Raw genomic sequence first — 56,703 nt, 5'->3', positions numbered from 1 at the left:
CCAACCTGAGCGCGTCGAGCGTGTCTCAGCAGCTAGCGGTCCTCGAGGCCGAGACGCGCACGCAACTGCTGGAGCGCACCGGCCGCCGAGTCCGGCTGACCCCGGCCGGGCGCATGCTGGCGCGCCGCGCGCGAGCGATCCTCGACCACATGGACACCGTCGAGGCCGAGTTGCGCGGTCTCGGCGAAGGGCCCGCGGGGCACGTCCGCCTCGGCGCCTTCCAGAGCGCGATCCACACCATCGCCGTCCCCGCGGTGAACCGGCTGGCCCGTTCGCATCCGCGTCTCCAGATCGAACTGCTCGAACTCGAACCGCATGTGAGCATGCCCGCGCTCCGGGTCGGCGACGCCGACGTCATCATCACGACCACGGATTTCGTCGAGCAGCCGCTGGGGCCCGACATCGACTTGGTGCCGCTCGCGACCGACCCGATCGTGCTGGTCGTCCCGCCCGGTCATCCGGCCGCGGGCCGGGGTCCCGCCGACCTCTCCGCCTACGCGAGCGAGCCCTGGGCGTTCGACATCCCCCAGTCGTACATGGCGAACCTCGCCACCCGGCTCTGCCGCGAAGCCGGTTTCGAGCCGCGCGTGATCGCCCGGTTCAGCAACTACATGATGACCTTGCAGCACGTCGAGGCCGGGCTTTCGATCGCGCTCCTGCCCGGCCTCGCCGTCGACAAGCGGTACCGCGTCGCCACCCGCGAGCTCGCGACGCCGGTCGACCGCTCCATCACCGCGGCGATCAGGCGTGGGTCCGCGCCTCGCGCCGCGGTCGACCTGGTTCTCGAGGCGATCCGGAGTCATCCGGAACTGCCGCTGTGAACCCGTGCCGTCGCGCCACCAGCACCACGGCCAGCGTCGGCACGAGCAGCACGAGGACACTCCAGGGGAACGACTCGGCACCGAAGCCGTCGAGGAGGAGGCCGCCGGCGATCCCGCCGGCCGCCATCGCCGCGTTCCACAGGGTGACCAGCATGGCCTGCGCGATATCCGCCGCGCCGCCCTGGTCGCCCGCCCGCGCGGCGGCGGTCTGCAGCAGCGTCGGCACGCCGCCCCAGCCGAGCCCCCACAGGGTCACCGCGACGTAGACCAGTGCCGGATTCTCGCCCAGCAGAGCCAAAATCGTCGCCCCGAGCGCCACGAGAAGGGTGCCCGCGACGGTCAACGCCCGCAGCCGCCGGTCGATGTGGACGCCGACGAGCCAGATGCTGACCATCGACGCCAGGCCGAACACCAGCAGGATCGCATCGACCGAGCCGCCCATCGACACGTGGTCGAGGAAGGTCGCGATGTAGGTGTAGAGGATGTTGTGCGCCAGCACGAAAGTCAGCGTCACGAAGAGCACCGCGGCGACGCCGGGAACGGCGAGCGTCTTGCGCACCGGGAGCCTGCCGGCCTTGTCCTGCCCGGGGAAATCGGGGACGCCCACCGCGATCCAGCCCAGCAGGCCGAGCGCGAGCACCGACATGAGCGAGAACGTCATCTGCCAGCCGAAGACGCCGCCCAGGAATGTGCCGACGGGGATGCCGAGCGAGAGCGCGAGCGGGATACCGGCCATCACGACGGCGATCGCCTTGCCCTGCACCGGCTCCGGCGCCAGCCGCCGGGCGTAACCGGCCAGCAGCGCCCACACCAGGCCCGCCGCGATGCCGGCGACGAACCGCGCGCCGAGGGTCAGCGGATAATTCGTGGACAGCGCCGTGACCGTGTTCGCGACGGCGAAACCAGCCACTCCGGTCAGGAGCAAGCGTTTGCGGCGCCAGCCGGCGGTCGCGGCGGAGAGAGGGATCGCGGTCAGCGCGGTGCCGATCGCGTACACCGTCACGAGTTGTCCGGTCGCCGCTTCTCCGACGCCGAGCCCGGCGCTCATCGCGGGCAGCACGCCCGCGGGCAGTGCCTCGGTCAGGACGGTGACGAACGCCGCCGTGGTCAGCGCGAGCAGCGCGCCGAGCGGGAGTTTCGAAGTCATGGTCCGTATGCTCGAACCATCACATAGATGTGAAGGTCAAGTCGGCCGGGGTGAGGTGGCGCACATGCGGATCGGGGAGCTGGCGGAGCGGACGGGGACGTCGCGCCGTCTGCTGCGGTACTACGAGGAGCAGGGTCTCATCGTCTCGGAGCGGCTGGCCAACGGCTACCGTGATTACGCCGAGCCCTCGGTCGACCGGGTCATCCAGGTGCGCGGCCTGCTCGACGCCGGGTTGCCGACCAGGATCATCAAGCAGATCCTGCCGTGCCTGGACAAACCCCGGCAGATCTACTTCCCGGACGCTACCCCGGAGATGCTCGAAACCCTGGAGGCCGAACGCGACCGGATGACCCGGCGGGCCGAATGCCTGCTCCGCAACCGGGACGCCATCACCGAGTACCTCGACGCCGTCCGCGCCCGCCGGTGAGCTGAGGGGAGCTTTCCCCTCGTCTGACGCGGGTAAAGCGCCCTTCGCCGCGTCTCATGTGGGGAAAGTCCCCTTCAGCCCCCATCGGTCTTGACAGGGTGAGAAAGCGCTTTCAGGATGTGGCTAGGAAAGCGCTTTCAAAGGAGAACGGATGACCACGCGGAAACTCGGCGTCGTGATGAACGGCGTCACCGGGCGGATGGGCTATCGGCAGCACCTGGTGCGCTCGGTCCTGGCGATCAGGGAGGCCGGCGGGGTCGAGCTGGCCGACGGTTCGCGGGTGCAGCTGGAGCCGGTCCTGGTGGGGCGCAACGCGGACAAGCTCGAAGAGATCGCCACCCGGCACGGGCTGACCCGCTGGACCACCGATCTCGACGCCGCCCTCGGCGACGACGATCTCCCGCTGTACTTCGACGCGCAGCTGACCGCGGTCCGCGAGAAGTCGATCGTCCGCGCCATCGACGCGGGCAAGCACATCTACACCGAGAAGCCGGTGGCCGAGTCGGTCGAAGGCGCGCTCGCGCTGGCGCGGCACGCCGAGGCGGCCGGGGTCAAGAACGGCGTCGTCCACGACAAGCTGTACCTGCCCGGCCTGCTCAAGCTGAAGCGCCTGATCGACAGCGGCTTCTTCGGCCAGATCCTGTCGGTGCGCGGCGAGTTCGGTTACTGGGTCTTCGAGGGCGACTGGCAGTCCGCGCAGCGTCCCAGCTGGAACTACCGCGCCGAAGACGGCGGCGGCATCGTCGTCGACATGTTCTGCCACTGGAACTACGTGCTGGAGAACCTCTTCGGCGCCGTCAACGCCGTGACCGCGAAGGCCGTCACCCACATCCCGGAGCGGGTCGACGAGAAGGGCGACCGGTACGCGGCCACGGCCGACGACTCCGCGTACGCGATCTTCGAGCTCGAAGGCGGCGTCATCGCCCAGCTCAACTCGTCCTGGTGCGTGCGGGTCCACCGCGACGAACTGGTCGAGTTCCAGGTCGACGGCACCAAGGGCAGCGCGGTCGCCGGTCTGCACAAATGCGTCATCCAGCCGAGGGAGGCCACGCCGAAGCCGGTGTGGAACCCGGACCTCGCGGAGACGCGGTCCTACCGGTCGCAGTGGCAGGAGGTGCCGGACAACGAGGACTTCGGGAACGGTTTCCGCGCACAGTGGGAGCAGTTCATCCGCCACGTCGTCGAGGACGCCGCGCACCCCTACGACTTCATGGCCGGGGTGCGCGGCATCAGGCTCGCGGAAGCCGGCCTGGAGTCCTCGCGCGAGGGCCGCCGGATCTCGCTGGGCTAACGGCCGAAAACCGCGCTCGGATCCTCGGCGATCAGCACCGAGATCTCCCGGATCTTGCGGTTCGTGTGCTGCGACGCCTCGGTGAGCCAGCGGAAGGCTTCCTCGGCGTTCAGTTCCAGACGTGCCATCACGATTCCCTTCGCGGTGGCGATGGCGTCCCTGGTCTCCAACGCGGCGACCAGGGTCTCCGCCTGTCGTTCGGCGGCGGCCCAGCGGGACGCGGTCAGGATGATCGCCGAGATCGCCGAGGTGAACATCGCGACCAGGGCCGCCTCCACCGGGTCGAAGGCGTTCTCCTGGAAGCTCCAGACGTTGAGCGCGCCGGCCAGCGGTTCGGTTTCGCGCCGCCGGAAATGGGACTCGTCCGGGACGAACAACGGGCAGGCCAGCGCGGTCCGCACGCCGAGCAGATCGGCGGTGGCGGCGAAGTCCGGCCAGCGGGCGGCCGCGTCGGCGTCCAGCAGGGTCCGGACGATCGTCCCGCTCTCGGCGGCCTTCAGGCAGGGCCCCTCGTCGGCGCTGTACTGCGCTTTGTCCAAGGGAAGCAAGGACTCGTCGGTGGCGGCGACGGTGCTCGGTTCGTGGTCGGAGTACAGCGTCACCGTGGCCGCGTCCGCGCCCGGCAGCAGGCCGACCACCTTCTTCGCCACCCGTTCCAGCAACTCGTCGCGGGGCTCGTCGAGCCGCATCGACTCCGTGAGCTCCCGCAACGCCGAAGCGGTGTCGCGAAACTGATCCATCGTGGCCCTTTCCCTCGGACGGCGGATTTCGCCGACCATCAAGAACGTACTCGTTCCGGCTGGCCGGGTATTGGCCGATTCGGGCTAACCCCGGGCCGGTGGCCCGCCGGTTCGGTGGCCATCAGGCCTTCGCCGTGCGTGAGCCCGGGCAGTTGCCGCTCGAACCGGGCGACCTCGCCCAGCGGGAGCACGCCCGTCAGCTCGGCCCGGTCGCCGCGCACCACCGAGCCGGTGACGATCCCGCCGCCTTCGACCAGCCGGGAAAGCGTCGCGGGCACCGAGCCGGCCGGCAGTTCCACCTCGACCCGGCTGACCGGTTCGAGTACCTCGGTCCCCGCCTCGCGCAACGCTTCCGCCAGCACGAACGGGGTGACCTTGCGGAAATCGCCCGCCGCGCTGACCGGGCTGAAGTAACCGGTATGGGTGACGGTCACCACGCAGTCGATCACCTCCCGGCCCGACGGGCCCCGCCGCAGTGTCGCGTCGACGGTCTCCTCGATGGCCTTGTGGAAGGCGAGCGGGAGGGACCCGAGTTCGACGTCGAGGCCGAAGGTCAGGCCGGATCCGGGGTCGCCGGGGCCGACCCGCAGCCCGAGCGTCGCGAAGTACGGATTCCGCTTCTCGGTGATGAGCCACACCGAGTGCCCCGTGCCGGTCGGCCGTTCGACGAGGACCGGCCGGGTGAGGCTGAAGCCGACGTCGAGGCCGTACTGCGTGGCGAGCGTCTCCGCGATGATCTCCTTCTGCACTTCGCCGTAGAGCCGCACGGAGATCCGGCGGGTCTCGTCGTCCTGCCGGACGGTGATCAGCGGATCCTGTTCCGCCAGTTCCTGCAGGGCGGTGAACACCGGCGCCGTCTCGGCGGGGGCGGCCGGGATGACCTCGGTTTCCAAGGCGGGCGGCGGAAACTGCGTGGACACACGGTCGTCCTCGGGGACACCGAGGAAGTCGCCGATCCGGATCTCCTTGAGCCCGGTGATCTTGGCGATCTGGCCGGCCCGCGCACGGGCCTCGACGGTCTCGTCGCCGAGTTCGAAGACGCGTACCGCGCTCACCTTCGCCTCCGCCTCGACCGTCCCGCCCGGACGATGGAACCGGACGTGGTCCCGCGCGCCGAGCTCGCCGGAGAACACGCGGACATAGGCGATCTTCTCGTGCCCGCGGCCGCGTTCGATCTTGAACACCGCGGCGCGCAGCCGGTCATCGGGCACGGGTTTCCCCGCATCCGCAAGGTATTCGCGGATGCCCGACGTCAGCTCGGCGATCCCTTCGCCGCTGCGCGCGGAGCCGGCGAAGACCGGCGAGACGTCGCCGAGCCGGGTCTGGCGGGCGACCTCGGCCCGGTAGTCCTCGGCCGTCACACGGTCTTCGAGATACGCGGCGAGGAAGGCGTCGCTGTGCTCGGCCAGTTGCTCGGCCAGACCGGGCGACGGTGCGACCGGGCGCGGCCGGACCTTCGCGGCCGCCGTGCCGAGACCGTCGACCTCCGACATCGGCACGCAGGCGACGCCGAGGCGTTCGGCGAGGTCGGCCAGGAGGCCGTCGTGGCGGGCGCCCGCGCGGTCGATCTTGTTGACGAAGATCAGCACGGGGATCCGCAGCCGCTTGAGCGCTCGCATGAGCACCCGGGTCTGCGCCTGCACGCCCTCGACGGCGGACACGACGAGGACGACGCCGTCGAGCACCCGCAGCGCGCGTTCGACCTCGGCGATGAAGTCCGGGTGGCCGGGGGTGTCGATCAGGTTGACGCGCAGGCCGCCGACGCGGAAGGCCACGACGGCCGAGCGGATGGTGATACCGCGACGGCGTTCCAGGTCCATCGTGTCGGTGCGGGTGTCCCCGGCGTCGACGCGGCCGAGGGTGCCGATGGCGCCGGTGTGGTGGAGCAGGCGCTCCGTCAGGCTCGTCTTACCGGCGTCGACATGGGCGAGGATTCCGAGGTTCAGGTACTCCATGGATGAACGGCTCCAGGGCTGTCGAAAGGTCCATACGGCAGGGGGACTCGACAGCTCGGCGCACGCCGTTCTCCTTCTTTCCGGGAAAGCACCTGGTCGGGCCGGACGTTAGCAGCGTGTTTCCGGCCGGTCACGCGATTTAGGCCGGGCCGTTGACTTGCGGCGGCCCATGAGCTGTAATTCTCGAACAATTCAGCGCAAGAACATGACAAGAGTCAGGAAGATTCCGCTCAGTCCCCTCCCGGAACAGAGGAATGTCATGAGAACGAGGCGCCTTCTGACGTACGCCGCCCTGTCCCTTCTTCTGGCCCCACCCGCGGTCGCCGCGGCCGATCCCCCAACGGGCTTGGCGCCCCCTGCCGCAGCCGCCGAAGCGGCCGACGCGACGTACACCGCCAGCAGTCAGCTGCCCGGGTACGCCGTTTCGAACGTCGGCGACGGGAACCAGGCCACCTACTGGGAAAGCACGAACAACCAGTTCCCGCAATGGATCCAGGCCGACCTCGGCGCGGCAACGAACATCGCCCGGCTCGTGCTCAAACTGCCCTCCGGCTGGGAAGCCCGCACCCAGACGTTCGCGGTGCAGGGCAGCGGGAACGGTGCGAGCTTCAGTGATCTCGTCCCGTCGGCCGTCCACCGGTTCGACCCGGCGACGGGCAACACCGTCACCCTCGACGTCACCGGGAACACCCGGTTCGTGCGGCTGAACATCTCCGCCAACACCGGCTGGCCCGCGGCCCAGCTCTCGGAGTTCGAGGTGCACGGTCCGGCGGGCGGGGACACGCAACCGCCGTCCGCGCCGGGGAACCTCGCCTACACCGAGCCGTCGAGCGGCAAGATCCGGCTCACGTGGTCGGCCTCGACCGACAACACCGGCGTCACGGGGTACGACGTGTACGCCAACGGGCAGCTTCGCGGGAGCGTCGCCGGTGACGTCCTGACCTACACCGACGACCAGCCGGAAAGCGCGACCGTCGCGTACTCCGTGCGGGCACGCGACGCGGCGGGCAACCGGTCGCCGAGCAGCGGAACGGTGACCAGGACGGGGACACGCGCCGGGACGAATCTCGCGCTGGGCAAGCCGATCACGGCGTCTTCGGTGCAGCACTCCTACGTCGCGGCCAACGCCAACGACGACTCCACGGCCACCTATTGGGAGGGCGCGGCGTACCCGAACCTGCTGACCGTGGCGCTCGGATCCAACGCCGACCTCGACCGCGTCGTGGTCAAGCTCAACCCCGATCCCGTCTGGGCCCAGCGGACGCAGACGATCGCGGTCGAAGGGCGTGACCAGGGCGCGGCCGAATTCACCACGCTGGTGCCCGCGCAGACGTACACCTTCACCCCGTCGAGCGGCAACATCGTGACGATCCCGGTCGGTGGCCGCGCCGCCGACATCCGGCTGCGGATCACCGCCAACTCCGGTGCCCCGGGCGGGCAGGCCGCGGAATTCCAGGTCTTCGGCGTCCCCGCCCCGAATCCCGACCTCACGGTCTCGGGTGTTTCGTGGTCGCCGGAGAACCCGGTGGAGACCGACGCGATCACGGTGTCGGCGACCGTCCGCAACGCCGGGACCGCGGCGTCGGGCGCGACGAACGTGAACCTCTACCTTGGCACCGCGAAGGTCGGCACGGCGCCGGTCGGCGCACTCGCCGCGGGAGCGTCGGCGACGGTCTCGGCGGATATCGGCACCCGGGAAGCGGGCAGTCACCAGATCACCGCGAAGGTCGACGAGGCCAACGCCGTCGTCGAGCAGGACGAGGGCAACAACTCCTACACCGGTGCGACGGCGCTCGTCGTCAGCCCGGTCCAGAGCTCCGACCTCGTCGCGGCCACCGCCTGGTCGCCGAACAACCCGACGCCGGGCGGCACCGTGACCTTCTCCGCCACGGTCCGCAACCAGGGCACGGTCGCTTCGGCCGGTGGGGCCCACGGCGTGACGGTGACGATCACCGACCAGAACGGCGCCGTCGTCAAGACGCTCAGCGGCTCGTACTCCGGCGCGATCGCCGCCGGGGCCACCGCGCCGCCGGTGAACGTCGGCACCTGGACCGCCGGGAACGGCCGGTACACGGTCAAGACCGTCGTCGCCAACGACGCCAACGAGTTGCCCGCCAAACAGGGCAACAACACGAGCACGCAAGCGTTGTTCGTCGGCCGAGGCGCGAACATGCCCTACGACATGTACGAGGCCGAAGACGGCGTGGTCGCGGGCGGCGCGTCCGTGATCGGCCCGAACCGGAAGATCGGCGACCTCGCGGGCGAGGCGTCGGGCCGCAAGGCCGTGACGCTGAACTCGACCGGCGCCTCGGTCGAATTCACCACCCGCGCGGCCACGAACACCCTGGTGACCCGGTTCTCGATGCCGGACGCCGCGGGTGGCGGCGGGCAGAACTCGACGCTGAACGTCTACGTCGACGGCACTTTCCTGAAGGCCATCGACCTGACTTCGCGCCACGCGTGGCTTTACGGCCCCGAAGCCTCTCCGCAGAACTCTCCCGGAGCCGGGCCCGCTCGCCATATCTACGACGAGGCCAGCATGCTGCTCGGCACGACAGTGCCCGCCGGGCACAAGATCAAGCTGCAGAAGGACGCCGGCAACGGCTTGAACTACGCGATCGATTTCGTGAACTTCGAGCTGGCGACGGCGGCCGCGAACCCCGACCCGGCGCGCTACGCCGTCCCGGCCGGGTTCACCCAGCAGGATGTGCAGGCCGCGCTGGACAAGGTCCGCCAGGATCCGAACCTCACCGGCGTCTTCCTGCCGCCGGGGCAGTATCCGATGACGAACAAGGTCACCGTGTACGGCAAACCGATCACGGTGCTCGGCGCCGGGCCGTGGTTCACGAGGTTCACCGCGCCCGCCGGGCAGGAGAACACCGACATCGGGTTCGACGCGCAGGCGAGCGCGAGCGGTTCGACGTTCGGCGGGTTCGCCGTGTTCGGGAACTACACGTCCCGGATCGACGGCCCCGGCAAGGTCTTCAACTTCACGAACGTCACGAACATGACGATCGACGACATCTGGGTGGAGCACCAGATGTGCCTGCTGTGGGCGACCAATGTGGACAACACGACGGTGAAGAACTCGCGGATCCGCGACATGTTCGCCGACGGGCTCAACTTCACCAACGGCAGCACGGGAAACCGGGTCACCAACAACGAGGCCCGCTCGACCGGTGACGACAGTTTCGCGCTGTTCGCCGCCACGGACCTCAACGCGGGTAACCAATACGACAACGTGTTCGAGAACCTGACCGTGCTGCTTCCCTGGCGCGCGGCGGGGCTGGCGGTGTACGGCGGGTACAGCAACACCTTCCGGAACCTCTACATCGCGGACACGCTGACGTACTCGGGGATCACGATCAGTTCGCTCGACTTCGGCTATCCGTTCCTCGGATTCGGTCCGCAGCCGACGACCGTCCAGAATGTCTCACTGGTCCGCACCGGTGGTCATTTCTGGGGGCAGCAGACGTTCCCCGCGATCTGGATGTTCTCCGCCTCCAAGGAGTTCCGGGGTATCCGGGTGTCCGATGTGGACATCCAGAGCCCGACGTACAGCGGCATCATGTTCCAGACCAAGTACACCGGAACCCGTCCGGAGAACCCGGTCGAGGACACGGTGCTGACGAACGTGTCGATCACCGGCGCGCACCGCAGCGGTGACGAGTTCGACGCGAAGTCGGGGATCGGGATCTGGGTCAACGAGCTGCCGGAACCGGGCCAGGGCCCGGCCGTCGGCTCGGCGACGTTCACCGGGCTCACCCTGAGCGACAACGCCGAAGACATCCGGAACAAGACGAGCACGTTCACCATCAACCGCAACTGAGTGCCCCCCTCGTGAGTGGCAAGGACGGTTAGAACCGTCCTTGCCACTCACGAGGCCCAGGGCGTTGCCGAAGCGCGGAATCCGTGCTTCACTCCTTGCCATGCCGTACCGACGGACCCCGAAGACGCAGGCCAGACTGGACTCGCAGCGAGGCGAGATCCTGGCCGCGGCCATCGCGCTGCTGGCCGAGACCGGCTACGCGGGCTGCTCCATGGCCGCGGTCGCCACGCGGGCGGGCGTGGGCACCGGCAGCGTGTACCGGCAGTTCCCGTCCAAGGCCGACCTCGTCGTCGAGGTCTTCCGCGAGGTGGTCTCGCGGGAGGTCGACGCCGTCGAAGCCGCCGCTTCCCACGGAGACGTCCGCGAGCGCGTCGTCGCCGTGATCGAGACCTTCGCCGGGCGGGCGTTGAAGGCGCCGAGGCTGGCGTACGCGTTGCTGGCCGAGCCGGTCGACGCCGTGGTCGAGGCCGAGCGGCTGGTCTTCCGCCGTGCGTTCCGCGAGGTCATCGCCAGGAACATCGCCGACGGCGTGAAGCGGGGGCTGCTGCCTCCGCAGGACGCGGAAGCGACCGCAGCGGCACTGGTCGGCGCGGGCGCGGAAATGCTGGTCGGCCCCCTGGCCGGGGACGGCGGCCCGGACACGATCCCGCACCTGGTCACGTTCACCCTTCGCGCGCTGGGAGGTTCCGATGGCGTTTGAGACGCTCAGGTACCGCGTCCAAGACCGGAAGGCCTACCTGACCCTCAACCGCCCCGAGCGGCTCAACGCGATCAACGAAGTCATGCCCGGCGAGATCCGGCGGGCCGTGGAGCTGGCGAACGAGGACGACGCGGTCCGGGTGATCGTGGTGCGCGGCGAAGGACGGTCGTTCTGCGCCGGATACGACCTCAAACAGTTCGCCGAGGGAGATACCGAAGGCCGCTGGAACCAGGGCCCGGTCTGGGATCCGATCAAGGACTACCGGGGGATGAAGCGCAACACCGACGACTTCTTCAGCCTGTGGCGGTCGCTGAAACCCACCATCTGCCAGGTGCAAGGGCACGCGATCGCCGGCGGCAGCGACATCGCCCTGTCGTGCGACGTGCTGATCATGGCGACCGACGCGCGCCTCGGCTATCCGCCCGCCCGGGTCTGGGGCTGCCCGACCACCGCGATGTGGGTCTACCGCGCCGGGGCCCAGCGCGCGAAGCGGATGCTGCTCACCGGCGACACCATCGACGGCGCCACCGCGGCGGAATGGGGACTCGCGCTCGAGGCGGTGGAACCCGAACGGCTCGAAGCCGCCGTCGAGGAACTGGCCGACCGGATGGCGAGCGTGCCGACGAACCAGCTGGTGATGCAGAAACTGATGATCAACCAGGCCTACGACAACATGGGGCTGGCCGGCACCCAGACGCTCGCCACGCTTTTCGACGGCATCACCCGGCACAGCCCGGAAGGCCGCTGGTTCCGCGAATTCGCCGAACGCGACGGTTTCCACGAGGCGGTGGCCTACCGCGATTCCGGACAGGTCATCCCGGACGGCGGCGGACCGCTGCCGGAGCACACTGACCCGAGGAGGTCGTCATGACCGCGAACACCGAAAGCGAACGGGTCGCCGAGCGTCTGCAGCGCTCCTCCGCACGGCTCTCCTACGACCCGGACGTCGACGTCGACTGGCAGGCACCGCTGGTGGACGGGGCGTACGGCAAGGCGCCGGAACGCTGTTCCTTGTACGGCACCGAATTGTGGGAGCGACTCGACGAGGGGCAGCGCGCCGAACTGAGCCGCCAGGAGGCCGCGGCCGCGGCGGCGTCGGGTATCTGGTTCGAGCTGATCCTCATGCAGGGCCTCGTACGCCATGTCTACAACAGCGACCCGACGACCCACAACGCGCAGTACGCGCTCACCGAGATCGCCGACGAATGCCGTCACAGCACCATGTTCGCCCGCTCGATAGAGAAGAGCGGCGGTGTCGTCCGGCGCCCGAGCCGCACGGCGCACCGCGCGGGCAAGGTGTTCGGCGCGATCTGTGGCCCGGCGTTGCTGTTCGCCGGCGCCATCTACGTCGAAGAACTCGCCGACGGCATGCAACGCGAGATGATGCGCGACGACAGCCTGCAGCCGATGATCCGGATGATCTCCCGTATCCACGTCGTCGAAGAGGCACGCCACATCAGCTTCGCCAAGGACGAACTGAGCCGGGCCTGGGCCCGTCACGGCCGCGTCGGCCGCGAGCTGATCCGCTGGGCGATCGCCGGGATGGCCTACGTCGCGACGTCGGAGTTGTTGCACCCCAAGGCATACACCTCCGTCGGCCTCGATCCCCGCGAGGCCCGCCAGGTCGCCACCACGAATCCGCACTGGCGCCGGACCAAGGCGGCATGGGCGGCCAAAGCCGTCGACCACTTCACCGAGATCGGCCTCATCGGCGGCCCGAGCCGCCGCCTCTGGCGCCGCGCCGGTGTCCTCGATTGAACAAGGAAAGGCATTCCATGTCCGCACGCACCGGCAAACTCCTCGGTCTCGGCATCGCCGCGACCGGTCTCGCCCACTTCGCCGCTCCGGCCGCTTTCGAACCCGTGACGAAGATGGCCTTCGCCGATGACGTCCGCAACTGGACCTACCGCAACGGCGCCACCGAACTCGCCATCGGCCTGGCGATCGCGGCCCGGCCGACCCGGAAGGCCGGTGTCGCCGGGCTGGCCGTCTACGCCGGATGGCTGGGCAAGCGGGTCCTCACCCGGCGCTGAGATCGTGGTACCGGGGTAGGGGTCCGCGGTCCGGCGATACCCCGGTAGCGGGCGAAGACGGTTCCGCCGGGCGATGTGCCGCGGCCGCGTGAGGGAGATCGTTCTCCCCATGGTCCGGATCAACGCCCCGCTCGCCGTCGGCTTCGCGGTCACCGTATTCGTCGCGATCGCGCTGATCTGGTGGCTTTCGGACACCCCGCTCGGGGTCGACTCGGCCGTCTACCGCGCCGGTGGGGCCGCCGTGCTCCACGGGGACCCGCTGTACGCACCTCTGACCGCGCTGCCCGGCTGGGCACCGGAACTGCCGTTCACCTATCCGCCGTTCGCCGCGCTGCTCTTCGTCCCGCTGACCGCGCTGCCGGCGCAGTGGTGCTGGGGTCTGCTGGCGATCGCGGCGGCGCCCTCGCTCCATGTCGCGCTCCGGCCTTTCACCGAGCGCGCGTACCTCCCGCTCGTGCTGCTCGGCGCGTTTGCGCTGCAACCGGTGTGGCAGACGATCGGACTCGGCCAGGTCAACCTCCTCCTGATGGCCGTCGTGGTCGCGGATGTGCTGCCGCTGCGCGATTCACGGTTCCGCGGGATCGGGATCGGGCTCGCGGCGGCGGTCAAACTGATCCCGCTGATCTTCATCGTCCACCTCGTGCTCGTCCGGCGGATCGCCGACGCGGCCCGCGCCTCGGCGGCCTTCCTCGGCGCGACGACGCTCGCGTTCGTCCTGCTGCCGGAGGATTCCGTGCGCTACTGGACGTCCGCGATCTTCAACGGCCACTTCGCGGAGATGAAAGGCTGGGTGGGAAACCAGTCGTGGCAAGGCTTCGTCGCCAGGACGCTACCGGACGGCACCGTCGCGGCAGTGGTGATCGGCTGCTTCGGCGTCCTCTGCGCGATGGTGACGATGTGGCTGGTCCGGCGCCTTCACCGCGCGGGCGACGATCCCGCCGCTCTGCTGGTGACGGCCGGTTGTGCCTTGCTGCTCAGCCCGATCTCGTGGACGCACCACTGGGTGTGGGTGGTACCCGCTCTCGCCTACCTGTACGCCAGGCGGCCGGCGATGGCCATGGCCGCCGTCGTGTTCACGGGCTGGACCGTCGCCGTGGTGCCCGGGGGAGGCGGCGCCGAACGCACGTGGAACTTCGGTCAAGCCGTCGTCGGCAACGCCTACCTGATCGCGGCGCTCGCGCTGCTCTTCGTGCTCGGCCGCCGTCCGTCCGATGTGGACAGTTCACCGGAGGGCTTCGGAGGTTTCCGCTCATCCGGTGAACCCGAGGACGAACTGGGCCAGCAGAGCCGAGGTGAAGAAGGAACCGGCGAAAACGAGAAGGGTGACGACCACCGCGCGCCAGCTCAGGGTCCGCAAGATCTTCAGCTGCCGGACGGTCACGCACAGACCGACGCAGCTGAGCACGGCGGTGGCCAGCGTCAGCAGATCGACGGCCGACAGGATGCGCAGCATGGTCGCCGCCCACGGCAGTCCCGGAACGGTCAACGCGGCGCCGACGAGCGCCGCCCACAGCACGGTCGGCACGAACCGGCCGGTCCGCTCGCCGATGATCCGTACCCCGAAGGCGAGGGCGAGCAGCAAGAGCATCCCCGGCGCCGCATCCCATCCCGCGGTGACGAGAAGAAGCACGGTCACGGCCGCGCCGGTCACCAGCCGCGAGGGCACGACGGTCGCCTTCTGCTCGACCGTGCCCCCGGATATCAGCCGGTTCCGCACGGCGGCGGGGGAACGGTACAGCCGCTCCAGTACCGGAAGGACGACGAAGGCGCCGAGTAGCACCGTGGTGACGTAGGTCAGCACGTCACTGGCCGTCGCCAGCGCGAGGATGTCGTCCTGGGGCAGGTCATGGGAACCGTGCGCGAGCGAACCCGCGCAGGAGATCGTCATGCCTCCGCTGCCGACCCCGCAGGCCATCGCCAGCGCCGTGGAACTGAACAGCGGAATCGCCGACCCGATGCCCGCGAGTGCGGAGAAGAACAAGGACCCGAAGAGCGTGCCGCTGACGTAGGTGGCGAGAACGCCTGAACCTTCCGGCCCGGAGATGCCGTACCGCTCGGTCACCAGTGCGATGCTGGGTTCGCGGCCGATGGAGAAGGTGGCGCCGATACTCGCGCGTCCGAAGCCGAGCAGCAGAGCCGCCGGGAAGGCCAACAGCGCTGTTCCCGCCTTTCCGAGGCTTTGCACGAGGATCGCCGGCCCGGCCTCGACGATCGTGGGCAGCGCCGTACCCAGCACGACCCCGGCACGCACCACGAAGACCACCGTCAGCAGTTGCAGAAGCTGCCCGGCGCAGGACCAGACCGGCGCGGCCGCCTCCGGACTCCGCCAGGACAACGACAGGTTGAGGGCGACCGTGATCACGAAAGCGAAGAAAAGCGGAAGCAGGACGAGCGCGAACGTGCCGATCCGTAGTTCCAGCGCGCCCGCGTACTCCGTTCCCGCGGTGACCAGCGCGCACAACGTGGTGACCCCGATGACGACCGCCGTCCCGGTCCTGGCGTTCGACGACTCGGACATGGCCACCCCCGGAACCCACCATGCCCGAAGATCCTTTTCCCGGACAGGGGCTCTTCGGGCGACGGGACGGCCGCCGATCCGGGTCGCCAAGCCGGTGTGGCGGTGACGCTGTCTGCGATTTTCCGCTCTGGCGCGAAAGCCTCGCCGGACGGCGGGGACGGACGGCAAGCTGTTCCCGCGCCCGTGGAGGGCCAAGGGGAGGCGTGAGATTGTGCAGCACCACGTTCATCGTGCAGAGACCTGGCCACCGGCGTCGCGTGGCCCGGCTGTCTGGGACAGGAATTCCTCCTTGATCGACTTCACGGCCGTGGGGTCCGGTGGCATCAGGTCGTAGGTCACCGGGACGATCGACCACACCTGCTCGGCGCTGCCGCCGAGAGTGGCGACCGCAGCCAATGGATCGTCGGCGAACATCTTGCCACCGTTCTTCCCAGTGGCACCAAGGTTCAGACGCGGGGGCGGTTTTCCAGCGTCGTGGCCAGCGGCGCGCCGGGCGCGGGAGGCTGTGCGCGCGCACGTCGTTGAGGAACTCCGACAGGGTGGCGCGGGGAAGCTTGTCGACCTTGAAGGTGGCGATGGCCTGACGCATCTCGGCCTGCGTCGGGTTGCCGCACTCCGCCTGTAGCGTGCGCATCCGCTCCCGGAACTGCTCGGTGGTGACCGGCCGGTCGTCCTGCGAGGTCATCCCCGGCCACGGCATTTGCCCCTACATCAAGAAAACCGGCCCCCTTGAATCCGGCCTCCACCACGGATTCCCGCCACCCCGGATCCCGCGCGGGAAGCTGCGTGGCGCCAGTTCGTCGGGAATTCGCCGACGAGCACGGCTGGGGAATCAATGTCACCGAACGCACCCAGCGAGTGCTCCGCATGCTGCCGGGCATGCAGGACACCCCGGGCGCGACGGTCCGCGCCAGCGACGTGCTGCCCATGTCGAGCATCCGCCACCCGGTGCTCGACGTGCTGGCCGCGGCCGGGCGCCTACCGCTACACCACCACCGTCGACCACCGCGGCATCGCCTGGGTCGAGGAACACAGGGATTGTCGGTGAGCCCGGGTAACGTTCTTGATCGTGTCCTCTACCGCTATACCCACTGACAACGGCCGCCAGATCCCCGGTCTCGCGGGCCTCGCCCGCACCGCCGTGCGCCTGCACCCGCGACCGGGCGCGCCCACCGTTCGTGACAGCCATCTCGGAGGCCCGCTGTTGTGGCCTGCCGACGAACCATGGCCACACTGTGGCCAGCCACATCCGTCCAAGGACCAGGGGCCGCTGCTGGCGGTTGCGCAATTCTTCGGCCGGGACCTTCCGAACTTGCCATTTCCCGACGGGACAGATCTTCTTCAGGTGTTGTGGTGTCCCTGCGAACACGACGCAACCCACGCCTTCGGCCCGGCTGTCCGCCTTGTCTGGCGCCGTGCCGGAGACGTCAACGAAGTGCTCGACGAGCCACCCCACCCCACGGCGGCGGAAGGTGAGTTTTCGCCCAAGCCTTGCGTCCTGAACCCTTGCGAGGTTGTCGACTACCCAGACGTGCGGGAGATCCCTGACGAGATCAAATCTACGCTCTCCTTCGTCGACGAAGACGGGTTCTTCGACGAGGACAGTGATGCCTATAACAGCTGGCCCACAGTTACGCTCGGCTCCAAGCTCGGTGGCTGGGCTTACTTCTGGCAAAGCGACCCGTGGCAACTTGACTGCCACGACTGCGGCACTCCACTCAGGCTTTTGTTGTCCTTCCACACCCACGAAAGTCAGGACGACCGGTGTTCCTGCCCGCAGCCCCAACGAAACCCTGTGGGTTGGAGGTTCGGGCGCGATGGTGCGTTGAACGTCTTCGCCTGCACACAAGACGTCACTCACACCGTCAAGCCGCATATCGACTGAGCCACATGGACATGGCCGGGTCGGGCCGGAAGTCCCGCCAACACCACAACGGCGTCCAACCAACCGTCCCGGCCTTCGCGAACTCTGGGCAACGACCAGCCTCGTCACAGCTCCACCCACCCTGAGTTCCTTCCAGAATACTGAAGGGTTGCCAGGAACTTCGGGTCTGTGGTGATGAGCGCGTTCTCTTGGGGCGAGGCCAGGGCTTGGAAGGCGACTCGTTGTGTCCCGGTGCTGAGCATCCCTTGTCCGCGGCGGCGAGGAACTGTTTCTCCCCATCGGACAGGTTGAACGTCGCCACGATCTCGTCGATCGCTTGCGTCACCTGGCGCAGCAGAACCTGCGTGGCGGCGTTGGCGATGATCGCCTTGCCCAGCTCGGTGCCGAGGACGTCGCCGACATCCTGTGTCGCGATGGTCAGCCCTGCCCAGTGTTTCCGGGCGGCTTTGGCCATGCGGTGCAGGAAGCGCGCCCTGCACGACAGGGAGATGCTCGACTCCGACCGCGCGCCGCTGACCTTCGAACGATTCTGGGACAACCTGATCCACTCAGTCGGCCGAAGCGGACTGAGCTACGACCGCAACCCCGCGAACGCACAAACCTGCGGATGACACGGCTTGCTGAGACTCCGTCTGGCCCAATAGTCGCCCACCAACCATCACGAGCGGCGGTGAGACTGACATCACCGGGCGCTGCTGTGTCGCCTCACCTGTGAGGACTGGGGGTGACGGGGCGACACAGCTCACGATCGCGGCGGAGAGGGACGGACGCGGGCTGGACCGACGCCGATGCCGGGATGGAACAGCATCCTGGTCGCTGAACCTTATTGACAACGGCGAAGCTGGCCTTCAGAAGCTGAGATCGACAGCCCGAGCTTGTCCCGGGCGCGGATCAGACCACAATGGACAGTAAGGAAGTGGAAGAAGTGCTGCCGCATGGCACAAAACCCCACGTCATCGAAACCGAAGACGTGGGGCTTGAGTGTGCGCCATCAGGGACTCGAACCCCGAACCCGCTGGTTAAGAGTCGGCACTTGGGCGTGTCGGATGGTGTCGAGTGATGTCGGACAAGACCTTTTCGTCTGGTCGTGGTGTATCCATGGTGTCGGGGTGTGTCGCCTGGTGTCGGACTGTTTCGGACCTCTCGGGCGCGTCTCGGGCTCGTAAATGCCGGTTCTGTCGCTTGGTCCGGTCGCCTTGGATGTCCGGTGAAGGATCGGTGCGACCCGGGCAAGGCAACGTAGGTGGATGGTTCCGGGAACGACCTTCGAACCGGATATCGCATACGATGCAGGCACGGCGCAGAAAGACTGGGCGACGACGCGGCTGCCCGCGGTGAAGAGCAAGGCCGATCTCGTCTACGACTACCTGCGGGAGGGAATCGTCACGGGTGTTCTGCAGCCTGGTGAGCGGATCAACATGGATGAGTTCTCCCGGACGCTGGGGGTCAGCAAGATCCCCATCCGCGAGGCGGTGAAGCGGCTGGAATCCGACGGCTTCCTGGACTCGCGCGTGCATTCCGGCGTGGTGGTCGCGAGGGGCGACCAGACCGAGATGCGTGGCGTGTTCCTCGCGCGCGGTGCGATCGAGGGACTCGTCGGCGGGCTCGCCGCGGAGCGGGTGAACGAGGCGTTGCTCGCCGACCTCGAGGCGACACAACAGCGGATGCGCGACGATCTGCGTGCCGGTCGGGTCGACCGTCTGGCCGAGCTGAACTCCAAGTTCCACAGGCGGCTCGCGGAGGCGAGCGGCTACCGGATTCTCCCCGACCTCACCGAGCATACCGGGTGGTCGCTCCGGTGGACGAGCAGGATTGGGGATCGGTGGTGGAGGAGCACGACGCGATCATCGAGGCGTTGCGCGGAGGCGATTCGGCCGCGGCGGGCGCCGCGGCCGAATCGCATATCATTTCCCAGGCGGGACAAGAGATCGCGACGAACTAGCCGGATAGCGGAGGCAGGCCCAGCCGGGTGCGGTGAGCGTCCCGCAGCAGGCTGGCCGGGCCGGTGACCGACGCTCCGCCGTCGAGGACCAGTTCGGTGCCGGTCAACAACGCCGCCTCGGGTGATGCCGCGTAGGCGACCGGCGGTCACCTCAGGTGAGGTGTCCGGACAACCGGGGGGAAGCTCAGACTGTTTCAGAACTCTCGGGCATGTCTCGGGCGCGCGAGCCAGGCCCAGAGCCTGCACCGATCCTCGTTGTGTGGCTGCGGCTTGATTGGTGTTTGTATAGAGGGGTAAGGCAAGCCGTCGGGTCTGGGTGGCGCTCCGTGAAGGCCTCCTTTCCTACTCTCAAGGTAGGCAAGGAGGCCTTCACGGACAGCACGGCTGGATAAGGGTTTCAGGGCCACCCTGTCCGGGTAGTGGACTCAGCCGTCAGCCGGCGCTGGACGGCCGGACACGGTCGCCAGTGCCGCCTTCTTCCGAAGCCTGATAGTTGAACTTGCAGATATTGGACATGGAACATTCTCTCTTCTAGTTAACAGTGGGGCTGGTGAACTGCATCAGGCGGAAGCACTGCCTGCGTATCAGGGAGAACGATTCTCCTGGGGCGGATGTGACCCGTCGCGCGACCTGAGTGCCGCGGCGCGGTGCCCAGCGGAACTGGAAGGCCAACGGAACCTTGGGATCCAAGACCGTCCCGTACCTGGCGACGGCTTCCCTGAGCGACCCGACCTCGGCATTGCGAATCGGGTTGGCCAGGTACACCGGCTTTTGCGCCCCGGCGGCACATGCGGTGTCGTGACCGTGGTCCCCCACGACGAAGTCAGCCGCCGCGGCGACGGCCTGCCAGTCGTGTTCGGGTCGCAGGAACTCCACTCGCTCGCGCGCCACTCGTCCGGCCCAGGCCAGCAGTTGCCGCCTGCCGTGGCACGCCCACATGTCCGGGTCTAGCCGGCAAACCAGGCGGACCCGATGCGACGGCAACTCCAGGGCAAGCCGCCGGAGCACAGCGGGCGTCCTGCCAAGCAACGAGTCGGGTCCAAGGGCCGACAGAACGAGGCCCAGCCGCTGGTCGCGGTGGATCCCGGCCTGCTCGTGGCAGGCCTCAAGCAGCTTGTCGTACTCCGGGTCGCCGATGACAACCGCGTGCCTGCCCACCTGTGGGGCTGTGACTCGGAGCCGGGTCATTGCCTGGAGATGCGGCAGACCGACAAGCACAGGTCCGGCGCGGCCTGGCCGTTGCCGGAGCAAGCGCGCAAGCGCGGCGACGCAGCACCGACCGTTGCGACCGACGATCTCGCCGTCCCCTGAAACCGCAGGCAGCACCAGCAACGCGCAATTCAGGGAGCCGGTCTCGCCCGGATCCGCGGTGATCACCAGATCGAATCGCCCTCGGATCGCGCGTTCCCAAGGCGTGGTAAGCGCGCCGATCATGGCGAGGTAGTCCCGGACGAGTTCTTCGGCGGGACCCGGCGGCTGCGTGAAGACGACCTGGATACCCGGTTCTGACTCGATCGCTCGTACCGCCGCGCTCACGCGCTCGGCTGCCGCCACACTATGCACCACTGCCAGGACCACTCGGCGTATTTCCCAGGTTTGTGCGCCATGTCCTGCTGTCCAACGCGGCGCGAAGTGTTCGAGGGCCGAATATCCCATGGGTTCCTCCCTGAGCGTTGTTCTGGACGTTGTCAACGTCCCGGCTCGGCGTTGCGGAAACCGTGGCGAAAAGCGTTGCAACCGATCGGGCGAGGCCTGTCGGACGTCGGTCTGGTTCACTGGGAACCATGTGCGAACCGGCAATCGACCTGCGGATTCTCGGCGCAGTGCAGTTGACTGTGAACGGTACGGCTGTACGTCTCGAACCTCGCCAGGCCACCGTTTTGGCGATCATCGCCGCCGCAGGTGGCGAGGTCGCTTCCACAGAGCTGGCCGGTCGATTCGGGGTGAACGGCTCGGCGACACTGCGGTCCTATCGAGCGAGGCTTCGGGACAGCGCGGGTTTGGAGCTGGTGAAGAGGAATGAGCACGCGATGCAGCAGCTGCTGGTCGCGCGGGACGCAGTTGATCTATGGCGGTTCCAAACCAAGATCGCCGGCTGTGTCGGACTGCCCCCGCACCGACGGTTGCCGCTCCTGCGCGAGGCCGCCGAGTGCTGGCAAGGACCGCCGCTGGACGGACTGGATTCGCGTTGGGTGCACGACGAGGTGGCGGAGCTGCGGACGACGGGACGCCGTGCCTTTCTCGAACTGATAGGGCTTTCCTTGGAACATGAGGGGCCCGAACCCGCTTCAGACCACGCAGAGCGGGCAAGTGAACTGTTCCCGGACGACGACGAGATCCGGGCTGCGCTGTGGTGGACATGGGCTCGATGCGGGCGCGTGAGGGCGATTGCCGACGACCTCGATCGGCGCGAAAAGCTACCCGCGGGTCTCGGTAGGCCGTCGCTCATGGTGCTGCGCAAGGAAGCCAAAACCCGGATCGCCGAGGCCCGACAGGTGTCGGAGGCAGTTCCGGCTCGAATGCCTCACCTACTGCCGCCAGTGCGGTCGAAGGTTCATGGCCGTCACGCCGAGCTTGTCTTTCTCGATAGCCTGACTGACCAGGACAGCGAGACCCGGGTTGTCACGGTGCGCGGGCTCGGAGGCCTGGGCAAGACCGAACTGGCGGTGAGCTGGGGACACCGTGTGGCCGCACAATTTCCCGACGGTGTCCTCTTCGCCGACCTGGGAGGCTTCTCACCGTCCGGTCCGGCCCAGCTCGAGGTTGTTCTGACGGATTTCGCCAGGCAGCTTGGGATCCCGGTCGGTGATGACGTGGTTTCCGCCTACCGGACTGCGGTGAACACACGTGCGATCTTGGTCGTTCTCGACAACGCCCGTGATCATCAGCACGCGGCGGAACTCCTGGCGGCTGGGGAACACAGCCGCACGGTCATCACGACGCGTGCTGCCGTCACCGCGCCGGCTGTGGCTGACGGACGGGTGCTGGCCTTAAGCCCGATCACTCCCGAAGCGAGCCTGGAAGTCCTGCGCGAAGCCATCGGCGAGGCGAAGATTAAGGAGGAGCCGTTCGCGGCAGCGAAGCTCATGGCGGCGTGCGGCGGAATCCCGTTGGCTGTCCGGCTGGTCGCCGCGCAGGCACAGCTGAATCCAGGCGTAAGCCTGGAAAGGCTGCTGGACCGGCTGGGCTCGGCGTCGGCGGTACTGGGCGCAAAACCCGAAGGAGAGACCGCCTTGCGTGACTCACTTGCGTTGTCGTACGGGCCACTGTCCGCCGAGGCTGCCCGGGTCCTGCAGATCAGCGCGCTCCACCCTGGACCCGAGATCTCCCTGGACGTGATCCCATTCTTGTCAGGGCTGCCTGCATCCTCCGCAGAGGACGCTGTGGACGAACTGCTGCGAGGCAGCCTGCTCGATCCGCTTCCGGAGGGCCGGTTTCGACTCCACGACCTGGTCCGCGCCTTCGCCCGGGAACGTGCGTTCGCAGAGCTGTCGCCGGACGAGGTGTCCATGATCAGGGAGGAGCTGTTGGGGTGGTTGCTGGCCGCCGCGCGGCTTTGTGACCGTGCCCTCCGCTCCGGCAGGGAGCTGCCCGGCGATCTCGTTGTCTCCGATGGTGCGCCGTTGCCCGATCCAGCGAACGAGGAAGAAGGCCGACAGTGGTTCGAGAGCGAGCATGACACCCTTCTCGCAGTGCTGGATTCGCCAGATTTCCTGCCCTATAAAACATACCGGTGGCGCTTACCGCTCGCCCTGTGCTGCTATCACACCCGCAACGGCCCGTGGCCCACGGCGGAGCGACTGCTGATTTCAGCCTCCAAGATCACCAAGGACGAGCTGGACGAGCCCGAACGGACGCGTTATCAGGCTGTCTGCCATCGGGTGCTGGGCAACATCCAGCGGAAGCTGAGGAAGTTCGGCGCCGCAGAGCGCAGCCTGGAGACTTCGATCACCCTGGCCGAAGGCATCGATGACCCTCTGGAAACCGCGAATGGTCACCAGCAGATGAGTGCCTTGCAGGAAGATATGAAGAAGTGGGAGGTAGCGCGGCATCACGCGACGGTTGCAGGCCGCCTTTACGAAGCTTTGGCCGACGCACGCGGGGTCGCGGCGACTTTACCCACCGAGATCCACTGCCACCTAGAACTGGGAGAGCCGGGGCGGGCCCTTGAGCGCGAGTCGTTCGCTGTCGACCTGATGACTCGGGCGAGCACTCCGTACAACCGGGGCGCGTTGCACCGCGTCCTGATGGATTGTCACCTCAGGTTGGAGCGTTTCGAAGAGGCGGCCCTCCACGGAGAGGCTGCCCGCGCTTGCTATCTCGAGTCCGGCGCGCCGACCAACGAGGTTCGGGTGCTGGCTGTGCTGGCCCAGGCGTATCGCGCGGCTGGGCGTGCCGAAGACGAACTACGCGCACTGCGGGACTTCGTGTCCTGCTACGGCAGGTTGCGACAGCGAGAACCTGAAGACCGGCAGTTGTACACGACCGTGAAAAGCAGGCTGGCTGCCCGTGGCGCCTGAGGCGATCAGCTCACGGGAGCCTCCGTGGTTGGGCCGTCCGGCGCATCAGTCTCGTCCTCCTCGTCCGATTTCCGCATTGGCAGGATGTACTCCTGAGCCTTTTGCGCGAGGTGCAGCGGCAATGGCCTGCTTAGCGCGTCGCGGTAGTCCGGTGCCTGTCTCAGCTGGTGGACGGCCATCGCCAGGGCGTGCGGATCGTCCTCCTCGTCACGGTTGTGGCTGAGCACCGCGATTTCGACGAGGCCGGGATTCCACGCGGGTTTGTCGATGTCGATCGTCGGCAGATCCGCCCGGTCGCCCAGACGGATCGGCCGGTTCTGGAGTTTGTGCGCTCCTACCGCGGAACTTTGCGCCGTGGAAGCCTTCGGGGTGGTGCTGTAAAAGATCCTGCCGTTCTCCGTCTCGGCGCTCTTCCACAGATTGGCGGGCAGGCCGTTCACCCCGTCGCCGTCCGCGAGACCCCACCACTGCGGGGTCTCCCGTCGCTCCCCGGTGCGGATCCGGACAAGCCGTAGCCAGGGATTGGGCCGTCCGGCCGGCGCGACGCCGGTGCGGATGAGATCCCGGCGCACCTCACCGTCCTGCACCCATGTCCAGAGATTTCTGATGTTCTGCGCGTCGACGAGGACGACGGTCGGGGTACCGCGGATCTCGTCCGAGGAAAGCACCCGGTGCAGGAACTCCTCTGTGGCGGACCGTTGTTCGTCGCGGGTTCTGGGCCAATCGAACCACGATTCCTCACGCTCGCCGTCATCGGCGAGGTCGTGTTCGGAGACCGCAGCGAGCGCGGGCAGCCGGGCCAGGTAACGCGGATACGCGATCCAGGCCCCCATTCCTTCGACAGCTTCGGCGTCCCAGGCCAAGATCTCCCCGGGGCCGCCGACGCCGGGACGGACCAGCACCGCGACCGGGAATTTGCCCTTGGCCGACCGGGCGGTGGAGCCCCGTGCCTTCGTCGCCGTCCAGACGGCCAGGTACTGGGTTCCGACGGGCAGGCCTGCCGGGACGTCGGTGCGCGGCACCACCGTCGCTCCCAGTTGCCGCAGCGCGTCCACCCAGGACGACTCGGCCGCGACGGGCAATGTCTTCTCCGCGCGCGCCGATCCGGGCGAGGTGATGAACTGGGTGACGACCCCGCTGTCGGCCGCGCCGAGCCGCAACGCGAACTTGGGATCGTTCCGGCCGCGGAACACGGTGCGGCCGTGGATCTCCACCAAGGCGACCGAAGGCACTGCCGCATCCGCGCCGTTCTTGGCGAGAAACTCCCCCATGTCCGCCCGGCGCTTGGCCTGCGCCTTTGCCGCGCGATCCGCCCGGCCTTTGGCCGGTTCCGATGGCACACCCAGGCTTTCCGTCAACCCGTTGTCCATGCGCAAACAGCTCAACGTCACAACCAGCTCTCGAGTCCGCCACCGCAACACGACGGGTTCTCCGCGGCCACTGCGATCGTGAGCCTGCGCGCTCACCTCACTCGCCCCGCCGTCACCTTCGAGACCGAGCACTTCGGCAAGCGCGACGATCGCTTCGTCACGGGTTCGGTCGGTGCGCCACAACAGTCGCGCGGCGAACTCGGGGGTGCCGGACCAATCCGTGTACAGGGCGGCCAGCGACGTGCGGCGGGTCAGCCGGAGCTCCGCCTTGCCCTCCGCCGTGCGTTCGCTGGAACCGCTCTTGCGGACGTTGGCGGGCTTGTTCGCGGGTAGCCCCGACCGGGTGAGGTCGGCGACCCTTGCCAGATCCGGCAGCAGAGCCTGCTCGGCCCACTCGACAAGACGCGAGCGCTCGTGGGACATGAAACCCGCGCCCACGCCGTGCTCACCCATGGGCGAGCTGTACGCGATCAGCGCATCGACGCCTCGTTCGCCTTTGAACCACCGCTCAGGGTCGCTGAGGAGTCCGGCAGGATCCGGAAACGGCCTGGTGCCGAGAGCGAGCCGCTCCATCAGCTTCGCGAGATCCCCCTGTCGCCATACGAAGTTTTCGTCGCGCTTGGCCACGTGCGCCACGCTGTAGCGTTCGCTAACGGGAACACCAGGCAGCCACGGCGCGACCGGACGCAGGTAGACGGCACTGGCCCGGCGGTATCCCAACCGCACCAGCCCGGTCTTCGGGTCGGGGTGGGTGGCCCAGCGGCGCACCCCGAAGTGCAGGTGAACGCGTGGCCGGGGATGGAACGGCACCGTGTGGAGAGTGACGGTGGCGACGACCGAAAACCACCACCTTCCGTGCTTGTCGTCGTGGAAGAGCGGCTGGGACATGAGCTCCGCCCCCTGCTGACGCGACCGCCGCGCGACAGACCGAAAACGCAGTGCCTGCTCGCCGGAGTCGTACGGCTCGAGCTCCTGGATCCGGCGGGCGAAGTGCTGCGTCGTCAGCAGGTATTGGGGGCCGTCCGGCCGCGCGGTACCTCCTTCGCTGACGCCGCATCGCGTCAGCGAGATCCTCTTCTGCTGCCACACGGGGGCTTCGGCGAGTAGCGCGTCACAGACCCGGTTCGCCTCGTCGGGATGATCCGAGCCGAGCTCCTCGATCCAGAACTCCAGCAGCCGCAGCAGGATCGGGACCGGCAGTGGATTCCCCGCGTCTTCCGGACAGTACAGCCAGGTCCGCGGCCCCTCACCCGCCGAGACCGGGCGCGGCAACACCCCGAGACGCACATCCAGGGCCTGGAGCAGTGAATCCAGCCGCCGTGTCGGCGGTGCCTGCAATCGGGCCCTGTCCGTCCGTTCGAGATTGACCAGGTCGAGTACGCGGGCGGCGAGGGTCTCGGGGAACTGCAAGGTGTGGAAGTCCGCGGTGAGCCCGTCTCCGTCCGTGACGGGTTCATAAGCCGCCCGGCGGATCGCCGTGTAGCGCGGAGCCAAGGTCATGTCCTCCTGGAGAGAAGGTCTGGGCCGTCCAGGTCGACAGGTTCGACCTGGTCGAGCATCCGGCAGAGCGCCAGGTAAACGGGTTTGTACAAAAGCTCGGCGAGCCGCATGTCCGCCGGAGCGACCGGGTCGTCGTCCGGGCGAGGTTCGAAGTACGGGCGCAGGGCGTCCCGGATGCCGTGGAGCAGGCTTGACCGGGCGTGGTCGCGCCGCCTCCGCCGAGCGTGTTTCTGCGCGTTCGGCGACTGCGCTTCGGCAGTCGCGAGGTCGAACTTCGCGTCGACGAAGACGACCCGGGCGGCGACTCCGCCCCGGACGAGCCTGCCGATCACCTGCCAGAGCACGACCAGCTGGTCCCAGGCGAACGAGCGCTGTTCGTCGTTGCTCAGCGCCGAATACGCGTACTTGCGGATCAGAAGCCGACCCCACTTGCTGCGTGCGAGGGCTCGGAACGCCCGGCCGGCTGAGTCGAGCGTGTCGTGGGAGGCCACGAGGGCGGCGAAGGAAGCCGGATCGGCGTCCTCGGCCGTGGGCAGGCCTCGCGTGTAGCGGCTCTCCCAGTCGTTGATGGCGAGCACGGAGAGCCCGATGTCGGTCGGCACCGGATGAGGCCGGGTGAGCAGTAGGGCCACCCCGAGCGCGGCGTCGTTGTCCCGGTTCAAGATGTTGTACCCGCGCTCGATGGCGAGCATCGGTGCGACGAGCACTCGAGCCATGGCGTCGTTGGCGAAGAGACCCGCGTTCCCGCGACGGACGACCCCGGCGCGGTCGAGGTCGTCGGTCCCGTCGGCGACCGCGTCGTCAAGATCGGTGTTGTCCCGGACGAGCGCCTTGACGTGACCGTGCCACCCGGGCATCGCGTCCAGTTGATCCGCCACGTCGCGGGCGTCCTGGTAGTTCCCGACGAGGAGCAGCGCACGCTGCCGGTTCGGATTCCCGACAGCCCGGATCTCCTCTTCCAGCGGCGAAATGCCGCTCGGGCCGGGCTTGCCGAGCTTGTCCACGAGCGAGCGCAGCAGCGACGACCTGATCGTGGGCGGCCGACCCGACAGGCTGATGGGGTTCCCGTCGGAGTCGTGGAAGAACCGCATCTTGAAAACGGTTTCCTGCACACGTTCCTCGGCCTCGAGCGAGGGCCGCAGGACCGCGCCGACAGGTGCGACCACATGCGCGCGGGTGGACGTCCCGGCCCAGCTGGTTCCCGAAAGCAGCAGCACGTGCGGCCCGCCGCGACCGGTGGTGGTGTCCACGCCGAGCGACGGCAGGGAGAGCAGCAGTTCCCGCCCGACACCGGTACACCGGAAGAAACGCAGCGTCCCGGTCACCCCGTCGCGGTTGCCGGCACCATCGTCGACGACATACTGGAAACCCAGCACGTTGCCCATCGGCGACTCGGGTACGAGCGGCAGGTAGTCCATCGGTGGGCGGCGGATCAGCTCGTTGTCCTTGGCGTCCAACCGCATCGCGTCTTCGACGAGTGGCCAGAGGTGCGTCAGGCGGTCCAGCCGGTGGTGCAACGCCGACAGCAGCAGGACGAACTCCAGCTTGCGCACCTGAGGGTCGGTTTCGGCCACGTGACCCGGCCTTTCCGGCGTGCCGAGCACCTGTAGCTCGCCGATCACCGCGGCCAGTCGATGAGCGACGGCCTTGCGGTTCAGGGTGTGCAGCAGGTCTTGCGTCGTCGCGGCCAACCGGTCGGCGAGAGTTTCGTAGGGGCCGTTGTCTCCCAACGGGTCGTCGCGGAACTGGTCGAACACTTTCGCGGCTTCGGCGTGGGAGACCCCTGGTTCGGCCGCCGGGATTTCTTCGTCGTCCTCGTCATCAGGCCCGGCGGTTCCGGGTCGGTACAGCTCTTTCAGGAGCTTTCCCTGCAACGTCCAGGAGTTGAAGTACTCGATTCCCACCCAATCCCGGAGGCCTTGATCCGAGATCAGCATCGAGTAGAGCTGGTTCGTAGCGCCGGAAACGACGGAGAGGGCGACCTCCCAGTTCCGCACGTATCGGTCGGACAACTGGAGGCGCCCGGCCCGGGAGAGTTCGAGGATGTTGTGCCTGTACAAGGTGTCCAGCCACGAATGAGGTTCGCGGGAGACGAGTGTGGCGGTCGGCGCGAACACCATGTCGAGGTTCATCATCACCCGGTCCGCTTCGTCGATGACGACGAGGTCGCTGCGCAGACAGGCCAGTTCGAGCTGGCGCAGGCGCACTCCGCCCACGTGTGCCTGGAGAGGGCTGGCCACGAGCGACGCCATGTTGGCGACCCACACCCGTGCGCCGACCTGGTCGCGGGCGTTCACGTGTCGCGGGCATTCGTGCCACAGGGGACAGCTCGATGGACTCGGGCGCTTCCTGTCGGCGACCTGGCTGTCCGCGGCGTAGAGCCGTGTGCACGGCGCGTCGACCGAACGCACCGGCGTTTCCGCCGCCCGTAACGCATCGAGGGGGCAAGCCGTGCCGAGGTCGGCGAACCCCTCGTCCTCGTGGTGCCCGGCGAACCGCACATGGCCATTCGAGGCGAGCCGTCGGTGCAGTCCCTCGACGTGCTGCTCGCGGTTGGATGAACCGATGATCGGCACCACCATCCCGTCGTCCAAGAAGCTTCGCAGCTCCCGGGCCGTGGCGAGCTGTTCCGCGACGTCGCCGACCACGAGCGTGATCCGCAGTGGCTTGTCCCGTTGCGCCGCCCAGACCGCGAGCACCTTCATGAGGGTGCTCTTTCCGACCCCGACGACCCCGACCGCGTGGAGGAGCCCGTCGAGCCGCAGTCCGTCGCCTTCGACGAAATCGTGTCCGTGGACGTCGCGGACGAGCAGTCGCGTTGATTCGATACTGGTCTGCCAGTTCGCTCGTTCGCCCTCGGGGGCGTGCGTGTCCATCCACCGGGCGGTCTCGCCCAGCGCCGCCCAAGTTATGTCGAGGGGCTCTCCATTCGTCACCGTGCGGGACGTGAGGTCGTGTCCCGGCACGTCGCGCGCGCGGTCCGCGATGTCGGCTGGGATCTCCACCTCGACGCGTTCATCACGGTCGTAGTAGAAGTAGCTGCCCGCTTTCGCCGGCGCGGGCCTGCTGGCGACGAAGTCCGGAAGAGTGTTCAGGGCCTTTTCGTACACCGGGAAACGTGTTGTCAGGGTGGTCGTCCCGGTCCATTCGAAGGAGCCGAAATCCCCCGCGATCCGGAACGCGCGCAGATCGGAGTGCACCTCCTGGTAGTCACGAAGGGCTTGGAGCCAGGACTCCGGCCTGCGCAGCGGCCAGAGGCGGTGCCGGACGCAGGTGATCATCCAGACTTGCGCCGGGTCGTCCGCCAGCCCGCTCTCCTTGGCGAACGGGTAGCCACCGAGGAGTGGCCAGACCGACGTTGGCGGCTGCGCTTTGTCGAGGCGCGACAACAGGGTCAGGCCCAGTTCGACCGGGCAGAGCACTTCCAGGGGCAGCTTCAAGGTGGTCTGTCCGAGCTCCTCGGTGAGATCGGCGTACCACTTCTTGCTACGCATGACCGTCCGCCTCCTGCCGGATCGTTTCGGCGAACTCGTCCTCGGAGAAGATTCGGGACGACTTCGCGTGTTCAATGGCGATCCGCTGGTAGCCGGGATCGGCGTCGATCCGATACCGGGCGACGACCCAGCACACGAGGTCGGCGCCGGTGCTCGCGACCGACGCCGCGATCGCCCGGCCGAGCAGCGCCGGGCTGTGCCAATCGACGATCCGCACGGTCCTGGTCTCCCCGCCGGGCACGGCTACCCGCAGATCGCCGGTACCGGTCAGCGGCCAGTACTCGACCTGGGCCCCGGCCCGTGTCATTTCGCCGCCGAGACGCCGGACCGCCTTGCCGGGACCGGAGACGAACTGCCGGTGCTGGCGATCCCCCTGAACGAGGATCTGAACGTCGTGATCCCAACGCTCATCGGAAGTGATGCCCTCGGTCGCGCACTCCTCCCGCTCGCACCACCAGTCTTTCTCGCCGATGGGTAACAGGAGGCCATCACAGCCCTTGCAAGCATGAATCCCCGTGTCAGTAGTGAAACCGGGGCCTGCCTCGGCGTAGAACTTGGCCAAATACTCGTCGAGAGCGCGAATTCCGGGAGCGAATCGCACCTCGTTGAACCGCTCGTTCGTGAGGACCGGGTGAGCCGCCAGCAGGTTCCGCATGGCGACGTACGCCGACGTTCGTCCGCGTTCCGCCGCGAACGCCGCCATCTCCGCGACTTGGCGTGACACTTCCAGGAACGGATTGGCCGCCTCCGCGCAGAGAGCGATCTCGTGGCACAGCGCGGTCGGCACGCCTGAAAGTTCGTCGACCAGAAAGCCGTTCTCGGGATAAACGTCCGTGGGGAGCACCAAGGGCCAGGATCCCAGCGGACGCTGGTAACCCCAGCGGACCAGCCCCGGCACCGAGGACGGTGGGCGAGCGCCCCGGCGCAGGCAATGCAGGGCCAGCCGGTCCAAGGCGCTTTGGACGTTCGCCGGATATGGCATCCGGAAGGCGGTCAGATCGCGCAGCTCATCCAAGGTCACGAGGGCTGTGGCGACCGCGCCGAGCAGCCGCTCCTCCTCTCCGAGGGTGGTCACGGCTTGGCTCGCCCGCCCGCGGTCAGGTACTCGACACCCGGCGAGCACCACCGGCGGACCTCGCAACCCGCACAGCTGCCGCCGGGGTTCGGGGCGTACATGGTGTCGCCAAGCAACGGCCTCACCAGGTCTCCGACGACTTCCCGGGCTTCCGCCACGATGGCCGGGCTGGCGGGGTCCAGCTCTTCGAGAGCGCACCCGTCGGATCGCAGGTGTTCCAGTTCGACCCGGGATCTGCCCAAGGACCGTTCCGGTGCCCCGGCGGACAGGATCAGGATCGCCAGTGCCAGCTGGGGGACCTGGCGCAGCAAAGGCCGGTCGCGCCTCAGCCTGCGACGTGACGTTTTCGTCTCCCTCCACACCCACCCGCCGGCTCGTCGGTACAGGAGATCCGGCGTGCCACCGAAGACCACATCCAGGCTCCTGTCATGGGCGACCACGAACCGGTCCTGCTCACCACGGACTTCTTCGACATCGGGGAAGGGGCACAACGCCGCGTGCTGTGCCAGCATCTCCACCGCAGTTCGCTGGCTGTCCTCCGGGAGCGCGGCGACCTCTTCGCCCGCCGGGTCGTCGGGCCTGCATCGGCTGGGGTGGCCGGTGTGCCGTATCCGCAAGGTGGCGTCGACCGCGCGACCGATTTGGATCGGCTGGCCTTCGACAAGGCCGATGTCGCGGAGTTTCAGCTGCCTTTGCAGGTGGTAGCGCGCCGGGCAGCCCTGGTGGTAACGCAAGTCAGTGACCGACAGTGTCCGCCGCGGGCCGGGCACAGGAGGAACTTTCGGCAGGAGTTGCGCCGACGGTAGAGCGGCACAGGCGGGTGTGTCGGGGCATTCGGCGCAGTTGCGGCCTGCTCGCCTCGCAGTCCCGTCGACGATCTCGAGGAGCCTCGGCACGATGAGATCCTGTGCCTGTTGACGGACTTGAGCGGAGGACCAGTCGAGAACCGGCACCGCGACAGGTGACCTGGCGCCGAACAGGACGACGCGCACTCGATCAGGGGCGGTCCCCCCGCCGAACGTGGCCACGTTGGCTGCCGCGGTGGTGACGATCTCGGGCCGTTCCGCCGGAGCGGTCAAGCCCATCAGCCACATTTCCCGGATCGAGTCGTCCTCGGACCGATATCGGCGTCCCCAGCAAGTCTGCTCGTACCGTTGCACTCCACGTTCGTCCACCGGATCCCGGCGATGGGAGATCTTCCACGGGAATCGCACCGGAATCGGGCACAGCGTGTTCATGGCGTCCTGATGCGCCTGCCATGCCGCGCGGTAGTTGCGGAACGCCTCGATCGACCAAGCCACCAGTCCTGGATGCGCCGGTGGCCGGCCGGTCTCGAACGCTCCCCGAGTCCGCGCCAGTTCGTCGATCACCGCCGCGTCGTCCTGGCCGCCGAATTCCGAGAGGTCCACCGCGGCCATGAGCGGGCCCAAAGTGAAGTCGGTCCAAGTCGACCTCCGGATCTCCGCGCGGCGCCGGGCTTTGTGCGCCAGCGCGCGAGGGCAACCCGCCGAGCCGGTGTCGGACGCACCAACCCGCACAATCTGTCCAGAATTTGTCACGCCGTCCCGTTCTTGTCCGGTTCCGCACCCCTTCGTGCTCCGCAAGAATCTTAATTGCCGGGAAATCGGAACGGTCGCGCAGGGGGCGATAACCCTGTCCGGGTAGCCTCCCGCGCATGACGGGTATGGCTGACAATCCTGGGACGAGCCTTATGTGCGGCGTGGTGCTCGGGCAGCGTTTCCAAGTGGTCGAACAGAAGGGCGCAGGGGGGATGGGCGTCGCGTACCGCGCGCTTGATCTGGAAACGCGCAAGCAGGTAATTGTCAAGATTCCGCAATTGTCGGCGACGGTTGATTTGGATTTCGAAGTTCGACGGCGAATCATGGGCCGATTCGACAGAGAAGGCAGGCTCTTGAACGAGCTTGAGCACTTCAACATCCCGGCGGTGATCGATCGGGGCGAGTATGGTTCTGTCCCGTACCTGGCGATGACCTACATCCATGGGGACAAGCTGACCAAGTATCGCCAGAACACGGTGCCCCGACTCGCGGAGTTCGCCGCGATCGGCTCGTCTGTCGCGACGACACTCGCCGCTTGTCACTCGACTGGAATCGTCCACCGCGACCTGAAACCCGACAACCTCTTGGTCGGTGACAACGGCGTCGTCTACGTGATCGACTTCGGGATCGCGCTGCCGATGAACAAGGACACGTCGAGGTACACGAGGAACTTCGTCGGGACCGACGACTATTCGGCGCCGGAACGCTTCCTGGGAGCCGAGCCGGTCGAACAATCGGACCTGTACAGCCTGGGTTGCGTGTTCTACCACCTGCTGACAGGACGGCCTCCGTTCGTCGAGGACGGCAAGAAGACGATCGAAAAGCAACACCTGGACGACCGCCCGGCGTCGCCGTCAAGCTTCGTCGCCGACGTTGATTCGGGCCTGGCGGACCTGACCTTGGCCCTGCTGGAGAAGAAGATGGAAGACCGGCCCGGGATCGAGACGGTGCTTGAGGTATTGCGTCCTCATTTGCCGACCGTCGGCGCGCCTGAACCCAACCCGGTGTCTCTGCCCGACGTGACGATCCCTTACCGCACTCCAGAAGCTGTCCGCCCACCGGAAGCGGCCGCCGTTCGCCGCTCGACCTCCGTGCGCCCATTCCGCGCGCGAGGGCGGCGCGACTTTCTCACCGAAGCCGACATCGCGGAGGCCATCCGGCAGTCCATCTTCGAGCGCGACAGCGGTGACGGAGCGGCCGCGGCCCTCACCCTGACCGAGCTGCGGAGTCGGGCGATCGAGACGTTCGGGGAGGGCAACCCCAAACTGGAGCCGATCGAACGGGCTTTGAATCTGCTGGAGGGCCGCTGAAGTCGGGTCGGGATCAGCTGGTGGTCAGGACGGCTCTGGGGTGACCGCTGTGGCCGGGAACCGATCGTGTCGAGTCGTTATAGCGCGTGGCCCTACATTACCGACTCGAACCCCGAACCCGCTGGTTAAGGTTCGGAGCCTTGCCATGTCGGATGGTGCCGAGTGATGCCGGACAAGGCCTTGCGTCTGGTCGTGGCGGGTCTGTCGTGTCGGGGAGTGTCGGACTGTTTCGGACCTTTCGGGCGTGGCTCGTGCTCGCGTGTGCCGGGTTTTGTCGACCTCGACTGGCTCCGGAGTGACGGCCTGAGGTGGGCCCGCGCGAGCTCTCTTCAGACTGACGGTTGTTGGTCGAGCAGCCCGACGGGGTCGGTGCTGTAGGCGACCATCCAGCTGGGGTCGATGCGATACCAGACGTTCTCGTCCCAGAACGGGTCATCGCTGTCGCCGTCGTAGTGGTTGACGAGGTGGTCGCGGATCGCCGGCCAAGTCGGATCGCTGCTCGTCCCCCTCGGGGTCAGCGGAACGGCGTGTCCGTGCGTGAAGATGCCGAGCTGCTCGCCGCGCATGAAGGTCGCGCTGATTCCGGGCTGCGCCGCGAGATGGCGGGGTTTAGCGGCCTGCCGGTGGGCGCCGACGATCCAGCGGCCGTGCAGGAGTGCCCGTCAGCGCCGATGATGTGTGGCTCACCGCGCCGGGTGACCGTGGCGATGGCCAGGGTGCACATGCCGTGGCAGATCCGGACGACCTGCTCGGCGTCCAAGGTGGTCTTACCTGGCCGGATGATCGATTTGAGGTGGCTGTTCGAATCGGCCAAAGACGTGTCGAGCAGGACTTGGAGGCTGTGACGCTCGTCGGGGGTTTCGAACATGCGGCTAGTCAATCGGCTCCCACCGACAGCGTCGGCTCAGTGCGCAGTCGCCGACCGGCGATGCCGCGTCGCCCCTGGCCGGGGTATCGGATCGGTCGGCGGATTGTGTCGTCACCAGTCCGCCCTGCTGGATGCTGCGTCGCTGGAAGTGGCGAATCAGATCGTGCAGTACGGGTGGGAGACCGGCCAGTCAGCACGTCACCGAACGGTTCTACGAGATCGTCCGCCAAGTCGGGGCTGCTGCCCTTTCGGCTGCACGACCTCCGGCACGGCGTGGCCGAGGCCAACTCGTCCCCAGGAGCCCCGCCCGACAGCTCGGGCTCGTCTCGGGCACGGATCAGGCCACAATGGACAGTAAGGAAGTGGAAGAAATGCGTCCGCATAACACAAAACCCCACGTCATCGAAACCGAAAACGTGGGGTATGAGTGTGCGCCATCAGGGACTCGAACCCCGAACCCGCTGGTTAAGAGCCAGCTGCTCTGCCAATTGAGCTAATGGCGCCTGGTTGTTCCGCCGCTTTGGTGTTCCCCTCGGCGACGTGGAAAACATTAACACAGGGTTGCTGGGGCCCGTTTCAGGGGGGTCCCCTTACGCCGGGCCGGGACGTATTCGGCCATCCGGCCGCGAGCGTTGCGGCCGGTCAGGCAGACTATAGCCAGACGTAGGGGTTGGTACCACGCGAAACGGGCGGTGTGCATGAGGGTCTGGGGAGCGACGGGGCGGTCGCGGGTGGTTTTGGTGGCTTTGGTGGCCGGGCTCACTCTGGCCGCGTGCACCAGTACACCGTCGGGTGAATCGCCGTCGCCGGGTGGAGCCCCCGGGGGTTCGCAGCAGAGCGGAGCGCCCGCGCCGGAGCCGAAGCCCGCCGTGATGACGCTGACCCCGGCGCAGGGTGCGGCGAACGTGGCACCCGGCGAGCCGGTCACGGTGGCCGTCGCCGACGGCAAGGTGGGCGAGGTCAAACTGACCGGCGCCGACGGCAAGGTCGTCGCGGGCAAGCCCAAGGAAGACGGTTCGGGCTGGGAGTCGGCGGAGCCGCTCGGTTACGGCAAGACGTACACCGTCACCGCGGCCGCGACCGGGACCGACGGCAAGCCGGTCACCGCGACCTCGACGTTCTCCACGGCCAAGCCCGGCCGCCAGATCGGTGTCTCGATCAACCTCGTCGAGGGGGAGACGGTCGGCGTCGGCCTGCCGTTGATCTTCACCTTCACCGGCAACGTGCCGGACAAGGCCGCGACCGAGAAGACACTGAAGATCGTCACCGAGCCGCCGACCGAGGGCGCGTTCCACTGGTTCGGCGAGAAGACCGTGATGTGGCGGCCCAAGGAGTACTTCAAGGCGGGCACGAAGATCTCGGTCAACGCCGCGATCTACGGCAAGAACCTCGGCAACAACACCTTCGGCCGCGAGGACAAGCCCGCCAAGGTGGTCGTCGGCGACAAGCTGGTCGCCACCGCGGACGGCGGCACGCACCAGATGAAGGTCGTCGTGAACGACCAGGAGGTCAAGCAGATGCCGATCTCCATGGGCAAGCCGTCGAGCAGCACCCCGGCCGGGACCTACACGGTGATGAGCGAGCACAACGGGTACACGATGGACTCCAGCACGTACGGCGTCCCGACGGACAGCAAGGCCGGCTACCGGACGTTCGTGAAGTACGCGGTGCGCATGTCGAACAGTGGCATCTTCTACCACTCGGCGCCGTGGTCGGTCGGATCGCAGGGCAAGCGGAACGTGAGCCACGGCTGCATCAACCTGTCGACCGAGAACGCTAAGTGGCTGATGGACACTTCGAAGAAGGGCGACATCATCACCGTCACCAACTCGGGCCCGCAGGTGCTGGAGCCGACCGACGGCTGGTCGGTGTGGCAGATGTCGTGGGACGACTGGAAGACCGGCGGCGACCGGAACTGACCTGTTCTTCATGAGGGGTCCTGTCTGGACGGATTTCGTCCGGACAGGACCCCTCATGGCGTTCCGGGCGGCAGGGTGCCGTAGAAGTGCTCCCACTGCACCTCGCCGCTGGTCTTGTAGCGGCACTTCTGGGTGCCGGTGTCCCAGATCTTCTCCGGATCACGGAGGCACTTCTGGTACTCGAGTTCGGCGAGGTACTTCCGCGACTGGGCTTTCGTGCAGTTCGGGTAACCCGGTTCGCATCGCCACGGTGACTTCTTGGCGGAGGTCCGCGCCGGTGGCGGTGTCACTGTCACGGTCACCGGCGGTGGCACCGAGGTGGACGGCGTCGCCGTCACGGTCGTGACCGGTGTCGACGTGATCGCCGGTGCGGGCACCTGGTTCGGTGGAGACGTCGTGCAGGCTCCGGCCGCCACGAAGACTCCCAAGACCAGCCAGCGTCTCATGGCATCCTCCGCGCGAGTTCCTTCCTGGACTCGCGCGAGCGCCACGCCGTGTTACCGATACCCCGAAAAAAGCGAAACCCCAGCCTGCCGGGATAACCGGCCGAACTGGGGTCGATGGGGTGAGCGACGGGTTTCGAACCCGCGACCTCCTGGACCACAACCAGGTGCTCTACCAGCTGAGCTACGCCCACCATCGCCGGGCTCGGGGAACCCCCCATCACCTCGGCCGCACTATATTAGCGTGCCCGTTTCGGGGGCTCGCAACGGGTTACCGTTCGTGGCGTTCCTGCACTTCAGCGGCCGCGGCCTTGGCCTGTTCGGTGGTCGGGCCGGGCTGCGGGACGAAGGCGACGCGACGGTAGTAGTCGAGCTCGCCGATGGATTCCTTGATGTCGGCGAGCGCGCGGTGCGCGAGGCCCTTCTCGGGCTTGGCGTAGTAGATCCGCGGGTACCAGCGCCGGACGAGTTCCTTCACCGACGAGACGTCGACCATGCGGTAGTGCAGGTGCGTGTCGAGCAGGGGCATGTCGCGGGTGATGAAGCCGCGGTCGGTGGCGATGGAGTTGCCGGCGAGCGGGGCGACGTTGGCCTCGGGCACGTGCGCGCGGACGTATTCGAGCACGCGCTGCTCGGCTTCTTCCATGGTGACCGTGGAGCGCCGGACCTCTTCGGTGAGGCCGGAGCGGGCGTGCATTTCGCGGACGACCTCCGGCATCCCGTCGAGGGCTTCGTCGTCGGCGTGGATGACGATGTCGACGCCTTCACCGAGGACGTTGAGCTCGGCGTCGGTCACCAGCGCGGCAATTTCGATCAACGCGTCCTTGCCGAGGTCGAGCCCCGTCATCTCGCAGTCGATCCAGACTAGGCGGTCGTTCACCCCGAAACCCTAACCCGACCCGGGGATTCGTGACGCGCGACGTGCGGGTTGGGCGCGTTGCTGGCACCGTGTGCATCCTCAGGTGAGTCATGTCACAGATCGGGGAGCGACAGTGGCCGAACAGGGTCCAGCCCAGGAGATCGCGCAGGGTTATGTGAGCGACGGGGCGGCGGTGGAGCTCGGCGCCGTCGTGATCGACGGCAAGGCCGACGCCGGCGCGGCGGTCCGCCTGCCGCTGGCGACGCTGAACCGGCACGGGCTGGTCGCGGGCGCGACCGGTACCGGCAAGACGAAGACCTTGCAGCTGATCGCCGAGCAGCTCTCCGCCGCGGGAGTGCCGGTGGTGCTGGCGGACGTGAAGGGTGACCTGTCGGGACTCGCCGCGCAGGGCGAAAGCAACGACAAGATCGCCAAACGCGCGGAAGAACTGGGCGACTCCTGGGAGCCCGCCGCGTTCCCCGTGCAGTTCCTGTCGCTGGGCACGGGCGGCAAGGGATCGCCGATCCGGGCGACGATCACGAGTTTCGGCCCGATCCTGCTGTCGAAGGTGCTGGGGCTCAACGAAACGCAGGAGTCGACGCTCGGCCTGATCTTCCACTGGGCCGATCAGCGCGGGCTGGCGCTGCTGGACACGAAGGACCTCCGCTCGGTCATCACGCACCTGACGAGTGACGAGGGCAAGGAGGACCTCAAGGGCATCGGCGGCGTCTCGGCCGCGACGGCCGGGGTGATCCTCCGCGCGCTGTCCAATCTGGAGGCTCAGGGCGGCGAGGACTTCTTCGGCGAGCCCGAGCTGGACGTCCACGACCTGATGCGCGAGGACGGCGGCAAGGCGATGGTGACCTTGCTCGAACTGGACAACCTCCAGTCGAAGCCCGCGCTGTTCTCGACGTTCCTCATGTGGCTGCTGGCCGAGTTGTTCGAGGAGCTGCCCGAAGAGGGCGACCTCGACAAGCCGAAGCTGGTGTTCTTCTTCGACGAGGCGCATCTGCTGTTCAACGACGCGTCGAAGGCGTTCCTGGAGCGGATCGAGCAGACCGTGAAGCTGATCCGGTCGAAGGGTGTCGGCGTGTTCTTCTGCACCCAGCTTCCGACGGACATCCCGAACAACGTCCTGTCCCAGCTGGGCGCGCGCGTGCAGCACGCGTTGCGCGCGTTCACGCCCGAGGACCAGGCGGCGCTGACGAAGACGGTGAAGACGTACCCGAAGACGAAGCACTACGAGCTGGACTCGGCGCTGACGTCCCTCGGCATCGGCGAAGCGATCGTCACCGTCCTTTCCGAACGGGGCGCCCCGACGCCGGTCGCGTGGACCCGGCTGCGCGCACCGCGGTCCAAGATGGGCTCCATCGGTGCCGAAGCCATCTCCGCGGCGACGTCGTCTTCGGATCTGCACGCGAAGTACTCCGAGACGATCGACCGTGAGTCGGCCTACGAGAAGCTCGCCGCGAAGGTGGCCGCACCGCCCGCCTCCGAGGCCGCTCCGGAGGCGACACCGGCTCCGAAACCGGAGAAGGAGGGCCCCGGCATGGTCGAGCAGGCGATGAAGAACCCGGCGGTGAAGTCGTTCCTCCGTTCGGCGGCGAGCGCGCTCGGCCGGGAGATCACGCGCGGCCTGTTCGGGAACCGGCGGCGGTGAGGAATACCTGACGCGATCTGTCAGGTATGCCCGGCAGGCTCGGCGGTATGACCAACACCGCGACAGCGTCGTTCACCGTGGACGGCTGGGATCCGAAAGCCACCGAGAAGGCCGAAGGCACCGAGTTCTCACGGGTGCTGCTGACCAAGACGTTCACCGGCGACGTCGAAGGCACCAGCGCCGTCGAGATGCTCACGGCGGTGAACGAGACGTCGTCGGCGTACGTCGCCTTCGAGCGGCTTGCCGTCACTGTCGACGGGCGCAAGGGCGGCTTCGTCCTGCATCACTCGGCGGGGGAGAACGGGCACCACCTGATCGTCTTGCCGGGCTCCGGCCACGGTGAGCTGGCAGGCATCACCGGAACGGCGGGAATCGTCAAGGACGACGACGGCAACCACACCTTCACCCTCACGTACGAACTCTGAACGCCGTGAAGGCCTCCTTGTGCAAGGAGGCCTTCACGGACTGTGCCTGCTGGGCCGCCCCCTGACAGCGGTCCAGACGGCGGGGTCAGCCGACGATCTGCTCGACGATCTTCTTCGCGTCGTTGATGGGGATCGCGAACCCGATGCCGATGCTGCCCGTCGAGGCCGGGTTGTACAGCGCCGAGTTGATCCCGATGACGTTGCCTTGCGCGTCCACCAGCGCCCCGCCCGAGTTGCCCTGGTTGATCGGGGCGTCGGTCTGGATCGCGGTGTAGCTCGGCCCGGCTTCGTTCGTGGTCCTGCTGTAGGGCGAGCGCCGCTCCTGGCCGCTGCTGAGCTCGTCGAGCTTGCGGTTCAGCGCGCTCACGATGCCGGTGGTCACGGTGTTCTGCAGGCCGCCGGGGGAGCCGATCGCGACGACCTGCTGGCCGACGGCGAGCTTGCTGGAATCGCCGAGCGAAGCCGGTGTCAGCCCGCTCGCGTCCTTCGCCTGGAGCACGGCGATGTCGGCCTTCGTGTCGGCGCCGACCACGCTCGCCTTGTACTGCTTGCCGTCGGACAGCGTGACGGTCACGTCGCCCTCGGCGTCCGCCACGACGTGGGCGTTGGTGAGGATGCGGCCGTCCGCCGTCAGGATGACGCCGGAGCCGACGGCCTCACCCTGCGCGGTGGTCACGTTCACCTGGACGACGCTCGGCGTCACCTTCGCGGCGACCGCGCTGACGTCACCCGAAGTGTTGTTCCCGACCAGTTGCCCGTTGGCGACCGCGGACGAACCCGTGCCCGACGCCGAGGACGCGGAGCCGATCCCCATGATCGCCGCTCCGCCGACCCCGCCGACGAGTGCGGCGGCGAGCGCCGTCGCACTCACGAGGACGGCGACGCGGCCGCCCTTCTTGCGAGGTGCGGGCTGCGGCGTGAAGAGCGGATTCGGCGCGGCCTGCCAAGGGGTGTAACCGGGGTACTGCTGCTGGTGCGGCGGCTGGTGCCCACCGGTTGAGGCGGGGCCTGGCCGACTCTCGTTCTCGGTCATGGAACAAGATTCGCGCCCGTACTTGTGAGCCGCCTGTGGAATACCCCTGTGCTTTCCTGAGAAGAATCACCTGAGAACTCCCCCCATGCGCTCTCAGCGGGAAGGAGCACTTCGAGCGGTCAGTCGAAGAACGCCGGTACGTCCAAGGCCCCGCCCGACGCCTCGAACTCCTCGTGCACCGCGGCGCGGAGTTTCGCGTCGGCCAGATAGTCGACGGCGGTCAGCGCCAGCCCCAGCGCGCCGTCGACGACCGCGCGATCGCCGTCGGGCGAACCGGCCGCGGCCGCGAACTCCTTGGTGTGCAAGGCGGTCGTCGGCCCGGCGATGGCGATCATCGGGTGGATCGCGGGCATCCGGTAGGAGAGGTTGCCGAGGTCGGTCGAGCCGGTGAGGAATTCGGGCACGATCCCGGGCGGCAGCGGTTTGCGGCCGGCGTCGACCTGATGCACCGACCAGCGTCCGGCGAGGGTGGTGTTGAACCGGATCGGCAGATACGCGGGCTGGGCGTCCCACCGCAGTTCGACTCCGCAACCGGTCATCTCCGCCGCGCCGCGCGCGATCGCCGAAACCCGCTCGGCGAGGTCGCGCAGCGTGTCCGGTTGCGCGGACCGGAGATAGAACAGCAGCGCCGCGCGTTCGGGGACGACGTTCGGCCGCGCGCCGCCGTCGGTGAAGAGGCCGTGCACGCGATCACTGGAGGGCAGATGCTGCCGAAGTGCCGCGACACCCTGGTACGCGGCGACGGCGGCGTCGAGTGCGTTGCGGCCCATGAACGGCTGAGCCGACGCGTGGGCGCCGACACCGTGGAACACCATCTCCAGCTGCCGCCTGCCGAGGAAGGGATGCATGGCGATGTCGTGGCTGAACGGGTGCAGCATGAGCACGGCGTCGACGTCGTCGAAAACGCCGGCGCGGGCCATGGTCTCCTTGCCGCCACCGCCTTCCTCCGCCGGCGTGCCGATCAGCGAGACCCGGCCGCCCAGCCGTTCGGCGACCGCCGCCGCGCCGAGGAAACCGCCCGCGCCGGCGGTGCAGATGACGTTGTGCCCGCAGCCGTGGCCGAGCCCGGGGAGGGCGTCGTACTCGGAGAGGATCGCGATATGCGGGCCGCTGCCGGGGGTGGTCGCGACCAGGGCGGTGTCCAGCCCGCCCGCGCCGATCGTCACCTCGTGGCCGTGCCGCCGGAGCAGGTCGGCGAGCGCACGGACCGAGCGGTGCTCGGCGAAACCCTCTTCGGGATGAGCGTGCAGGTCTTGGCTCAACCCCACCAAGTCCGCCTCGAGCGCGTGGATCCCGGTGCTGACGGCGTCCCGTGTGGCGGCGTCCGCGCCGTCATGGGGCGACCCGAGCGGTTCGGCCGCGGCGACGGCGTCCGCGGTCGCTTCGACCAGCGAACGGAGGTAGCTGTCGTCGGGAGGAATCGGCGAAGCGTGCTCAGAGCGGATCATTTCCGGATGTTAACTCCTAGCCTGCCCGTGACGATCTGCGTGACACCCGAGTACCGCTCGCCGACGTGCTCGAAGCCGCGCCGGGCCAGTTTCCCCGCGATCTCGCCGCGGTCGAACATCCGCTGACCGCTCAGCCTGCCGAGGACGGTGTCCGCCAGCCGCATCGGCTGACCGCCGTGCCGGGCGCTGGTCAGCAGCACCAGCGAGCCGCCGGGTTTCAGCACGCGGGCGAACGAATCCAGGGCCGCGTCCGGGTCGGCGAACATGTGCAGCGCGGCGAAGCAGCAGACGGCGTCCACAGTGGAATCGTCGAGCGGCAGGTCGACGGCGTCGGCGCGTACATACGCCACCGAGGCGGGATTGGGCGTGGCGAGCGCCTTTTCCAGCATGGTGACCGAACCGTCGAGGCCGATGGAGAGCCCTTCCGGGCCGACGGCCTCGCCGAAGGCGCGGGTGAACCGGCCGGTGCCGCAGGCGACGTCCAGCGCGATCTGGCCAGGGCGCAGGCCGAGTGCTTCGATCGCGATGCGGACCTCGTCCGCCATGCTCGGGCCGTTCAGTCCTTTCGCGACCCTGCCCAGCGCCGGGCGCCAGTACCGCTCGTAGATCACCGGCACGGCGGAGGTGCGCATCAGCCGCTGCGCGAGTCCGGTCGGCGGCCCCGCCTGCGGGATTTCCCCCAGCAGATCAAGGAAACCTTTGCCCGCTCCGGCGGCCGTGGTGCCCGGCCGCAGCAGGCTCCTCAGACGTTCGCGATGGTCCGGCACGGCTGCTCCCTTCACGATGTTCACCCGAGAATCTGCCATGACCGGCCCGTTCGCGACATTCCCGCCGCCGCGACCCGAAACTGTCGGTGGCCGTCTCTAACGTCGGAGGGAGTCGCCGTTCCCCAGCCGAAGGAGCCCGAAATGACCGGCTCGATCCTGCAGCACACCGCCTCGACCACGCTTCGCATCCCGGTGCGCGGCCCGTTCGATCTCGACAAGTCCATCCGTTTCCTGACCGACTTCCCGCCCGCGTGCCGCGCGGACGCCGCCGCCGAGCCCGGCACCCTGCGCTTCGCGTTTCCCGCCGAAGCGGGCTGGGAGCACGTCGGCGCGGCCGTCAGACAGAGATCGCCCGGCACGATCGAGGTGGAGGTCTTCGCCGAAGAAGGGCTCGCCGTCGAGGTCGGCGCCCAGGTCCGGCGGATCCTCTCGGTGGATGTGGACGGTGTCGGCTTCGCCAAGATCGGCACGGCGGATCCGGTGGTGCGCCGCCTGCAGCTGGCGCATCCCGGCTTGCGTCCCGTGCTGTTCCATTCGCCCTATGAAGCGGCCTGCTGGGCGATCCTGAGCCATCGGACGGGGATGTCGCAGGCCGCCACCGTGAAAAGGCGGCTCGCCGAGGAGTTCGGCAGGCCGGTGGACGTCGGCGGGCACGTCCTCAGGTCGTTCCCCGGGCCGGACGTGCTGGCCGGGCCCGAGGCCGGGCGCGGTCTGCCGGAGGTGAAGGCCGAGCGGCTGCGCGCGGTGGCCAACGCCGCGAAGGACGGTCTGCTCGACGCCGCGTATCTGCGCGCGATGCCGGTGCCGGACGCGTTGCGCTGGCTGCAGCTCTTGCCGGGGATAGGCCCGTTCTCGGCGCAGCTGATCCTGATCCGGGGCGCCGGGCATCCCGACGTCTTCCCCGCCGCAGAGCCACGGTTGCAGGAGGCCATGCGGGCCGCGTACGACCTGCCGGAGGCGCCGCCAGAGGAGTTGGAGGAGCTTTCCGCGGTCTGGCGTCCGTTCCGCAGCTGGGTGGCCTTCGCCCTGCGCAACGACCCGGAGTTTCGCACGCGGGGGATCGGGGGTTCCATGACCGCCTGACACAGGACATATCCGGCCTGTGGTGAGCTGGTGAGGTGAGCTCGTCTCCCGCCGAAACGGTTTCCGACATCGCCCAGTCCACTCCGCCCGGCACGATCACCCTGGTCACCGGTGGTCTCGCGCTGCTCGTGGTGCTCTCGGGCAGGCCTTGGCGGATCGCCCGCAACCTGATCACGCTCGTCCACGAGGCAGGCCACGCGCTGGCGGCGGTACTGGTCGGACGACGGCTGCAGGGCATCAAGCTGCATTCGGACACCTCCGGCGTCACCGTCTCCCGCGGCAAACCGGAGGGGCCGGGGATGGCGTTCACCGCGCTGGCCGGTTATCCGGCGGCCGCGGTGCTCGGGCTGGTGTTCGCGGGTCTGCTGTCGTCGGACCTGATCACCGTCGTGCTGATCGTGACGGCCCTGATGCTGCTGGGTGTGCTGGTGATGGTGCGCAACACCTACGGGGTGTTCACCGTGATCGCCAGCTCGGTGGTACTCGGGCTGGTCGCGCTGGTGGCGCCGTCGTGGTTCCAGGCGATCTTCGTCTACCTGCTGACCTGGTTCCTGCTGTTCGGTGGCGTCCGGCCGGTGGTCGAGCTGCAGATCAAGCGGCGCCGTGGTGCGGCGAGGGATTCCGACGCCGACCAGCTCGGCAGGCTCACCGGGATGCCCGCGGTGCTGTGGGTGCTGGTGATGGCCGTGCTGACGGTGAGCTGTCTCTTCGCGGGCGGGTTGTGGCTGCTGGAGCCGACCGTCGCCTGACCGGGGCGGTACGGCAGACTGATGGCTCGTTCCGCGCGGAAGGAGTCAGCAGATGGACGAGGTCGCCAAGGCCGTCGAGGAATGCGCTCGATCGGCGAAACGGGCCGCACCGTCGCTGGCCGCCGCCTCCCCGGAAGCGATCGACGCCGCGCTGAACGCCATGGCGGACAAGCTCGTCGAGCACGCCGGCGTCGTGCTCGAGGCGAACCAGGCCGACATCGCCAAGGCGCGCGAGGACGGAATGAGCGCGGGCCTGCTCGACAGGCTCACCATCACGCCCGAGCGGCTGACCGGCATGGCCGAACAGCTCCGTCTCCTGGCGGGAGCGCCGCATCAGGAGCGGTCCGTCGACGTGTCCACTTTGGACGGAGGGCTGCGGCTGGTGGAACGCCGCCGCCCGGTCGGCGTGATCGGGGCGAACTACGAGGCACGCCCGAACGTCACGGTCGACGTCGCGTCGCAGCTGGTGAAGTCGCGCAACGGTGGCGTGCTCCGCACGGGTTCCGCCGCGCTCGGCTCGGCCCAGCGCCTGCGTGAGACCGTGATCGCCCCCGCGCTCTCCGAGGCGGGTATCGACCCGGACGTCATCCAGCTGGTGCCGCGTGCCGAACGTGAAGCGGCCTCCGCGCTGGTCCGTTTCCCCGCGCTCGTGCCGCTGGTCATCCTGCGCGGCAGCGGTGACAGCACCAGGGCGCTGGCCACCGAGGCGGCCGTCCACGGCGTCCGCACGCTGGCCCACGCCGACGGCGGCGGCGTGCTGTACGTCGACGAAGCGGCCGACACCGACAAGGTGCGTGACCTGGTCTTCAACAGCCTCGACCGGCTCGGTGTCTGCAACCGGCTGAACCTGCTGCTGATCCACGAAGACGCGCACGACCGCGTGTGGCCCGGCATCTCCGGCGCGCTGGCCGAACGCGGCGTCACGCCGTCGCTCGCCCCGCACGAGCACGCCATCGGTTACGAATGGGCGCTCGACTCGGACCGCGAAGCGACCGTCACCGTCGCGAAGGTCTCCGGCCTGCCCGAGGCGGCGGAGATCGCCAACGAGCGGACCTCGGGCCTGGCCGCCGGCATCGCGACCGAAAGCAGCGAAGCCGCCGACGCGTTCTTCGACGCGTACACCGGCACCGGCGTCTTCTGGAACGCCCCGACCCGGCTGCTCGACGGCTTCAAGCTCCTCGCCGTCCCCGAGACCGGCATCAACCTGGACAAGGTCCCCGGCCCGCGCGGCCCGGTCACCTACACCGACCTCTACGTGCGGCAGTACGCCGTGCTGCCCGCCTGACCTCGCTCCCCCCCCGGAGCGGAGCGAACCGGGACTTTTCGAGTGACCGGGCGGACGGCACACGTGATCAGACGGACGACACGCGTGATTGAACGGACGTCACGCGTCGGCGGCTGGGGCCGCCGAGAGCCGTCCGCCTGATCACGCGTGTCGTCCATCTGATCACGCGTGTCGTCCCTCCAGTCACGCGAAATCGCCCGGCCGCAGGTCGGCACTGACCCGAATCGCCACTCGCGACCGCCCGGCGGTGGTAGCAAAGGTCCCTTGCTCTCCCAGGCGGGGATCAGCGACGGCGGCGCCGCTTGGGCCGGGGCGGCAACGAGTCCGCGGTGGCGTCCTCGGCCTCGTCCGGAGCGGGCGCAGGAGTGGGAGTGGCGTCAGCCAGCCCCAGCATCTCCGCCGCGAGCTGCTGCGAAGAGGCGAACATGCCCGCGGGCCGCTCCCGTGCCCGGCGCAAAGACGAAGGCCGCAGGCGGTTGTACCCCCGCACCGAAACCGGCCGCCGCGTGCGGACCTCGAACTGCGGGAATTCCGAGAGTTCGGTGGCGAGTTCCTTGTCCACCAGGATGGTGCCCGGCCGCGCGGTCGAGGTGAGGCGGGCGGCGAGGTTCACGACCGAGCCGTAGACGTCACCGAACCGGCTGAGGATCCGGCCCGAAGCCAGCCCGGCGCGCACGGAGGGCAGGGTCTCGTCGGCGTCGGCGCGTTCGGACAGGGCGAGGGCGATCTCGGCGCCGTCGACGGCGGAATCGGCGACGAACAGGACCTCGTCGCCGATCATCTTCACGATCCGCCCGTGGTGATCGGCGATGACCTCGGTGGCGACGGATTCGAACCGATCGAGGATGTCGGTGAGCTCGTCCTCGTCGACCTGCCTGGTCAGCCGTGTGTAGCCGACCATGTCGACGAACCCGACCACTTCGGTCCTGGCTTCGAGGTCCTCGTCGGGCAGGGCCATCGCCCGGCCGGCGTAGGCCGCGAGGTGGCGGCGCCAGACGAACTCCTGCACCTTCTCCAGCTCGGGCAGCAGCCGTTCGACGAGCCGCCCGATCTGGCGTTCGCTGCTGCCGATCTCCTTGTTCTCGGTGATCATCGTCCACAGCATGTGGACCTGCCATTCCGCGAGCCGCGAAAGGTGCTGGCCCAGCGCGCGCGTCACGGCCAGTTCGATGCTCGGGTCGATCAGCCCCGAGTTCATCAGCTGATCGGCCGTGCGGATCGCTTCGATGTCGGCGTCGGTGAAGACGACCTCGTCGTCTTCGACCGTCGCGAAGCCCAGCGCACGCCAAAGCCGCCGAGAGCGTTCTTCGGGAACGCCTGCCTTCTCGGCGACTTCGAGCCGGGTGTACTTGCGCCTTCCACCGAGCAGGATCCGTTCGAGGCGCTGTTGCAGCGCGTCGGGCGAGATCTCGCCGGGTTCGGGCATCAGGTGGTGTGGACGATGAGCACGTCCACCCCGGACTTCCGCGCGACTTCGGACGGCACGGAGCCGAGGATGCGGCCCGCGAGCGTGTTCAGCCCGCGGTTGCCGACCACCAGCAGGTCCGCGGAGCGCTCGGCGACGACCTTGCGCAGCGAGTCGACCGGGTCGCCCACGACCGCGGCGGTCTCGATGGTCTTCGCGCCGGCCTTCGCCGCCCGGTCGCGGGCGGACAGGAGGGTGTCCTCAGCGGGCGCCGAGCCGACGACCTGGTACGCCTCGTCGCCGAGGACGTCCTGCGCCTTCTCCACGTCGCCCTTGTTGGCGGGGTAGTAGGCGCACACGATGACCAGGGTCGCTCCGGAATCCCCGGCGACGCCCGCCGCCCGGTCGACCGCGGCGAACGAAGAATCCGAGCCGTCCGTGCCCACGACCACGGTCCGATATGCAGCCATCCGCAACCTCCACCGATCTGACAGCCCGCACCAGCGTGCGAGCAGCGACGATAACCGCTCGTCGGCGGCCTCGCAGGCCGTCGCGAGCACGGTCGGGTGAAAAGGTTACTCGCCAGTCGGTTTCTGCGCTGCCGCAGGTCGCGGTGAAGGCTTCGCGCCGGATGTGGCCTTCGGCACATCGGCGGTCCGGAGCTGCACGGTGGCTTCCGCGTCGGGCGACGGCTTCGCCTTCAGGTCCGCCGGGACATGCGGCTCGTCGCCGAGCACGTGTGTCGCCTCGGCGAGCGCCGTCCGCGCGGAGCGGACCTGCTCGGCCAGGCTGGAGCGCACCTTGCGGAGCGCTTCGACCCGTTCGGTGGCCTGGGTGATCCGCCGGTTGGACTCTTCGGTGGCCTGCCGGACGCGGCGGCGTGCCTCGTCGGCCGCCTCGGCGAGCCGGGCGTTGGCCTCGGTGATCGAGTCCTGTTTGCGCTTGTTGGCGTCGGCGACGGACTCGCGCTGACGGCGCTCGATGTCGGCCTTGGCCGCCGTCTCCTCTTCGAGCACCTTCGCGCGGATGGCGGCGGCGTCCTCGGTGGCCTCGCGGACGCGGCGGGCGGCCTCGGCCTTGCTCGCGGCCTCCTGCTCGGCCAGCGCGTGCATGGCCTCGGTGCGCCGCGACGCCATCGCGATCTCGAAGTCCTCTTCGACCTGAGTGCGGCGCTGCTGCGATTCGGCGTCGAGCTTGTCGCGTTCGGCCTTCGCCTTGTCGATGATGTCCTTCGCCTCGGCGCGGGCCTTCTCCAGCACGCCGCGGTGCTCGGCCTCCATCTCCTTGCGGCGGAGGTCGAGCTCGTTGAGCAGCTGCTCGTAGCGGGCCCGCATGGCGCTCGCGTCGGTCTCCGCCTTGGCGCGGATGTGCCCGGCTTCGGCTTCCGCGCGCGCCTTGGTGTCGGCGGCCTCGTCCTGCGCGAGCCGCAACATCCGCTGCAGGCGCTCGGAAAGGCCTTCGACGCTCGTCGGCGGCTGGGCGAGCCTGTCGACCTGTCCGCGCAGGTCCGCGATCTCGCCGCGCGCGATCTCCAGCTGCCGTGCCAGGTCGCCCGCCTGTCCGATGGCGGCATCGCGATCGGCGGTGAGCATCTTCAGATCGGCGTCCAGCCGTTCGAGATGTTCGTCGACCTGCGCACGGCTGTAACCGCGCTTCGCCACGTCGAAGCCGGCTCCCAGCGGCACTAGCTCCCGTTCCTCGCCAAGGCTCATCCTTCTACCGTAGTCGAGCTGGAGTCACGGAAGGGTGAGCACCCACGCAACGCGCGGCGAAAGCACGTTCCGGCGCGCTAAACGTTCCGGAAAGCGTTGATCCCGTCGATGTGCTTTTCGCGCAGCTCGTGGTTCCGGACGCCCAGACCTTCTTCCGGGGCAAGGGCGAGCACGCCGACCTTGCCCTGATGCGCGTTGCGGTGGACGTCCAGAGCGGCCTGCCCGGTGTCTTCGAGCGCGTAGGTCTTCGACAGCGTCGGGTGGATCAGACCTTTCGCGATCAGCCGGTTCGCTTCCCACGATTCGCGGTAGTTCGCGAAGTGGCTGCCGATGATCCGTTTCAGGTTCATCCACAGGTAGCGGTTGTCGTACTGGTGCACGTAGCCGGAAGTCGACGCGCACGTGACGATCGTGCCGCCCTTGCGCGCGGCGTAGACGGACGCGCCGAAGGTTTCGCGGCCAGGGTGCTCGAAGACGATGTCCGGATCCTCGCCGCCGGTCAGCTCGCGGATCTTCTTGCCGAACCGCTGCCACTCCTTCGGGTCCTGGTTGTGCTCGTCCTTCCAGAACTTGTAGCCCTCGGCGTTCCGGTCGATGATCAGCTCCGCGCCCAGCTTCCGGCAGATCTCCGCCTTTTCGGGGCTGGAGACCACGCACACCGGGATCGCGCCGCCGTTGAGCGCGTACTGCGTCGCGTAGGAGCCGAGGCCGCCCGAAGCGCCCCAGATCAGCACGACGTCGCCCTGCTTCATGTCGGCGCCGTTGCGCGAGACGAGCTGACGGTAGGCCGTGGAGTTCACCAGACCGGGGGAGGCGGCCTCTTCCCAGGTGAGGTGGTCCGGTTTCGGCATCAGCTGGTTCGACTTCACGAGCGCGATCTCGGCGAGCCCGCCGAAGTTCGTCTCGAAACCCCAGATCCGCTGCTCGGAGTCGAGCATCGTGTCGTTGTGCCCGTCCGGGCCTTCGAGTTCCACGTTGAGGCAGTGCGCGACGACCTCGTCGCCCGGCTTCCAGTTGTGCACGCCGGGCCCGGTGCGCAGCACGACACCGGACAGGTCCGAGCCGACGACGTGGTACGGCAGGTCGTGGCGTTTGGCCAGCGGCGAGAGCCGCCCGTAGCGCTCCAGGAACTTGAACGTCGAGACCGGTTCGAAGATCGAGGTCCAGACGGTGTTGTAGTTGATCGCGCTCGCCATGACCGCGACCAGCGCCTCGCCGGGACCCAGCTCCGGCGTCGGGACCTCGTCCACGTGCAGCGACTTGCGCGGGTCCTTGTCCCGGCTTTCGAGGCCTTCGAACATGCCGGCCTCGTCCTTGTGCACGGTCACCCCGCGATAGGTCTCCGGCACGTCGAGCGACGCCACGGCGCCGAGGTCATCGTTCAGAATGGCCTGCTGGATCTCGCCGAGCTGCGACATCGGAACCTCCGCGAATGGGGGGACGGCGTTTGGCGGCTTAAATTACTCATGGGTAACCGGCTTCACAACTGTACGAGACGTGGAGCACGTCCACATCCCGAAGTGTTATCGAGCGGTCTTGACCGGCCGGCCAACCAAGCGGACCATGGGCGGTGGAGATCTCTCCGACCTGCAGGTTCAGCCGATATTCGGAGGTGAGCACGCATGAATGAACCCACGACGCGCCCTTGGACCCGTCCCCATGACTGGGCGGAGGTGGTCATCGGTGTCGTCGTCGCTCTTTCACCCCTCTGGATGACCACGGACAACACCGCCATGTGGACGCTCGTCGTCCTCGGCGCGCTGGTCGCCCTCGACGGTCTCGCTTCGCTTGCGATGCCTGGCATGGTCTACGGCGAAGGCATCCAGATCGTTCTGGGCGCGCTGCTGTTCATTTCGCCCTGGGTGATGGGATACGCCGATTTCATGGGCGCGTCCTGGACCGCTTGGATCGGTGGCGTCCTGACCGTGGTGGCCGGGGCGGCGGCGATGCCGATCGCCCAGGCGACGCACAAGATGGCGGGACAGCACTGACCCGGGAGGAAACGGCGTGAAAGAGGATTCGGCGAAACAGCGCATCCTGCGAGCCGCGGAGGCGCTTTTCGCCGAATCCGGTTTCGACGCCACGCCCACTTCGCGGATCGCGGAGCGGGCAGGCGTGCCGAAAGGCCTCGTGCACTACTACTTCCGGCGCAAGTCGGATCTGCTGGCCGCGCTCGTCGCCGAACTGCCCGACGCCCGGATCGAACCGGCCGTCGTGGTGGTCCCCGGCGACCTCGCGGGCAGCCTTCGCGGCCTCGTCGTGGAGCTCGACAGGCGGTTCAACCGGTCGCTGGCGCTCTCACACCTGCTGTGGCGCGAGGCCGACACGCACCGCGCTGTCCGCGACGCGCTGTCCGAACGGTTCCAGCAGCTCGTCCGGCAGGTGAAGGCGGTGATCGTCGCCGCGACGGGCGGCAAACTCGCCGCGGCCGACATCGATTCGGCGTCCGGGCTGCTCGCGAGGGCGGTCAGTCACCGCCACGCGACCGCGCGGCACACCGAGGACGGGGACCCCGCCGAGATCGACCGCGAGGTCCTCTTCATCGCCGAAGCGCTGACACGAGGTCAGTGACCGTCTTTCGCGGGCTCGACCAGTTCCACCAGCACACCGCCGGCGTCCTTGGGGTGGACGAAGTTCACCCGGCTGTTGGACGTGCCGCGTTTCGCCTCGTCGTAGAGCAGCCGCAGTCCCTGCGCGCGCAGCGCCGCCGCCGCGGCGTCCACATCGGACACCCGGTACGCCAGCTGCTGCAGTCCGGGCCCGCTCTTCGCGAGGAACTTGCCGATCGCGGAATCGTCGCGCAGTGGCGCGAGGAGCTGGATCGCGGTCTCGGTCCCGGCGGTGCCCGGCGCGCGCAGCATCGCCTCGCGGACGCCCTGCTCCTCGTTGACCTCCTCGTGCGCGACCTCCAGGCCGAAATGCTCGGCGTGGAAGGCGATCGCGGCGTCGAGATCGGGGACCGCGATGCCGACGTGGTCGATGGCCGTCACGAACGGTTTCAGCGCCTGGTTCATGCTGAGCAGGATAGGTGCGCGGGCAGGCGGACCGGCGTGCGCCGCCTCACACTGGCTCCATCAAGAGGCCCGCGACCCGGGTATGGTCGCGAAGACCCCTTTGCCCTTGCGTCGATGCTTGGAGGACGCCGTGTCCGGTTCCGTGATCCTGGGTGCCGCCCGAACACCGATCGGGCGATTGCTCGGTTCCCTGAAGGATTTCTCGGGCGCGCAACTCGGCGGATTCGCCATCAAGGCGGCGCTGGAGCAGGCCGGTGTCTCCCCGGACGCGGTCCAGTACACGATCATGGGCCAGGTGCTCACCGCCGGCGCGGGCCAGATCCCGGCCCGGCAGGCCGCGGTCGCCGCCGGTATCCCGATGAGCGTCCCGGCGCTGACCGTCAACAAGGTCTGCCTCTCCGGTCTCGACGCCATCGCGCTGGCCGACCAGCTCATCCGCGCGGGTGAGTTCGACCTGATCGTGGCCGGTGGCCAGGAGTCGATGACCCAGTCGCCGCATCTGCTGCCGAAGTCCCGCGCCGGGTTCAAGTACGGCGACACCACGCTCGTCGACCACATGGCCTACGACGGCCTGTTCTGCGCCTTCGACCAGGTCGCCATGGGTGCTTCGACGGAGAAGTACAACAGCCGCTACGGGCTCACCCGTGAGCAGCAGGACGAGTTCTCCGCGCGGTCGCACCAGCGCGCCGCCGCGGCCATCGCCGAGGGGCGCTTCGACGCCGAGATCGCGCCGGTGTCGATCCCGCAGCGCAAGGGCGACCCGGTCGTCTTCTCCCAGGACGAGGGCGTCCGCGCCGACACCACCGCCGAAAGCCTCGCGAAGCTGCGTCCCGCCTTCGCCTCCGACGGCACCATCACCGCCGGATCGGCTTCGCAGATCTCCGACGGCGCGGCCGCGGTCATCGTCGCGAGCAAGGCCAAGGCCGAGGAGCTGGGCCTGACCCCGCTCGCCGAGATCGGCGCGCACGGCGTGGTCGCCGGTCCGGACGCCAGCCTGCACGAGCAGCCGTCGAACGCGATCCTGGCCGCGCTGGCCAAGGAGAAGCTGACCGCGGACGCGCTCGACCTGATCGAGATCAACGAGGCCTTCGCCGCCGTCGGGGTGGTTTCGGCCGACAAGCTCGGCGTCAGCGCGGACAAGGTGAACGTCGACGGCGGCGCCATCGCCCTCGGTCATCCGATCGGCGCGTCCGGCGCGCGGCTCGCCGTGCACCTGGTGCACGAACTCCGCCGTCGCGGCGGCGGCCTCGGTGCGGCCGCCCTCTGCGGTGGTGGCGGCCAGGGCGACGCGCTGCTCCTCCGCGTTCCGTAAAGCCCTTGCCGGTACAGCTGGACATCGACGAACTGGTCGGTGGCGCGCGGGACGGCGTCCCCCGCGCGATCGCCCGGCTGCTGTCGCTGGTCGAGGACGCCCATCCGCGGTTGCCCGAGGTCGCGGCGAAGCTGACGCCGCACACCGGCAACGCGCGGGTCGTCGGCCTGACCGGACCGCCCGGTGTCGGCAAGTCGACTTCGACGTCCGCGCTGCTCACGGCCCTGCGGGCGCGGGGCCTGCGGGTCGGGGTGCTGGCGATCGACCCGTCGTCGCCGTTTTCCGGCGGCGCGCTGCTCGGCGACCGGATCAGGATGACCGAACACGCCACCGATCCGGGTGTCTTCATCCGTTCGATGGCCACGCGCGGTCATCTCGGCGGGCTGTCGTGGGCGACGCCGCAGGCCGTCCGGGTGCTCGACGCGGCCGGGTTCGACGTCGTGCTGATCGAGACCGTCGGCGTCGGTCAGTCCGAAGTGGACGTCGTGAAACTGGCCGACACCACGGTGGTCCTGCTCGCGCCCGGGATGGGCGACGGGATCCAGGCGGCCAAGGCGGGCGTGCTGGAGATCGCGGACGTGTTCGTGGTGAACAAGGCCGACCGCGAGGGCGCGGACGCGACCGTGCACGACCTCAAGCAGATGATCTCCTTGGTACGCCGGGAGATCCGCGGTCCGAGCTGGCGTCAGCCGATCGTGCGAACGGTGGCCTCGCGCGGCGAAGGCGTCGAGGACGTCGTCCGCGCGCTCGACGAACATCACGATTGGCTGGTCCGTCGCGACGAACTGCCCCGCCGTCGTGCGGCGCGGGCCCGGGACGAGGTCGAAGCGATCGCCGTGCAGCGGCTGCGCGCGGAAATCGTCGACCTGCGCTCCGGGGACCGGCTCACCGAATTGGCCGAACGCGTGGTCGCGCGGAAACTCGACCCGTTCGCGGCGGCCGGAGAACTCATCGCGGACCTTCGCGGCTCGTGAGTGGTAAGGACGGTTAGAACCGTCCTTACCACTCACGAGGATCAGAATTCGACGTACATCTTGATGTCGCCGAAATCGCTGTCGAGATTGTCCAAATGGGCGATCGCGTCCTCTTTCCAGACTTCGAGCTGGTTGGTCTCGCCGTACGTGAGCTGCTCGCCGTCCGCCACCTTGTGGGCGTAGTTCGTGATCGTGACGGTCTGGCCCCGGCAGAACTCCACGCGTTCCAGGAACCGGTCGGCCATGTCGGGATCGAAGACGCGGCCCATCCGGACGTAGCCGTTGTTGATGTGCTCCTCGCAGTAGAAGTGCGCCGCGGCCGAGGCGATCCACTCGGTCAGCGACGCGTCGCGAGGCGGCCATTTCTCCCGGACGTGCGACTTGATCTCCCTGGCGAGGCGGATGACCCGGCGCCGCTCGAGATCGGTCAGCCCGTCCTCCTTGCGGAAGTCGAGGATCATGTCGTCGACGACCTTGGCGAGCCTGAGCATGCGCGGTTTGTCGAGTTCGGCCGGTTTCTCCGGCGGCAGCCCCGCCATGACCCGCTCGTGCACGAGGACGTACTGCGTGTACGCGTACAGGAAGGTCAGGGCGTTCAGCTGCCATTGGTGTCGTTCGGCGATCTCCACGGCATCGACCCTAACCGCGGACCTACTTCCGGACCTGTGTGAGCGCCGGGGATTCACCCTATGCTCTGCTCTTCGTCCACGGCTGGGAGGCAGGAACCGTGCAGAGGATCGCGAAGGTCTTTGTGGCAGTGCTGGGAGCCGGGCTGATGCTCGCGGCAGGCACCGGAACGGCGTCGGCGGAAGGCGCGCCGCCGAAGGTGACGAAGGGGCCGTGCCAGTACACGCAGACGCCGGACGAGCCTGCCGCGCGTCCGGTCCCGCTGCCGCCGGACCCGCGTCGCACGCCGGACCGGGGCAAGGTTCCGGTGCGGCTGAAGACGAACCAGGGCGACATCGACCTGACCCTCGATCGGGCGAAGGCGCCGTGCACGGTGCAGAGCTTCCTGCATCTGGCGAAGCACCGGTTCTACGACCGCACGACGTGTCACCGGCTGACCGCGTACCCGACGTTGAAGGTGCTGCAGTGCGGTGACCCGAGCGGTACCGGCGAGGGCGGTCCCGGCTACAAGTACAACGACGAGCTGCCCGTGGGCCTGCCGCCCGCGCCGACCGACCCGACCGGCGAGCGCAAGGTGTATTCGCGCGGTGTCCTCGCGATGGCCAACGCGGGCCCGGCGACGAACGGGAGCCAGTTCTTCGTGGTGTACGGCGACTCCGCGCTGCGCCCGAACTACACGATCTTCGGCACCGTCGGTCACGAAGGTCTCGAAACCCTCGACGACGTCGCCGCCGGTGGCATCAAGCCGACCCCGGAGAACCCCGCCCCGGTCGACGGCGCGCCCGTCCTGAAGACCGACATCCTCCGGGCGCGTGCCTGGTTCTGCTGACCCCATGCATTCAGTCCTCTGAATGCGGTAGTTGGCAGTGCGAACCACCGCATTCAGAGGACGAAACGCGGGGGGGGGGGGGGGGGGCTAGGTGACCAAGTATATGGCCACCCGCCAGGCCAGGGTGGCCCCGCCCAAAACGGGCTAAGCGGCCGCGCCCTACCCCAATATCAAC

46 protein-coding genes, 2 tRNA genes and 3 pseudogenes (1 of these 51 only partly in view) are annotated in these 56,703 nt (G+C 68.3%); 26 read left to right on the top strand and 25 right to left on the bottom strand.

The features are described 5' to 3' along the window. On the top strand, positions 1-821 hold the 3' portion of the coding sequence (locus ACFWIW_RS22070) for a LysR family transcriptional regulator (protein ID WP_378370145.1). It extends 76 nt beyond the left edge of the window; only the last 821 of its 897 coding nucleotides appear in the window; its start codon lies beyond the left edge, outside the window; it ends in the stop codon at positions 819-821. Here the strand turns inward: ACFWIW_RS22070 and ACFWIW_RS22065 are convergent. Then, positions 742-1,968: an MFS transporter gene (locus tag ACFWIW_RS22065; protein WP_378370144.1), complete on the bottom strand. Its 1,227-nt coding sequence runs from the start codon at positions 1,966-1,968 to the stop codon at positions 742-744. The two genes, ACFWIW_RS22070 and ACFWIW_RS22065, sit on opposite strands and share 80 nt — an antisense overlap. A 64-nt stretch (positions 1,969-2,032) precedes the next feature. On the opposite strand from ACFWIW_RS22065, the gene ACFWIW_RS22060 reads away from it, so the two are divergent. Together ACFWIW_RS22060 and ACFWIW_RS22055 are read left to right on the top strand one after the other, a co-directional pair. Further along, positions 2,033-2,395 (top strand): MerR family transcriptional regulator, encoded by a 363-nt coding sequence (locus ACFWIW_RS22060; protein WP_378370143.1) that lies wholly within the window; start codon positions 2,033-2,035, stop codon positions 2,393-2,395. 151 nt (positions 2,396-2,546) lie between these two features. Further along, entirely contained in the window at positions 2,547-3,686 is a 1,140-nt protein-coding gene (locus ACFWIW_RS22055; RefSeq protein ID WP_378370142.1) for a Gfo/Idh/MocA family protein, read from the top strand. Here the strand turns inward: ACFWIW_RS22055 and ACFWIW_RS22050 are convergent. Together ACFWIW_RS22050 and ACFWIW_RS22045 are read right to left on the bottom strand one after the other, a co-directional pair. Further along, positions 3,683-4,426, bottom strand: a complete 744-nt coding sequence (locus ACFWIW_RS22050; RefSeq protein ID WP_378370141.1) for a GAF and ANTAR domain-containing protein — start codon at positions 4,424-4,426, stop codon at positions 3,683-3,685. The genes ACFWIW_RS22055 and ACFWIW_RS22050 overlap by 4 nt on opposite strands. Before the next feature lie 38 nt (positions 4,427-4,464). After that, positions 4,465-6,381 carry a GTP-binding protein gene (locus ACFWIW_RS22045; protein WP_378370140.1) on the bottom strand — a complete coding sequence of 639 codons (1,917 nt, stop codon included), beginning with the start codon at positions 6,379-6,381 and terminating at the stop codon, positions 4,465-4,467. A gap of 259 nt (positions 6,382-6,640) precedes the next feature. On the opposite strand from ACFWIW_RS22045, the gene ACFWIW_RS22040 reads away from it, so the two are divergent. From ACFWIW_RS22040 to ACFWIW_RS22015, 6 genes are all read left to right on the top strand, one after another. Continuing rightward, positions 6,641-10,210: a CARDB domain-containing protein gene (locus ACFWIW_RS22040; RefSeq protein ID WP_378370139.1), complete on the top strand. Its 3,570-nt coding sequence runs from the start codon at positions 6,641-6,643 to the stop codon at positions 10,208-10,210. A gap of 100 nt (positions 10,211-10,310) precedes the next feature. Continuing rightward, on the top strand, positions 10,311-10,910 hold the full coding sequence (locus ACFWIW_RS22035) for a TetR/AcrR family transcriptional regulator (RefSeq protein WP_378370138.1): 600 nt from the start codon (positions 10,311-10,313) through the stop codon (positions 10,908-10,910). Then, on the top strand, positions 10,900-11,781 hold the full coding sequence (locus tag ACFWIW_RS22030; protein WP_378370137.1) for a crotonase/enoyl-CoA hydratase family protein: 882 nt from the start codon (positions 10,900-10,902) through the stop codon (positions 11,779-11,781). The genes ACFWIW_RS22035 and ACFWIW_RS22030 overlap by 11 nt, the downstream gene beginning before the upstream one ends. Next, the gene (locus ACFWIW_RS22025) at positions 11,778-12,668 is read left to right on the top strand and encodes a diiron oxygenase (protein WP_378370136.1); all 891 of its coding nucleotides are present in this window, start codon (positions 11,778-11,780) and stop codon (positions 12,666-12,668) included. The genes ACFWIW_RS22030 and ACFWIW_RS22025 overlap by 4 nt, the downstream gene beginning before the upstream one ends. A 17-nt stretch (positions 12,669-12,685) precedes the next feature. Beyond that, positions 12,686-12,943, top strand: a complete 258-nt coding sequence (locus tag ACFWIW_RS22020; RefSeq protein WP_037341666.1) for a hypothetical protein — start codon at positions 12,686-12,688, stop codon at positions 12,941-12,943. Between the two features lie 109 nt (positions 12,944-13,052). Further along, a complete protein-coding gene (locus tag ACFWIW_RS22015; protein WP_378370135.1) occupies positions 13,053-14,720 on the top strand; it encodes a glycosyltransferase 87 family protein in 1,668 nt (555 codons plus the stop codon). A gap of 12 nt (positions 14,721-14,732) precedes the next feature. Here ACFWIW_RS22015 and ACFWIW_RS22010 read toward each other — a convergent pair. Further along, a pseudogene (locus ACFWIW_RS22010) lies at positions 14,733-15,461 on the bottom strand (DUF3100 domain-containing protein); the annotation flags it as partial. A 225-nt stretch (positions 15,462-15,686) separates the two neighbouring features. Then, positions 15,687-15,875 (bottom strand): hypothetical protein, encoded by a 189-nt coding sequence (locus tag ACFWIW_RS22005; RefSeq protein WP_378370134.1) that lies wholly within the window; start codon positions 15,873-15,875, stop codon positions 15,687-15,689. A 372-nt stretch (positions 15,876-16,247) separates the two neighbouring features. On the opposite strand from ACFWIW_RS22005, the gene ACFWIW_RS22000 reads away from it, so the two are divergent. After that, positions 16,248-16,556: a hypothetical protein gene (locus ACFWIW_RS22000; RefSeq protein ID WP_378370133.1), complete on the top strand. Its 309-nt coding sequence runs from the start codon at positions 16,248-16,250 to the stop codon at positions 16,554-16,556. After that, positions 16,531-17,346, top strand: a complete 816-nt coding sequence (locus ACFWIW_RS21995) for a DUF1963 domain-containing protein (RefSeq protein ID WP_378370132.1) — start codon at positions 16,531-16,533, stop codon at positions 17,344-17,346. The genes ACFWIW_RS22000 and ACFWIW_RS21995 overlap by 26 nt, the downstream gene beginning before the upstream one ends. A 104-nt stretch (positions 17,347-17,450) precedes the next feature. Here the strand turns inward: ACFWIW_RS21995 and ACFWIW_RS21990 are convergent. Next, a pseudogene (locus tag ACFWIW_RS21990) lies at positions 17,451-17,818 on the bottom strand (conjugal transfer protein TraC); the annotation flags it as partial. A 775-nt stretch (positions 17,819-18,593) separates the two neighbouring features. Between ACFWIW_RS21990 and ACFWIW_RS21985 the strand changes: the two are divergent. Next, positions 18,594-19,214 (top strand): annotated as a pseudogene (locus tag ACFWIW_RS21985) (GntR family transcriptional regulator); the annotation flags it as partial. After that, positions 19,169-19,288 carry a hypothetical protein gene (locus ACFWIW_RS21980; RefSeq protein ID WP_378370187.1) on the top strand — a complete coding sequence of 40 codons (120 nt, stop codon included), beginning with the start codon at positions 19,169-19,171 and terminating at the stop codon, positions 19,286-19,288. The pseudogene ACFWIW_RS21985 and the gene ACFWIW_RS21980, both read left to right, overlap by 46 nt. Positions 19,289-19,819: 531 nt before the next feature. On the opposite strand, the gene ACFWIW_RS21975 is transcribed toward ACFWIW_RS21980, so the two are convergent. Continuing rightward, on the bottom strand, positions 19,820-20,944 hold the full coding sequence (locus ACFWIW_RS21975; protein WP_378370131.1) for a hypothetical protein: 1,125 nt from the start codon (positions 20,942-20,944) through the stop codon (positions 19,820-19,822). A 128-nt stretch (positions 20,945-21,072) separates the two neighbouring features. On the opposite strand from ACFWIW_RS21975, the gene ACFWIW_RS21970 reads away from it, so the two are divergent. After that, complete coding sequence (locus tag ACFWIW_RS21970) at positions 21,073-23,808, top strand: NB-ARC domain-containing protein (RefSeq protein ID WP_378370130.1); 2,736 nt, start codon at positions 21,073-21,075, stop codon at positions 23,806-23,808. Positions 23,809-23,813: 5 nt separating this feature from the next. Here ACFWIW_RS21970 and ACFWIW_RS21965 read toward each other — a convergent pair whose 3' ends face one another. Genes ACFWIW_RS21965 through ACFWIW_RS21950 form a run of 4 tightly spaced genes read right to left on the bottom strand, consistent with a single transcriptional unit; the run spans position 23,814 to position 32,665 of the window. Continuing rightward, positions 23,814-26,678 carry a pPIWI_RE module domain-containing protein gene (locus ACFWIW_RS21965; RefSeq protein WP_378370129.1) on the bottom strand — a complete coding sequence of 955 codons (2,865 nt, stop codon included), beginning with the start codon at positions 26,676-26,678 and terminating at the stop codon, positions 23,814-23,816. Continuing rightward, the gene (locus tag ACFWIW_RS21960; RefSeq protein ID WP_378370128.1) at positions 26,675-30,172 is read right to left on the bottom strand and encodes a hypothetical protein; all 3,498 of its coding nucleotides are present in this window, start codon (positions 30,170-30,172) and stop codon (positions 26,675-26,677) included. Before ACFWIW_RS21960 ends, ACFWIW_RS21965 begins: the two co-directional genes overlap by 4 nt. Then, positions 30,165-31,247: a hypothetical protein gene (locus ACFWIW_RS21955; protein ID WP_378370127.1), complete on the bottom strand. Its 1,083-nt coding sequence runs from the start codon at positions 31,245-31,247 to the stop codon at positions 30,165-30,167. Before ACFWIW_RS21955 ends, ACFWIW_RS21960 begins: the two co-directional genes overlap by 8 nt. Continuing rightward, positions 31,244-32,665: a PD-(D/E)XK nuclease family protein gene (locus ACFWIW_RS21950; RefSeq protein WP_378370126.1), complete on the bottom strand. Its 1,422-nt coding sequence runs from the start codon at positions 32,663-32,665 to the stop codon at positions 31,244-31,246. The genes ACFWIW_RS21955 and ACFWIW_RS21950 overlap by 4 nt, the downstream gene beginning before the upstream one ends. Before the next feature lie 257 nt (positions 32,666-32,922). Between ACFWIW_RS21950 and ACFWIW_RS21945 the strand changes: the two genes are divergently transcribed. Further along, positions 32,923-34,116 (top strand): serine/threonine protein kinase, encoded by a 1,194-nt coding sequence (locus ACFWIW_RS21945; RefSeq protein ID WP_378370125.1) that lies wholly within the window; start codon positions 32,923-32,925, stop codon positions 34,114-34,116. A gap of 329 nt (positions 34,117-34,445) precedes the next feature. Here the strand turns inward: ACFWIW_RS21945 and ACFWIW_RS21940 are convergent, their stop codons facing one another. Both ACFWIW_RS21940 and ACFWIW_RS21935 read right to left on the bottom strand, forming a co-directional pair. Next, positions 34,446-34,682, bottom strand: a complete 237-nt coding sequence (locus ACFWIW_RS21940; RefSeq protein WP_378370124.1) for a hypothetical protein — start codon at positions 34,680-34,682, stop codon at positions 34,446-34,448. Between the two features lie 732 nt (positions 34,683-35,414). Continuing rightward, positions 35,415-35,487, bottom strand: a tRNA-Lys gene (locus ACFWIW_RS21935). Between the two features lie 237 nt (positions 35,488-35,724). Here ACFWIW_RS21935 and ACFWIW_RS21930 point away from each other — a divergent pair. Beyond that, on the top strand, positions 35,725-36,903 hold the full coding sequence (locus ACFWIW_RS21930) for an Ig-like domain-containing protein (protein WP_378370123.1): 1,179 nt from the start codon (positions 35,725-35,727) through the stop codon (positions 36,901-36,903). A gap of 53 nt (positions 36,904-36,956) precedes the next feature. Here the strand turns inward: ACFWIW_RS21930 and ACFWIW_RS21925 are convergent, their stop codons facing one another. The 3 genes from ACFWIW_RS21925 to orn form a co-directional block, all read right to left on the bottom strand. Further along, positions 36,957-37,349 carry a hypothetical protein gene (locus ACFWIW_RS21925; protein WP_378370122.1) on the bottom strand — a complete coding sequence of 131 codons (393 nt, stop codon included), beginning with the start codon at positions 37,347-37,349 and terminating at the stop codon, positions 36,957-36,959. Between the two features lie 115 nt (positions 37,350-37,464). Further along, a tRNA-His gene (locus tag ACFWIW_RS21920) sits at positions 37,465-37,540 on the bottom strand. A gap of 77 nt (positions 37,541-37,617) precedes the next feature. Beyond that, on the bottom strand, positions 37,618-38,226 hold the full coding sequence (gene orn, locus ACFWIW_RS21915; RefSeq protein ID WP_378370121.1) for an oligoribonuclease: 609 nt from the start codon (positions 38,224-38,226) through the stop codon (positions 37,618-37,620). Positions 38,227-38,338: 112 nt separating this feature from the next. Here orn and ACFWIW_RS21910 point away from each other — a divergent pair, with 112 nt between their 5' ends. Together ACFWIW_RS21910 and ACFWIW_RS21905 are read left to right on the top strand one after the other, a co-directional pair. Next, complete coding sequence (locus tag ACFWIW_RS21910; RefSeq protein ID WP_378370120.1) at positions 38,339-39,865, top strand: helicase HerA-like domain-containing protein; 1,527 nt, start codon at positions 38,339-38,341, stop codon at positions 39,863-39,865. Between the two features lie 47 nt (positions 39,866-39,912). Further along, positions 39,913-40,290 carry a DUF3224 domain-containing protein gene (locus ACFWIW_RS21905; RefSeq protein WP_378370119.1) on the top strand — a complete coding sequence of 126 codons (378 nt, stop codon included), beginning with the start codon at positions 39,913-39,915 and terminating at the stop codon, positions 40,288-40,290. 85 nt (positions 40,291-40,375) lie between these two features. Here the strand turns inward: ACFWIW_RS21905 and ACFWIW_RS21900 are convergent, their stop codons facing one another. The 3 genes from ACFWIW_RS21900 to ACFWIW_RS21890 all read right to left on the bottom strand — a co-directional run bounded on the left by ACFWIW_RS21900 (position 40,376) and on the right by ACFWIW_RS21890 (position 43,577). After that, on the bottom strand, positions 40,376-41,323 hold the full coding sequence (locus ACFWIW_RS21900) for a S1C family serine protease (protein WP_378370118.1): 948 nt from the start codon (positions 41,321-41,323) through the stop codon (positions 40,376-40,378). A 119-nt stretch (positions 41,324-41,442) separates the two neighbouring features. Then, a complete protein-coding gene (locus ACFWIW_RS21895; RefSeq protein WP_378370117.1) occupies positions 41,443-42,771 on the bottom strand; it encodes a M20 family metallopeptidase in 1,329 nt (442 codons plus the stop codon). Next, positions 42,768-43,577 carry a class I SAM-dependent methyltransferase gene (locus ACFWIW_RS21890; RefSeq protein WP_378370116.1) on the bottom strand — a complete coding sequence of 270 codons (810 nt, stop codon included), beginning with the start codon at positions 43,575-43,577 and terminating at the stop codon, positions 42,768-42,770. The genes ACFWIW_RS21895 and ACFWIW_RS21890 overlap by 4 nt, the downstream gene beginning before the upstream one ends. A gap of 102 nt (positions 43,578-43,679) precedes the next feature. On the opposite strand from ACFWIW_RS21890, the gene ACFWIW_RS21885 reads away from it, so the two are divergent. From ACFWIW_RS21885 to ACFWIW_RS21875, 3 genes are read left to right on the top strand one after another with little or no spacing between them, the layout of a single operon-like run. Next, positions 43,680-44,621, top strand: a complete 942-nt coding sequence (locus tag ACFWIW_RS21885) for a DNA-3-methyladenine glycosylase family protein (protein WP_378370115.1) — start codon at positions 43,680-43,682, stop codon at positions 44,619-44,621. A gap of 35 nt (positions 44,622-44,656) precedes the next feature. Beyond that, positions 44,657-45,370, top strand: coding sequence for a M50 family metallopeptidase (locus ACFWIW_RS21880; RefSeq protein ID WP_378370114.1), 714 nt, complete (start codon positions 44,657-44,659; stop codon positions 45,368-45,370). A 52-nt stretch (positions 45,371-45,422) separates the two neighbouring features. Further along, a complete protein-coding gene (locus ACFWIW_RS21875) occupies positions 45,423-46,655 on the top strand; it encodes an aldehyde dehydrogenase family protein (RefSeq protein ID WP_378370113.1) in 1,233 nt (410 codons plus the stop codon). 283 nt (positions 46,656-46,938) lie between these two features. Here the strand turns inward: ACFWIW_RS21875 and ACFWIW_RS21870 are convergent, their stop codons facing one another. The 4 genes from ACFWIW_RS21870 to ccrA all read right to left on the bottom strand — a co-directional run bounded on the left by ACFWIW_RS21870 (position 46,939) and on the right by ccrA (position 51,190). Beyond that, positions 46,939-48,081 carry an adenylate/guanylate cyclase domain-containing protein gene (locus ACFWIW_RS21870; protein ID WP_378370112.1) on the bottom strand — a complete coding sequence of 381 codons (1,143 nt, stop codon included), beginning with the start codon at positions 48,079-48,081 and terminating at the stop codon, positions 46,939-46,941. Then, positions 48,081-48,530 carry a universal stress protein gene (locus tag ACFWIW_RS21865; protein WP_007031721.1) on the bottom strand — a complete coding sequence of 150 codons (450 nt, stop codon included), beginning with the start codon at positions 48,528-48,530 and terminating at the stop codon, positions 48,081-48,083. Before ACFWIW_RS21865 ends, ACFWIW_RS21870 begins: the two co-directional genes overlap by 1 nt. A 105-nt stretch (positions 48,531-48,635) precedes the next feature. Next, positions 48,636-49,772 (bottom strand): chromosome segregation protein, encoded by a 1,137-nt coding sequence (locus ACFWIW_RS21860; RefSeq protein WP_378370111.1) that lies wholly within the window; start codon positions 49,770-49,772, stop codon positions 48,636-48,638. A 77-nt stretch (positions 49,773-49,849) separates the two neighbouring features. Further along, complete coding sequence (gene ccrA, locus ACFWIW_RS21855; protein WP_378370110.1) at positions 49,850-51,190, bottom strand: crotonyl-CoA carboxylase/reductase; 1,341 nt, start codon at positions 51,188-51,190, stop codon at positions 49,850-49,852. 204 nt (positions 51,191-51,394) lie between these two features. Here ccrA and ACFWIW_RS21850 point away from each other — a divergent pair, with 204 nt between their 5' ends. Together ACFWIW_RS21850 and ACFWIW_RS21845 are read left to right on the top strand one after the other, a co-directional pair. Next, positions 51,395-51,763 (top strand): SPW repeat protein, encoded by a 369-nt coding sequence (locus ACFWIW_RS21850; protein ID WP_378370109.1) that lies wholly within the window; start codon positions 51,395-51,397, stop codon positions 51,761-51,763. A 16-nt stretch (positions 51,764-51,779) separates the two neighbouring features. Further along, complete coding sequence (locus ACFWIW_RS21845; RefSeq protein WP_378370108.1) at positions 51,780-52,343, top strand: TetR/AcrR family transcriptional regulator; 564 nt, start codon at positions 51,780-51,782, stop codon at positions 52,341-52,343. Here ACFWIW_RS21845 and mce read toward each other — a convergent pair. Next, complete coding sequence (gene mce / locus ACFWIW_RS21840; RefSeq protein WP_093937501.1) at positions 52,337-52,786, bottom strand: methylmalonyl-CoA epimerase; 450 nt, start codon at positions 52,784-52,786, stop codon at positions 52,337-52,339. The two genes, ACFWIW_RS21845 and mce, sit on opposite strands and share 7 nt — an antisense overlap. Positions 52,787-52,916: 130 nt before the next feature. Between mce and ACFWIW_RS21835 the strand changes: the two genes are divergently transcribed. Next, positions 52,917-54,098 carry an acetyl-CoA C-acetyltransferase gene (locus tag ACFWIW_RS21835; RefSeq protein ID WP_378370107.1) on the top strand — a complete coding sequence of 394 codons (1,182 nt, stop codon included), beginning with the start codon at positions 52,917-52,919 and terminating at the stop codon, positions 54,096-54,098. A 5-nt stretch (positions 54,099-54,103) separates the two neighbouring features. Continuing rightward, a complete protein-coding gene (meaB, locus tag ACFWIW_RS21830) occupies positions 54,104-55,072 on the top strand; it encodes a methylmalonyl Co-A mutase-associated GTPase MeaB (RefSeq protein ID WP_378370106.1) in 969 nt (322 codons plus the stop codon). A 41-nt stretch (positions 55,073-55,113) separates the two neighbouring features. On the opposite strand, the gene ACFWIW_RS21825 is transcribed toward meaB, so the two are convergent. Further along, on the bottom strand, positions 55,114-55,701 hold the full coding sequence (locus ACFWIW_RS21825) for a hypothetical protein (RefSeq protein WP_034315451.1): 588 nt from the start codon (positions 55,699-55,701) through the stop codon (positions 55,114-55,116). 146 nt (positions 55,702-55,847) lie between these two features. On the opposite strand from ACFWIW_RS21825, the gene ACFWIW_RS21820 reads away from it, so the two are divergent. Continuing rightward, positions 55,848-56,528: a peptidylprolyl isomerase gene (locus tag ACFWIW_RS21820; RefSeq protein WP_378370186.1), complete on the top strand. Its 681-nt coding sequence runs from the start codon at positions 55,848-55,850 to the stop codon at positions 56,526-56,528. Positions 56,529-56,703 lie beyond the last annotated feature (175 nt).

The organism is Amycolatopsis sp. NPDC058340 (assembly GCF_042723975.1).
Taxonomy (GTDB): Bacteria; Actinomycetota; Actinomycetes; order Mycobacteriales; family Pseudonocardiaceae; genus Amycolatopsis.
The sequence above is the reverse complement of the archived record's forward strand: the minus strand, read 5'-3'. Positions and strand labels throughout refer to the sequence as shown.

Excerpts from the sequence above, each read along its gene's own strand:
- ACFWIW_RS21950 (WP_378370126.1), bottom strand. The coding sequence starts at position 32,665 with ATGGCCGCGGTGGACCTCTCGGAATTCGGCGGCCAGGACGACGCGGCG.
- ACFWIW_RS21885 (WP_378370115.1), top strand. The coding sequence starts at position 43,680 with ATGACCGGCTCGATCCTGCAGCACACCGCCTCGACCACGCTTCGCATC.
- ACFWIW_RS21875 (WP_378370113.1), top strand. The coding sequence starts at position 45,423 with ATGGACGAGGTCGCCAAGGCCGTCGAGGAATGCGCTCGATCGGCGAAA.
- ACFWIW_RS21860 (WP_378370111.1), bottom strand. The coding sequence starts at position 49,772 with ATGAGCCTTGGCGAGGAACGGGAGCTAGTGCCGCTGGGAGCCGGCTTC.
- ACFWIW_RS21890 (WP_378370116.1), bottom strand. The coding sequence starts at position 43,577 with ATGGCAGATTCTCGGGTGAACATCGTGAAGGGAGCAGCCGTGCCGGAC.
- ACFWIW_RS21945 (WP_378370125.1), top strand. The coding sequence starts at position 32,923 with ATGACGGGTATGGCTGACAATCCTGGGACGAGCCTTATGTGCGGCGTG.
- ACFWIW_RS22065 (WP_378370144.1), bottom strand. The coding sequence starts at position 1,968 with ATGACTTCGAAACTCCCGCTCGGCGCGCTGCTCGCGCTGACCACGGCG.
- ACFWIW_RS21820 (WP_378370186.1), top strand. The coding sequence starts at position 55,848 with ATGCTCGCGGCAGGCACCGGAACGGCGTCGGCGGAAGGCGCGCCGCCG.
- ACFWIW_RS21905 (WP_378370119.1), top strand. The coding sequence starts at position 39,913 with ATGACCAACACCGCGACAGCGTCGTTCACCGTGGACGGCTGGGATCCG.
- ACFWIW_RS21925 (WP_378370122.1), bottom strand. The coding sequence starts at position 37,349 with ATGAGACGCTGGCTGGTCTTGGGAGTCTTCGTGGCGGCCGGAGCCTGC.
- ACFWIW_RS21940 (WP_378370124.1), bottom strand. The coding sequence starts at position 34,682 with ATGCGCGGCGAGCAGCTCGGCATCTTCACGCACGGACACGCCGTTCCG.
- ACFWIW_RS21900 (WP_378370118.1), bottom strand. The coding sequence starts at position 41,323 with ATGACCGAGAACGAGAGTCGGCCAGGCCCCGCCTCAACCGGTGGGCAC.
- ACFWIW_RS22045 (WP_378370140.1), bottom strand. The coding sequence starts at position 6,381 with ATGGAGTACCTGAACCTCGGAATCCTCGCCCATGTCGACGCCGGTAAG.
- ACFWIW_RS21970 (WP_378370130.1), top strand. The coding sequence starts at position 21,073 with ATGTGCGAACCGGCAATCGACCTGCGGATTCTCGGCGCAGTGCAGTTG.
- ACFWIW_RS22005 (WP_378370134.1), bottom strand. The coding sequence starts at position 15,875 with ATGTTCGCCGACGATCCATTGGCTGCGGTCGCCACTCTCGGCGGCAGC.
- ACFWIW_RS22060 (WP_378370143.1), top strand. The coding sequence starts at position 2,033 with ATGCGGATCGGGGAGCTGGCGGAGCGGACGGGGACGTCGCGCCGTCTG.
- ACFWIW_RS21870 (WP_378370112.1), bottom strand. The coding sequence starts at position 48,081 with ATGCCCGAACCCGGCGAGATCTCGCCCGACGCGCTGCAACAGCGCCTC.
- ACFWIW_RS22035 (WP_378370138.1), top strand. The coding sequence starts at position 10,311 with ATGCCGTACCGACGGACCCCGAAGACGCAGGCCAGACTGGACTCGCAG.
- ACFWIW_RS22055 (WP_378370142.1), top strand. The coding sequence starts at position 2,547 with ATGACCACGCGGAAACTCGGCGTCGTGATGAACGGCGTCACCGGGCGG.
- ACFWIW_RS21975 (WP_378370131.1), bottom strand. The coding sequence starts at position 20,944 with ATGGGATATTCGGCCCTCGAACACTTCGCGCCGCGTTGGACAGCAGGA.
- ACFWIW_RS22030 (WP_378370137.1), top strand. The coding sequence starts at position 10,900 with ATGGCGTTTGAGACGCTCAGGTACCGCGTCCAAGACCGGAAGGCCTAC.
- ACFWIW_RS21850 (WP_378370109.1), top strand. The coding sequence starts at position 51,395 with ATGAATGAACCCACGACGCGCCCTTGGACCCGTCCCCATGACTGGGCG.
- ACFWIW_RS22020 (WP_037341666.1), top strand. The coding sequence starts at position 12,686 with ATGTCCGCACGCACCGGCAAACTCCTCGGTCTCGGCATCGCCGCGACC.
- ACFWIW_RS22015 (WP_378370135.1), top strand. The coding sequence starts at position 13,053 with ATGGTCCGGATCAACGCCCCGCTCGCCGTCGGCTTCGCGGTCACCGTA.
- ACFWIW_RS21965 (WP_378370129.1), bottom strand. The coding sequence starts at position 26,678 with ATGACCTTGGCTCCGCGCTACACGGCGATCCGCCGGGCGGCTTATGAA.
- ACFWIW_RS22050 (WP_378370141.1), bottom strand. The coding sequence starts at position 4,426 with ATGGATCAGTTTCGCGACACCGCTTCGGCGTTGCGGGAGCTCACGGAG.
- mce (WP_093937501.1), bottom strand. The coding sequence starts at position 52,786 with ATGAACCAGGCGCTGAAACCGTTCGTGACGGCCATCGACCACGTCGGC.
- ACFWIW_RS21895 (WP_378370117.1), bottom strand. The coding sequence starts at position 42,771 with ATGATCCGCTCTGAGCACGCTTCGCCGATTCCTCCCGACGACAGCTAC.
- ccrA (WP_378370110.1), bottom strand. The coding sequence starts at position 51,190 with ATGTCGCAGCTCGGCGAGATCCAGCAGGCCATTCTGAACGATGACCTC.
- ACFWIW_RS22040 (WP_378370139.1), top strand. The coding sequence starts at position 6,641 with ATGAGAACGAGGCGCCTTCTGACGTACGCCGCCCTGTCCCTTCTTCTG.
- ACFWIW_RS21865 (WP_007031721.1), bottom strand. The coding sequence starts at position 48,530 with ATGGCTGCATATCGGACCGTGGTCGTGGGCACGGACGGCTCGGATTCT.
- ACFWIW_RS21960 (WP_378370128.1), bottom strand. The coding sequence starts at position 30,172 with ATGCGTAGCAAGAAGTGGTACGCCGATCTCACCGAGGAGCTCGGACAG.
- ACFWIW_RS22025 (WP_378370136.1), top strand. The coding sequence starts at position 11,778 with ATGACCGCGAACACCGAAAGCGAACGGGTCGCCGAGCGTCTGCAGCGC.